Below are 54,795 nucleotides of genomic sequence, written 5' to 3' on the forward strand. Positions count from 1 at the left end.
CTGTAGGCATCGCTAACTGGATTGGAAATAGGGTCGTTAGGAAGGAAACTAAGAAGAAAGCATTCAAATTTATATAAAAGTTTTCTAAAGATATTTAATAAAGAAACAATAAATGATATAATCATAACCATGGTAATTACACTCCTTTGTGATTGTTGTGGTGACTTCATTATAGGATGTAGTTACCTTTTTTGTATAGAGAAAAAGGGTTAAGTTTATAGATTAATTTCAGGGGAAATTGATCAGGATATATAAAAAACCAAGGTAGAATGAGGTTTTACAGTGAAAAAGACATATAAAAAACTAACTGTTTTTTGACACTACCGTATAGATAATGGGGTGTTAATAATGGTAAAGATATTGATTGTAGAAGATGATAATGATATTAATAACATGATTGGAGATTTATTAAGATTAAATCAGATTGAAAGCATTAGTGCTTATTCAGGAACAGAAGCTTTATTATTGTTAGATGATAATATTGATTTAGTGCTTTTAGATTTAATGTTACCAGGTCTTAGTGGACAAGAGGTTATTAAGGAAATTAAGAGAAAAAAAGATTTACCTGTTATTATATTAACAGCAGTAAGTAAGATGGATACTAAATTAGATTTATTTGATTTAGGAGCAGATGATTATTTAATTAAACCATTTGATAATAATGAGTTATTAGCACGAATAAAAATTCAATTAAAACATAAGAAAATATCATTTTTTTCATCTTTAATGACTTTTAAAGATATTGTACTTGATGAAAATAAGTTTGAGGTAACTTGTAATAATGTTAAATTAGGACTGTCAAAAATAGAGTTTAAGCTATTAAGAATATTATTAGAAAATCCCACTCATGTTTTTACTAAAGATATTTTATTTGAAATGGTATGGAATCATGAAGATTCTGCAGATGATAATACTTTAAATGTTCATATAAGTAAAATTCGTAGTAAATTAAAAAAAGCTAATCCTAAACAGGAATATATAGAAACAGTTTGGGGAATTGGTTATAAAATGAAAGAATAAATAGATTTAAGACTTATTTAAGGATTGATTAAGAGTTATTTAACTCTTTTTTTATATGGTTGAAAGTGTAGGAGGGATAGATAATGAAACAAGAGATATTAAAAACTAAAGACCTTATTAAAAAGTATAAGGATAATATAGTTTTGAATAAGGTAAATATTACAATTAATAAAGGTGATATCTATGGGTTAGTAGGTAGCAATGGTGCTGGGAAGTCTACACTAATGAATGTAATATCTTCATTAACAATGAAAGATAGTGGTAAGGTTTATTTGTTTGGCAAAGAAATTGCTCAAAATAGAGATAGTAGGAATAGGATAGGGTGTATGATTGAAAATCCTGCTTTTTATCCAAATTTATCAGCATATGATAATTTAAAATATTACTGTATTTTAAAAGGAATTATTGATCATGAAAAAATTCATGAGGTGTTAAGAAAGGTTAAATTAGATAATACTAGAAAAAAGAAATTTAAACAGTTTTCTTTAGGGATGAAGCAACGTTTAGGAATTGCACTTGCAATTTTAAATAATCCTGATTTTATTATTTTAGATGAACCTATTAATGGTTTAGATCCATTAGGAATTAGTGAAATTAGGGAAACATTATTGCAGTTGCAACAAGAGAATATAACAATTCTTATTTCAAGTCATATTTTGTCTGAACTTTATTTAGTAGCAAATAAATTTGGGTTTTTAGAAGGGGGTAAAATAATTAAGGAATTATCAAAAGAGCAGTTAGATAATGAATGCAGTCGTTGTTTGAGTATTAAAGTAAATGATATAAAAAAAACTTGTGTATTACTAGAAGAAAAGTTAAATACTACAAATTATAAAGTTTTAAATGAACAAGAAATTAGATTATATGATTAGTTAGATGCACAACATATAGTTAGTAAAGTTATTATAAAAAATGAAATTGATTTATATGGAATAAGTGAGATAGGGGTATCATTAGAGGATTATTTTAAAAGTATTATTAAGGAGGGAAGGTAATATGTTGAATATTATTAAGGCAGATTTATTTCGAATTTTTAAAGGAAAAGGTATTTATATCTGCATTTTTTCGGTAATACTACTTTGTAGTGTTTCAATTTATTTAAGAGCTCCAGGTCATATTGGGTTAACCAATGAATCTGCATTAAATTTAGCTTTAGAAGAATATCAAGATATTGAAACTCCTGAAGATGTTAGAAAAATAGCTGGAGAAAGTGAAATGCTATTAGATGAAGGAATGATGAAAACAAATGGTAATTTATATTATCCACTAATTTTTATAGCCTTTGTAGTAGTTTGTGTTGATTTATCTAGTCATACAGTAAAAAATATTATATCTACAGATGTATCTAGGAAAACATATTATTTTGCTAAATTATTATTGACTTGGGGGTTAGGTATTTTTTTAATAATTCTTAGTACTTATTTTGGTTATTTTGGAAATATCATATTTAATAATCCTAGTAATGTTTCTAATATTCTCGATATTACTATAATAATGTTACGGCAGTTACCAATCTTTTGTGGTATAATGAGCGTATTAGTGATGCTTGCAACTGTTACAAAAAAAACATCACGATATAATGCAATAGCAATTATATTGATAATGTTATCACAGATGTTAATAATGTTAGTTATAACTATATTTAAAATTGATAGTAATATGATCATGCAATTCGAGTTTGAAACCATTATACGTAGTTTAGCTGTTGTTGGAAGCATAGAACTTAAAACATTGTTAATAGGGGTATTAATGGGTTTGGGATTAATTGTAGGATCAAGTATAATTGGAATATATTATTTTAATCGCTGTGATATTAAATAATTAGGGGGAGCAATATGTTAGTATTAATAATAACTTTATTTATACTACTATATATTGCTATTTTTTATATAATTCATTTAAAAAGAAGTATAAAAAAAGCTACTAATAGTATTAAAAAAATAAAATCTATAGATACAAATTCTTTAATAACAACTACTAATAGTAATCAAGAGTTGTGTGAATTATTACATGAAGTAAATCAAATGATGATTACTTTTAGAAAACTAGAGATTGAAATTGAAAAAAAGAATAGTAATTTACAAAAAACAATTATTAATATTTCTCATGATCTAAAAACACCTCTAACTTCAGCTTTAGGGTATGTTGAAATACTTCAAAAATATGATTTATCTAAAGATGAACAAAAAAATATGAGACAATTATTATTGATAAACTGAAACGTTTATCGCAATTGATTGAAGATTTCTTTGCTTTTACAAGAATAATTTCTAATGAAGAAAATATTGAAATGAGTATGATTGATGTAAATAGAGTTTTTGAAAAAGCATTAGTATGTTATTATCAAGATTTTAGTTCACAAAATCGCTCAATACATATTGTTGGGAGTAAAAAAGTGGAAATGCTTAGCAATGAACGAGTATTACGTCGAATCTTTGATAATTTGATTATTAATGCATTAAAGCATAGTGATGGAGATGTTTATGTAACGATTGATACTAGCAACGGAATATGCTATGAATTTGTAAATACACTTAATGAACCAATTCAGGTTGAATGTATATTTGATGAATTTTATACATCAGATATATCTCGAACCAAGCAAAATACTGGATTAGGTCTAGCAATAGTAAAAGAATTTACTGAGTTATTAGGTGGAAAAATATCTGCTTCAGTCAGGGAAAATGATCTCATTATAAGTTTAAAGTGGGAATTTTAGATATAAGAAAGACTTGCTATAGCTATTTATAACAAGTCTTTTTATTATTTAGTTGTAGAACCAAATCCCCCATTACGTTGTTGATCTGTAAAATCATTTTCTACTATACCAAAAGGCATAAATATTCCTTGAGCAAATCCTTGTCCTTTTTTTAACTCAACAATTTTATTTTCATTACTATCATTAGTTATTTTAATAAAAATATGACCTTCATTATCGCTATAATAATAATCACTGTCAATAATTCCAACAGTATTATTTAGTTGTAAACGATACTTAAAACCTAGTCCACTTCTTGGGAAGATTGCTAAAAACCAGCCTTCATTAATTGAAACTCTTATCCCAGTAGGAATTTTTATTGTTTTATTAGGTTCTAAAACAAAACTGATTGGGGTATAAAAATCATATCCAGCCGATCCAATAGTTGCTCTTTTAGGAATTATTATTGATTTGTAAATATCATTGATAGTTTCTTCATCATATTTATCAAAACAATCTTTAAAATCTTTTATAAATTGCTGTTTTGATACTTTATCAAATTTTGCTATTGTTTGCATATGTACTCCTTTCATTAAAACATAAATATTATACACTAATTATTTAATTAAAGGAATTGTTATAGTAACTGTAAAATTATCCTCATTATCAACGATCATAAAAGTTCCATCATGAATTTTTAACATCTGTTGAACACTTTTTAAGCCTATTTGATTACTTTCGATATAGTTAGTTGAATACTTTTTCTTATTTTTAAATACTAATTTTAAATTATTTTCATCAGATATCATAGATATATGTACAGTTTCATTATTTTCAGCATATTTTAAAAGATTTGAAAAAATATTATTAATTATTCTTTTAATTAGATTAATATTTCCACGAATAAAAGAATTTGTTGGTTTAAGATTTTTATTTATTATAAAACCATGACCTTCAAGTACACCAATATTTTCTATAATATATTCATATATAACCCCTAAAGACATTTTAGTTAATTCAGTGTCTTGTTCTTTACTAAAGACTAAAAAGTATTCAAACATTTTATTTGCTAGTTCATTGATTTGGTTAACTTTATCAATTGAATTATTTAGATATAGATTATATTGATCCTCATTTTTATATTTTTTTAATCTAATGATATCTAAATATCCCATTAATGAAGTAAGTGGAGTTCTTAAATCATGGGAAAGAGCAGTAACTAAATCATAATTTGCTTTTCGATTTGCTTCTTCAGTAGCAAAATTATCTTTTAATATTAAACGTAAATTATTGATTTGATGTGATAATTCACCAATCTCATCATTACTATTTATTGAAATGGGGTGATTAAGATCACCTTGAGATAAATATGTAACATCATTTTTAAGGTTTTCAATATGATGAACTTTTCTTTTTATAAATAAAAATGTAGGAATTAAAAAAATAAGTAAAGCGATAATAATAGAAAAAACAAGATATGGAACGACCATTTTAGCAATAGCATATGAATATACATACATTTCAATTGTACCATCTTCTAATTCAATATCAGTATGATATACATCACCATTATAAATAGCATCAGTATCATAAACTGTATATCCAACTAAAAGATTATCTAACATTGTTGCATAAGAACCAGTTATTGAAAGATTATCAGCTTTGTTATATAAGTTAACACTATATATTTCACTAATACCTAAAATACTATCTATAGTATCAACATCATTAATTGAAACATTATTATCAATTAACTGATTTTCAATATTGATTGCATATGCTTCAGTATTTTCAGAAATAATTCCCATTTCTTGAGAAAACTCAAAAAAATCTTCTCGATATGAATATAAAAAGCAAAATACTGTCATTCCAAGAGCACCGAATAGAATGATAATAGCACTTATTTGAATGCTTAACTTATTAAAAAAATGCTTAATCACAGCGATACCCCTTACCCCAAATTGTTTTAATCACTTTAGGATTTTGAGGATCAGTTTCGATTTTCTTTCGCAAATTTCGAATATGAACCATGATAGTATTATTAGCACTATAATAATATGGCTCATTCCAAATATTTTCATATAAAGACTGAGTTGAATAAATATGTTTACGATTACTTAGGAGTAAATATAAGATTTGATATTCAATATAGGTTAATTCAATTTGTTCATTATTCAGAAATACTATCTCATTGTTAGGATCAATTACGATATTATTATATATAATTTTATTTTCAGTAGACTCATCATTATTTACTTTTCCTTGATAGATATAGTATCTTCTTAACAATGCTTTAACCCTAGTCGTTAACTCATTATAAGAAAAAGGCTTAGAAAGATAATCATCACCCCCACTAGAAAACCCTAGTGTTTTATCACTTTCTTGACTTTTAGCTGTTAAAAATAAAATAGGAGCATTAGATTTTTTACGAATTTCTATACATGCCTGATAACCATTGATTACAGGCATCATAATATCAAGAATATATAAATCAATTTCACTACTTATCAATTCAATAGCTTCTTGACCATCTTTAGCTTCAATAACATCATAGCCTTCGCTTGATAAAAGAACATTTAGTACCTCCCTTATTTCAGGATTATCATCTGCAATTAAAATTTTGTTATTTACCATAAATTCACCAACTTTCGTCTTTATTATACAATATTAAGAGATTATAAAAACTAAAATTAAGAAATATTTAGATGTTCTTTAGGCTATTCTTAAGGAATCTGATAGATAATATTTACCAGGAGAATGATAGTAATGAAAAGAAAAAATATTTATCCAATTATATTTTTAACATGTTTAACCTTTGTGATAATTTATTTTATCACGCCTTCTTCAAGTATCTTTGGTTCTAATACAGATTGGCTTTCGCAACACGTCAATCTAGCTGATTACATTAGAAATACAATGTTAGAAAATAAAACAATTTTCCCTGATTTTGCTTTTAACATTGGAGCTGGGCAGAATATTTATAATATATCTTACTATGGCCTGCTTAGAGTAGATATATTAATAAGTTGCTTGTTACCATCAGTAGAGATGAAAGATATAATAATTACTTACATGATTTTTAATTTAGTTTTAAGTGTTGATCTTACCTATCTTTGGTTGAAACACAAAAAGTTTAATACTTGGCTATGTATAATTGGTGCTATCACATTACTATCTTCTTCTGTATTATTTCAAAGTCATCGTCAAATAATGTTTGTTGATTATATGTCAATGCTAATTATAGCATTGATTGCAGTTGATTTATATATTGAAAAGAAAAAGATAATCATGTTAGTTATTTCTATTGTAGGAATAATAACTAGTAGTTATTTTTTTAGTATTTCTGCTTTACTAGTGATTTTAAGTTATTATTGTTTTGAAATGTATAGATTAGAAATCAAACTAACTTTTAAAGAAATCTTATATTTTTTAAAACCGTTATTAATAGCAATAATGATTTGTGGAGTTTTATTAATTCCTACAGCCTATGTATTGCTTGAAAACCATCAAAGTGGTAATACTAAAATTAATTTACTGACTTTATTTATTCCTCGATTTAATTTTGAATCATTGTTATATGATTATTATGGTTGTGGTCTAGGATATTTAACATGGGTATGTTTGATTGTTGGATTAAAGATAAAAAAAATTAAAAGACTAAATATTTGGTTATTGTTAATTTTATTTATTCCTATCTTTTCATTTATTTTAAATGGTTTTTTATATCCTCGGTCAAAAATACTAATTCCATTTATTCCATTATTAATATACATAACTATTTATGTTTTAAATTGTTTAAAATATGATGATATAAAATTAAATATTAAAATAATTTTATTATTAGCTTTACCAGTTTTATCATTTTATCAACAGCCATTAGCTATTTTAGATATGATATTATGTGGGATAGGAATATTATTGTATTTAAAAAATATTAAATCAGCATTATTATTACTAATAATTATGCCTGTTGCTATTAGTTTTGCAAATAATCAAGAAGAAAATTATGTTTTATCTGACAAATATCAACAGGTTTCTAAAATAAAAGATATTAAATTAGAAAATGATAGTAGAAGCGATATATTTAAAGAACCTTTAAATACTGTTAACCAAGTTAAGAATGATGTATTTAGAACTTCTATTTATAGTTCCATTAGTAATACTAGATATAATCAATTTTACTATGATATTATTAATAATCCAATTAGTATTAGAAATCGAGTTGCATGCTTATCTAATTCTAATATATTCTTTCAAGGGATGATGGGAGTAAAGACAATTTATAGTGAAAACATTGTTCCAATTGGTTATCAGGAAATAGAAAAAAATGTTTATCAAAATAAAGATGTTTTACCTTTGATTTATGCATCTAATGATTTATTTAGTTATAAAGAATTTAAAAAATTATCATTTCCTCAAACTCTAGATACACTATACAATAATGTTATTGTAGAAACAGATCAGATAAATTATCAAAGTAAAGTAACAGAAACTAAATTAAAAGTAAGTGTGAAGAGTAAAAGTGATTATTTAGGAATAATTAAGTTAAGTAATGGTTATCGTATTAATACAAAGAAAAAAGCAAAATTAGAATTAGATATTAACCAGTATTTATTTAATAAAATAATGATTATAGAATTTGATTTAAAAAAAGTTAAATTGATTAAAAATACAGATACTAGTATTACTATTAATGGTGTTAGAAATAGATTATCTAGTTTAAATGCAGCATATCCAAATAAAAATACTCATTTTACATATATCTTAAGTCAAAATGAGGCAATAGATAAATTAGAAATTGAATTTTCAAAAGGTAGATATGATTTATCAGATATAAGAGTCTATACAATTGATTATGATATTATAAAAGAACGTAATCAGGAAGTAGATACATTTAAAGGTATTTACAATCAAAATGGAATACTTGCAGATGGAGAAATTGATGTAAAAGAAGATGGTTATCTTGTAACATCATTTGCTTATCAAAATGGTTATAAAATATTAGTTGATGATAAAGAAGTTAATAGTGAATGTGTGAATAAGGCATTTTTAGGGGCTAAAATATCAAAAGGGAAACATAAAGTTAAAATCATGTTTAAACCACCAATGAAAGATATTGCTTTTATAATCAGTGTCTTGGGTATATTATTATTAGCTTTTCAAGGGAGATGTAAAAAAGGTGAAAAAAGAATTGAGAGAACTGGTTAGTTACATATTTGTAGGTGGTTGTACGACAGCAGTGAATTTTATTATTTACTGGTTCTTTATAAAAGTAATTAATCAAGGCTGGTTAGTTGCAAATATTATTTCTTGGATAGGTGCTGTAATATTTGCGTTTTGGGCAAATAAGAGATATGTTTTTAAAAGTATAAATGAATCTACAAAAGAGGCATGGCAGTTTTTTATATTACGGTTAGCAACATTAGTAATTGAAAGTATTTTATTGTTTGTTTTTATCCAATTGTTATCAGTTAATGAAATGTTTTCAAAGATAGTAGTAAGTATAATTACAGTAATATCTAATTATGGTTTATGCAAGTTTAAGATTTTTGTAGTTAAAGGAGGTCATGAATATGGATAAAATTAGTGTTATTGTTCCTTGTTATAATGAAGAAGAAGTACTTCCATTATTTTATCAGGAAGTTACAAAAGAATTAATGAAAATTGAGAATATTGATTATGAAATATTATTTATTGATGATGGTAGTCATGACCATACAATTGATTTATTAAAAGTTATTTGCCTGAAGGATGATCATTGCAGCTACTATTCATTTTCACGAAATTTTGGAAAAGAAGCAGCGATGTTTGCAGGATTAGAAAAGTCTAGAGGGGATTATTGTGTTATTATGGATGCTGATTTACAACATCCACCACATTTATTGGCATCTATGTATCATGCTGTTAGTCAAGAAGGTTATGATTGTTGTGCAGGAAAACGCATGGATCGAGATGGTGAAGGAGTACTACGAAATTTCTTAAGTAAATCGTTTTATAAGATAATGCAACGTTTATCTAACTTAGATATGTCTGATGGTGCAGGTGATTTTAGAATGATGAATAGGTTAATGGTTAATTCGATTTTAGAAATTAGAGAGTATAACCGATATATGAAAGGATTATTTTCTTATGTTGGTTTTGAGACTAAGTGGATTCCATTTAATAATGTTGAAAGGGCTGCAGGAAGTACTAAATGGAATTTTAAGAGTTTGTTTTCTTATGCATTGGAAGGGATTTTTTCTTTCTCCACTGCACCATTAAAATTGTCAGGAATATTTGGTGTGTTTTTATTTGTTGGTTCAATTATTTTATCTTTTTATACAGCAATATCAACATTGATGTTTGGTAATAGTGTTAGTGGTTATACTACAATTGTTTGTTTAATTTTATTTCTAAGTGGTACACAAATGTTGTTGATTGCAATTTTAGGGGAATATATATCTAAGGATTATATGGAAAATAAGGCTCGACCAATTTATATTGTAAAAGATAGTAATCGAAAACATGGTTATAATTAGAACGTTTTATCAGAAGTAAGATAAAATACTGATTTATCCGTTTCTAGTTTTACTTTTACAATATTTTATATAATTTTTCTCATTCTTTATGAAGATTAGAAATTAATTTAGTTTAACTATAGTGTTTATCTTGATTTAACAACTTTGCTAGTTGACATTAAGGCATCTATAAATTACAATATAAATGAGAAAAGGAACAGCCAATAAGCGGTTATGCCTTGGATTTTGTATGATAGAAATAACTACCTTACTCGATCAAAGTTACAGGTAGTTATTTTTTTGCTTCAAATTCTTTTTTTATGATAATAAGAAGCAATTTGACAATTATTCCTACAACTGTCATAACAAATGCTAAACAAGTCAGCATCACCATAACTGTTTCATATGTAGTCATGTCAATCACCTCCGTTTTTCATATTTCCAATAAATGGATATCTATGTAAACGAAGGTTACGTACCTTCGGCCTGACGACCAAGGCTAACCACCTACCGCTATTGCTGTTCCTTCATTGATTATATCATTTCACATATTCATATTCTACATATTTCGCGAGTAATACGATGATAAATCAATCTTGGTTATTTTTATTCATGATGTCATAATTTTATATTTGGTTTAAATTTTAAATGTAGAGTATGGTTTTAAAGAAAATATATTGGGATAAATATCAAAAGTTTTCAATTTTTACTTAATTACTTTGCTAGTTGACATCAAAGTATCAGTAAATTATAATATAGATGAAAAAGGAACAGCCGATAAGCGGTTATGCCTTGGATTTATGATGTGAAATAACTATCTCACGCACTCCAAAACGTATGAGGTAGTTATTTTTTTGCTTCAAATTCTTTCTTTATGATGATAAGAAGCAATTTGACAATTATTCCTACAACTGTCATAACAAATGCTAAACAAGTCAGCATCACCATAACTGTTTCATATGTAGTCATGTCAATCACCTCCGTTTTTCATATTTCCAATAAATGGATATCTATGTAAACGAAAGTTACGTACCTTCGATCTAACGACCAAGGCTAACCACCTACCGCTATTGCTGTTCCCTCATTGATTATATCATTTCACGTATTCATATTCTACATATTTCGCTGGTGATATGATGGTGAAGTAACTTAAAAAAATTATTAATTATATAAAATTTAGACAAAATCCTTTTTTATAAAGTGATATTTTATATGTTAGAGATTTTAAAAGATGCATATTTTATGAAATTATATAAATACTGTATTAAAGTCTTCAATTTAATTTGATTTGAATTAAGATTCTCTTTTTGACGTAGTAATTAAAAGGATTTATAATAAAATTAATGGGAGGTTGTAAAGGATAAAATGAAGAAATTTTTGAATGTTTTTTTAACAATTATTATGGTTTGTGTAATCATAGTATTATGTATTAACCTATCAATTCGAAAAATGTCAGTAAAAACGGTTGCTGATGCAATTGTAATCCAGGAAGTGAGTGGAAAGGTTAAAGAAGTTTTAAATGAATCTTTTCCAGATGTAAGTAATGAAAATATTGATAAGGTAGAAGATATAATAGAGGGTAATGATGCTTTAGATAATATTACTGGTGAATTTTTAGATCAGGTTACATATACTATAAATAATGATAAAGAAATAGAAACAACAGGTATTTTAGAGGGGATAACAGATGTTATAGATAAAAGTATCCCTGAACTTGAAGAAGCGATTGGAAAAAAGATATCCCAAGAACAAATTGATAAAATTAAAACTAAATTAACTAATAAAGATAGTTTGTTACAAAATAAGATAAAGAACACAGTTGAAAAGATTCAAACTAGTGCTCCAAAAACAAAACAAATTATTAAGACATATGATATTTTAAGTAATAATTTAACTAAGATAATTTGTATTATAGGAATAATAATTATTGTTGTTTTATTAGGTGTAATTAACAAATCATATTTTAAATGGACTTTATTTAGTGGCATAGGTTTATTAGTATCAGGGATATTATTAGGATTGTTCTTGCCTTTAGCTGTTAATGCTATGGAATTTACGATAGGGATGAGGATATTAGGTATGAGTATAGATATTCCAGTTGATAGTTTATGGATGTCAGGATTGATTTGTGGTGGGATTGGAATTATATTGCTTGTTATTTATATGGTTTTAAACCGAAAGTATCCTACTTATGACCGTCATTATTATTAATTTTATATTACAAAGTTGGGCTGATAATGAATTCTATTCATTATTAGCTTTTTTCTTATATGATATTTTTATTATAAAATTAGACTAAGTTAGTTTAGAATGATAAAATTAAATATAATATAAAAAAGGAGATATAATGGGATGAAAGTTTTATTTACATGTGTGGGGAAATCAGATCCATTAACAATATTTATAAATGAAAAGGTATATGATGCAGCATTTTTACATATAGCTCGAAAATTTCAGCCAGAAAAAATATATTTTTATATGTCTCAAGAGATATGTGAATTAGATGATTTAGATAATAGATATGAAAAATCTATTAAGTTATTAAATCAACATCTAAACACTAATATTGAAATTCACAAAGAAAAAAGACCTAATTTGATAGAAGTACAAAGGTTTGATGAATTTTATGATGATTTTGAGACAATCATTAAACAAATACTTGATGAAAATGGAAAAAGTGTGGAAATTCTATGTAATGTATCTTCAGGAACACCAGCAATGAAAGCAACATTGCAAATTTTAGCTTCATTATCTAAATATAAAATAATACCAATCCAAGTAACAGATCCAACAAAAGGTAAAAGTAACATAGTTCGTTTAGAAGGATATGATCTTGATTTTTATTGGGAATTAAATGAAGATAATCATAATTATGAAGATAGAACGTATTTATCAAAAAATAATAAATTTAACTTTAAAATTCAAAAAGAATTAATGATAAATTTAATTAATTCTTATGATTATGAAGCTGCTTATAATTTGGCTAGCAATTACAAACATAGGATAGATAAAGGTTTATTAAATTTATTAAAGTTCGCATTAAATCGTTATAAATTAGATAGTGAAGTTATTTTAAATGATTATAATCGCTTCTTACTCCCTTATCAAGAGGATGATAAAGCAAAGTTATTTGAATATGGCTTACTTTTAAAATTAAAAAAAGAAAAAGGTGAAATTGTAGATTTTTTAAGAGGATTGACACCATTTTTATATACTGTTTGTCAATGGATATTAGTTAAAAAATTTGACCTTGATTTAACAAAATATTGTGATATTGATGATAAGGGGATTATGCATCTAACTCGTAAAAAGCTAGAAGTAAATAATGAAGGGAAAGCAATTTTAAAAATATTAGATAATTCATTTAAAGGATATAGAAATTCCTTTTTATCAGAAAAACAAATGTTAACAATTTTATATGAAAAATTAGATGATGATTCTGAACTCTGTTTAGGATTGAGAGTATTAGATAATTTAAGAAAAAAGAAACGTAATATTGCAAGTCACCAAATAACTTGTATCAGAGAAGATAATCTGATTAGTGATTTAAATAAAAGTATGGATGATTATATTGATGCTATTAAGACAGTACTTTTTTGTCTAGGTTTTGATACTCAAAATAACTGGGACTCTTATGAAAAAATGAATAAAAAAATAATTCAACAGTTAAATACATTAAGATAGGAGGGCAAATATGGATAAATATAAATTAATTGATGTGGCATATGGTGCTTTATTACACGATATTGGTAAGTTTTATCAACGAACTTATGAAAAATCAAATTTATCTAGTAGGGAATTAGAAACAACAAAGTATAATAAAATAGGTAATTACTATAGCCATTTACATAGTGGATATACTTCTAGGTTTTTAAATAAGTATTTAAAGATGGAAGACGAGTTTGAGTTGTTAGTGAGTGAACACCATAAAGATGAGATTAATGATTTTTTAGAGATAATTAAACAAGCTGATTGTATCGCTTCCTCAATAGATCGAAAAGATGAGCAATTAGATGATGAGAATCATAACCAAAGAGGGAACTTTATTATGGCTCGTTTACATTCGGTGCTAAGTGAAGTTGATTTTGGAAAAGAAAATAAAATGGATAATGTTTTCCCATTATCTGTGCTTACTAAGATGAATTACCCAATTAGCAATTATAAGAGAAAAGAGATACATGAAAGTGTAAATGAGTATAAAACGCTATTTCAACAATTTGCACAAGAAGTAGAAAATAATTTATACTTGCAGCGACGCCGAGATTTCATTTCTTATAATTTTATGTATAATTTGATGAACAAATATTTAGTGACTATTCCAGCTTCTACTTATGGAGGGGTTAAATCAACAGTTAGTTTATTTGATCATCATAAATTAACTTCAGCTATTTCAAGTTGTTTATATGATAAGGAATGTTTCGAAAAAAAAGAGTTTTGCATGTTAGAAATTGATATTTCTGGAATTCAAAGTTTTATTTATCAAGTTGTTGAAGGTAGTGGGACTAAACAAGGATTAGCAAAGGCCTTAAGGGGAAGATCGGCTTTAGTAGCTTTAATTACAAATGCTGTATCATATGCATTTTTGAATGAATTTGGTTTAACTGTAAGTAACATACTTTTTAATACTGGTGGAGGATCAATAATCTTATTGCCAAATAACTCAATGGTCAAAGATAAAGTGGAAAAAGTCGCACGATTAATTCGAGAAAACTTATTTAAATTATTTCAAGCAGATATAACCTTTGTTAATGCTTTGATTGTTTTAAATAAAGAGGAATTGGAAACGTTCCAATCAGATAAAGCGATAGATTTAAAGGGAAAATTAGGTAGAAATAAAATGCAGAAGTTCATTGATGCTATTAATGATGACTTCTTTTATGAATCAATAAATAATAATCAGAAATGTAATACATGCAATCGAATATCAAAACATGAAACATGTGATATTTGTAAAGCTGTTGAAGGCATTTCTGATGTATACACTAAAAATACTACATTTGGAATTGTATATGATTTTTCTGGTAATCTAGATGTTGATCATATACATAAAATTGATTTAGGGTTTGTAAAAGTATTGTTTGTTAAGAACACAAAATTTGTTAGAGCAGAACAAGATAGTTATTATGTTGATAGTATTAACGGATTTGGTTTTGGAAGTGAGAAAATGATTGCAAATGAGGTACCATTAAAGAATAATGCAATTTTATCATTTGAAGATATTCTAAAATTAACCCCTAAAAAATATGGAGATAAAAAACTTGCTATTTTAAAAATGGATGTTGATAATCTTGGTGGAATATTTGCCTTTGGGTTAAAATATACTGAAGAAAATAGAAATCAACGTTCAATTTCTAAGTATGTTACGATGAGTAGGCTAATAGAATTTTTCTTTGGACATGAGATTAAGAATATCTGTCATGATGTTTCGATACAGGTAAATGAAAATATAAGTAATGAAGTAACTAATGGAACAATGTTTTATATCAATTATGCAGGTGGAGATGATTTGGTAATTATTGGCTCTGCATATTCAATAGTAAAATTATCATTAGAAATATATCAGCGTTTTGCAAAATTTACTAGTAATGAAAATATAACTATTTCTGGGGGAATAAATTTTCAAAATGATAAGAAACCAATTCGTTTTGGGATTCAAGAGGCTGAAGAACAATTAACAATGTCTAAAGATGGAGATAAGAATGCTGTTACGTTATTAAATACTACTGTATCATTTAAAAATTATGAGCAGTTATTGAACGATGTTTTTATGATGTGTAAGTGGTTAGAGGAAAACAAAGTATCACGAACAATGCTCTATAATATTATGTCATTTATTGGTGATAGTACATATTTACAATTTGTATATTTAATTCCTAGAATTCAATATACAATCTTTAGATTGATCAAAGATTTAAAAGTAAGAGAAGAAATGCTAAAACAAATCAATGGGATTACTACTGATAGTGATGTAAAGCAGTTTGTATTAAAATTAAAATTATTTATGTTATTTACAAGGGATAACTAAGGAGGTAGAAAATATGTCAGATTTTAAACAAAGTGATAAGAGAAATAATAAAGATAAAAATAAATTTAAAAGGTGTACTCAGCAATTAAGTAAAGAATATAATAATCCAGAGAAATTATATTTACCTAATGGTAAAGCATGTTGTTTTGCAAAGCAGTTTAAGTATATTTCTAATCATCAGTTAAGAAAAATTTTAGATTCTGTTAAATTAGCAGTACGTCAATGTGATAATGATTTTGAGAGTGCTCGTAAACAAATGTTTATTATAGTAGCAATGTCAGCTTATAATGCTGGAAGGGATCCCAAAAAATTGACAATTTTATATAACTTTTTAGAAAGTGTAATAAATGAAAACACAATTAAAACAAAAGCAGATATTTGTGCATTTGATCAATTATTTACAAGTATTGTTGCTTATCATAAGGTAGCAGAAAGGAGATAAAAAATGTTAGAAAATATTTATGTATTAAAAATAAAATTAGAATTATTATCAGGACTATTTATTGGTGGTAATGATAATGGATTTGATATTGGTGGAGCAGATAGTGATGTTATTAGAAATCCTTTGACAAAAGAACCTTTTATTCCAGGGAGTTCTTTAAAAGGAAAACTAAAAACATTACTAAAATATAATATTAAAGAAACAGAGATTGTAGGAAAAGATATAGTATTTAAGGATGATACAATTACTAGTATTTTTGAAGGATTAAAGGATTCAGGAGACAATAGGATAAAAATTAGTCGCGCTATTTTTAGAGATTTTAAACTTACTGATGATAGCAGTAAAAAATTACAACATATTTTAGGGGAAGGCTGTTTTACAGAAATAAAAGCAGAGAATAGAGTTAATCCAATTTCAGGAACTTCTGATTCACCAAGATTCATTGAACGTGTTCCAGCGGGAGCAGTTTTTGAAGGTGAAATTGTTTTAAATGTTTTTAAAGGTGATGATAAAGATAAGATGATGAAAACTATTAAGGAATCGTTAAAGTTATTAGAATTGAATTATTTAGGTGGTAATGGGACAAGAGGATATGGAAGAGTTAAAGTAGAAATGGGTAATTTTGAAAAGGAAATGTGACATGAAGTTATATAAATTAACATTTAAGTGTATTTCTTCCATGACAAAAATTCCTGATGCACAAACAATTTTTGGTGCTGTTTGTAATATTATTAAATATACTAAAGGTGAAGATGAATTACAAAGATATTTTGAATCTTTTAAAAATGAGCCATTGTTTGTTCATTCTTCCATGTTTTTAGATGGATTAATGCCAATGGTTAAGGTTGGTTTGATCTCCATTGATGAAAAAAATAAACAGATAAATAGTTTACCTGTAAACAAGCAATTAACCTATTTAAGCCAATTAAAAAAACTTAAAAAAATTTCTTTCGTTTCGTTAGAAATATATAATAAATATATAGTAAATGGTGATTTCATAGGTTTAAAACTAGGAATCCTTAACAATGAAATTAGTATCGAAAATGGTGTTTTATCAAGTCATATTTCTAATTTTGATAAAGCTGAAGAATTGTTAGTACATAATAATCATGAAGAACAGAGTGATGAAAGAAGACTTTATTACGATAAAAATTTATATTATTCAAAAAATTGTCAATTTTGTATTTATGTAAAAACAAATGATATTGAATATGTAAAAAGTATTTTTAAATATGCTCCATATTTTGGTTTTGGTAGTCGAGTTTCAGTTGGTAAAAATTGTTTTAAAATGGAATCAATAGAAGAAATAGAAAATGTAGTTCAAAATCCAGAGAAGAAAGTATTGTTATCTAAATGTATTAGTAATGAATTTGATTTAGTAGAATCTTCTTATGTAATTGATTCTACTGTTTATTGGGGTTCTAAATCATATTCTTCAAATGTAGTTGGTAGATTTAATCGGTTTGTTGAAGGAAGTTATATGAAGGTGAATGAAAATAAAGAGTATTATGGTGATTTAATAAGATGTAATAACGGAAAGGTGATCTATCATTATGGAATTGGATTTACATTATGAGGATGATATAAAAACAAAAATAACAATTATATCACCAGTTCACATTGGAACTGGTGAGACAAAATTAAGTTTTGAGTATATTAAGAAAAATAATGTAATGTATAATTATAACTTACAACAATTATTTTCATGTATACCAGATAAAGTACTCTTAGACTATCGTTTTCTAAGTTCGTTGTATAATAGTAGTAATGGCTCAAAACGTGATGAGTTGAATAAAGTTTTACGTAATCATATTGATTATACAAAGTCAACACCACAGTACCAATTACGAGCAGATTTTGAAGATGACCAAATTAAAAATGTTGCAGTACAAGTAAAATCATTAAATAAACCATATATTCCTGGTAGTTCGTTAAAAGGAGCAGTTATGAATGCAATTTATTATGATTTTATTAGAAATCATTTTAATTCCTTTTGCAAGTATATAAAAAATGAAGTTAAAAAAAATAATAGACTAAAAGGTAAATGTAATATTGATGATTTTTTACTTGACTATTATCAATTCGAATGTTCAAGAAGTGACTTTGTTGAGTTTATTAATTTATTTGCAAGTTGTTTTATGTTTGCTGATGTGTTTTTTGATAATCTGGTTTTAGTACATGCTGAAAGAAATAAAGTTTATATAGATAAAAAGAGTGTGAACATACCTATTTTTGATTTTGAATGTATTGATGCAAATCAAGAGTTTACAGGTAATATTATTAAGATAGATAGTAGGAAAAGAAATTGTTTAAAAGAAAAATATCAAAATTTTAAGTTTTGTGATGATTTGATAGAATATATCAGTATTAATAAAATCATAAAAGTTTGTAGAAATTATTTTAAAGAGATTATAGGTGAAGAAAAAGAAATGGAGGATGTAAATAACTACTATAATATGTCATGTATAAAGCAAATGTATGAAGAAGTTATTCCTAATAGTTTTTATATGCGAATTGGAAGAAATACTAACTATTTTTTTAAAACGATTTCTTATCTAATAAAGAAAAATAATTATAAATTATATGAAGACTATTTTTATAAAGTATTTTCACTAAAGGATAAACCTAAAAATAATAAGAATTCTTTTTATACTAAACCAGATTTAATGCCAGCAACGAGAACGTTTTATACCGATGATTATTATGATTATTATCCAGGGGTAATAAAAATTGAGTTTATTAAGTAAAGTAGAGGTTACTATCACTTTTCCTTTAGGAGCGATTTTTCATCAAGATATTGTTGAAGGAACATATAAGCAATTTTTAAAGATGATAAAAAGAATATCGTGTATTAATATTGGAAGTAAATGTAATAACTGTTCTTTAGGTGGTAATTGTCAGTATTATATAATAACTGGGAAAAATTTTAGTGGTTATCCAGGAATAATCTTTAAGAAAGAATTGTATCAGGAAGATATTTTTGCTAAAAATGAGGATTATACTTATGATATTTATTTTATAGGTAATTGTGAGAGGTATAGGGGATATATAGAAATATTTTTTAAAGAATATTTACGATATAGATTGTTTGGCATAGATTTTTTGCTAAAGAAAATAGAATATAAACAAATAGAAAATAAGTATAAAAATGTTAATTGTTTGTTGATAAAAACAATTATTGAAACAACAGATTTTATTAGTGCATATAATAACATGATGCATTATTATAATGCTGAATATGGTTGTAATTATTGTTTTATTGATAATATAAATAGTATTAATAGTATCAAAATAATTGATGAAAGAAAGGTTGGTTTAAATACGAAGGTTATTAGGAAAAGAGGATATATTTATCAGGTTGGATTAGATGAGATGTTTTCATCTGACTTAGAGTTAATAGGAATTGGAAAATATAATTATCTTGGAGGTGGAAAATTTGCGTTTAGTAGTAAAGATGAAAAGTAATAAACTTATTTTACCGCTTAATTATAAATCAATAATTCAAGGTGTTATTTATAATATGATGAATCGTGAAAAAGAAGGTAATTTTTATCATAATTATGGGTATCACAAACAAGAAAAGATTTATAAAATGTTTGTATTTAGTGATTTATATGGGCAGTATAAAATAGAGAATAAGAAAATAATTTTTAGTGATGTAATTAAATTATATATTGGTGCACTAGATAAAGAATTATTTAAAATTATTTATGAATACTTAATCCAAAATGATTATCTATTTATAAATAATCAAAAAGTTAATATTGCAGGAATTGATATTTTAAATTTACCACATTTTAATGGTGTTAAGGATATTATAATTAAAACAATATCACCTGTAGTTACTTATACTTGTAAAGATAAATATTTTACATACTACAATCCACAAGCTAAAGAATTTGAGAATTTGGTTAGAGCTAATATTAATCATAAAATGCAAGCTTATAATTATCCAACAAAAGAATGTATATTTAAAATAAATGAAGTTATTTATAAAAAGAAAAAATTAGTACATTTTAAAAATACTTTTTATGAAGCATATAAATGTGAATTGGCTATTTCTACAAATTATGAAAGTCTAAAAATTATCTATGATACTGGATTATCAGCAAAAGGATCCTGTGGATTTGGAATGATTGAATATAAAAATGAAAAAAGTATTTTATCTATATAAAAGTGGTGAACTTTTAAGAAAAGATTATTCACTTGTTTTACAAGAAAAAAATGGGAATATTATATATATTCCAATTGAACAAATAAATTTAATTATTTGTTTCAATGATATTACTTTAAATAAACGTGTTTTAGGAATATTAAATACATATTCTATTAGCATTTTCTTTTTTAACTATTATGGAGATTATATTGGGAGATTTACTCCTAAAAAATATAGTGATGGGAAAATCATTGTAAATCAGGTAAATTCATATTGTAGTGAACAAAGAATATACATTGCAAGAAGAATAGTTCAAACTGAAATAAAAAATGTTTTAGCGTTACTTAAATATTATGATAAAAAATATCATTTATTACACCATATTATAGAAGACATTAATAAATATTTAATTAAATTAGAGGAAGTCGAAACTATTGAGAAGCTATTTTTATTAGAGGCTCAAGTGAAAAAAATATATTATTCTTCATTTGATTTAATTATAAAAAATCCTAATTTTATATTTAAACAAAGATCATTTTATCCACCTTTAAATGAAATAAATGCTTTACTAAGTTATGGATACGCAATATTATATGCAAATGTTCTTTCGGATATAGATAGAAGTCCACTATTACCTCAAATAAGTTATCTTCATAGTTTATCAAAACAGAGTGATTCTTTACAATTTGATTTGGCAGATATGATGAAACCTATTTTTATAGATCGATTAATTTTAAGAATGATAAATAGACAGCAATTCAATAAGAGTCATTTTGAATATAAAGAAAATGGTGTATGTTATCTGAATAAAGATGGTATTAAGATATTTTTGAATGAATATGAAATATTAATGGAAAAATCTATAAAAATAGGGGAACGTTATTATTCATATAGAAATATAATTACAAGAGAAGTATATAAGTTATCTAATTATATAGAAGGTAAAAGTAAATATTATAAACCTTATGTAATGGAGTGGTAAAAATGTATATTATTTGTACTTATGATGTAGCAGAAAAAAGATGTGTTAAAGTAATGAAAGTTTTGAGAAAATATATGTTTCATGTTCAAAATTCTGTTTTTGAAGGAGAGTTAACACCCTCTAAATTTAATGAATTAAAAGTTAAATTAGATAAAATAATAAATCCAGATGATGCAATATTGTTTTATTTTGTGTATGAAAACAAAAAAATAAAAAAAGATTATCTTGGAAAAGCACCAAAATCATCAAATATTATAATTTGATTTTCGACTATCCCATTGTTTTTACTGTATGAACAAGAATAAAATAGATGGTTTAAAGGAGGTAGTCGAGATTGTTTGATGAGTATACTATTGATTTTTTAATAGATACAAAGTATCATAGTATATATTTAGATTATTTCTAAATATATACTATTAGTTATTGTTCTTATAAAGGATTAACGCCAATTTCGTATTTAACTTTTTTCTTGATTTTTTTCATTAGTTATTGTTCTTATAAAGGATTAACGCATCGTACGATTATAGTAATTAAGCATTGTCTTTTCATTAGTTATTGTTCTTATAAAGGATTAACGCTGATATGACTCAGGCTGTTGACAAATAAAAAATTGTATTAGTTATTGTTCTTATAAAGGATTAACGCACATTCCAAAATGTATCAATTGCATATGTATTTTCTATTAGTTATTGTTCTTATAAAGGATTAACGCTTTTCCACTGATTAAATCGTTCAACACCTCAATATCATTATATTAGTTATTGTTCTTATAAAGGATTAACGCCAGGCCGAGGACCAATGGCTGGTGAGTTAGTTGTATTAGTTATTGTTCTTATAAAGGATTAACGCTTTATCACTATGTGCATCTAAACGTTTATCTTGTCTGGTGTATTAGTTATTGTTCTTATAAAGGATTAACGCCCAAATCTTCTCGAACTTCTTCAAATTTAAGCATCTTATTAGTTATTGTTCTTATAAAGGATTAACGCATACTATACCTTTGTTCTAAACGTAACCGTCTTGCTAATTCGTCAATTAGTTATTGTTCTTATAAAGGATTAACGCAATTGTTTGTGTAGTAATTTATGTTGCTTATACAATCCATTAGTTATTGTTCTTATAAAGGATTAACGCTGATAAATGAGTAGTCAATATCACGTGTTTCTTCAATTAGTTATTGTTCTTATAAAGGATTAACGCTCCAATAGTATTAATAATACGTTCTCTTTCTGCTTCCATTAGTTATTGTTCTTATAAAGGATTAACGCCTAAAATTTCATTGGGATTATACCCATTATCTTTACACCAGATTAGTTATTGTTCTTATAAAGGATTAACGCTTTAACTGATTATTCAGTGCTTTACCAGCATTTTTATTAGTTATTGTTCTTATAAAGGATTAACGCAGGGCATAATTTATCTAATAAAAGAATTAACTCTATTTATTAGTTATTGTTCTTATAAAGGATTAACGCTTTATCTTTCCATAATCTTTCCATCCAACATTTGCAAATTAGTTATTGTTCTTATAAAGGATTAACGCTTTAACTATCTCATTTGAAACTTGCTTAACTACCTTTTATTAGTTATTGTTCTTATAAAGGATTAAAGTTTATTTAATAATTTTTAAAATTATTATTTTTTAAAGATAGTTTTAAGATATTACTAAAAATAAAAAAGGATTAGTACCAATCTTGGTAACTAATCCAGTTTTCATATGGAAACATATGTTTCAGTTTATTACAGGTCTTTTCCTGGGAAATATAGTTTGATATTAGTTGATTTTTTTGTTTGAGTAAATCGTTGTTATAAAGATGTTTCATTGGTAAGATGGGGTTACTTTTACGATAGTAATGCCCAAAATATTTTAAGTTACTAGTTAAATTGATATCTTTTGTTATAGATGTAACAATTGCACTAGTCATTTTATGATGAGCATGACCATATTCACCCTTGGGATTATGGGTAACGATAGTTGCAAAGGTGTGATTAGATAGTATGTAATTTAAATCTTCTTCAATATCATGATAGACTTTTTTCCAATTATCACGCTTACCATTAGTTTTATCAGGATAGTCTAGAATAATTCCAGTATTATGAGTTTGTTCCATGACTTTATAAAATTCTTTAGCACGTGTTTGATTATTACCGTTAGTTAAACATATAACAAGATAATTATTTTGTAGTAAATGGATACCTCCCCAAATAGATTCATCATCAGGATGTGCTACTATCATAATGTTTTGGTAGTTTGAAAAGTTTGTTTTATCAAATAAGTTTTGATTTTTAGTTTTGTTAACTTTTGCACTGGTAGTACAACCGCAAAGTAAGATCATACAAATAATAATTATTTTTTTCATATTTAGATTGTATCACTTTATTGAATTAATAAAATAAAACCTTTCTTAAAAGAGCTTAAGATTATCTTAACATTGATTTATTTTATAATAATTGTTAAAATCTGTCTTGTTGGTTTTGATTATAAAATAATTATTTGTAGTTTGTTTGGTTGTTTTTAGGAAAAAAGTAATATAATATAAATAATTTTTTTTATAAAACAAAGTAGAATAAACAGATTATTTTTTTTATTTACTAATTTTCTAAAAATGAAGAAATAAATGAGAATATCGGTTATAATTGATAATTGTTTGAAGATAGAATGAGAATTAATGGAGCATTTTATTTTCCTAATTAAAAAAAATTTGATACGATAGGAATAAAGTTTTAGGAGGGAAAGTGTTGTATGAAAGTAGTAAAAAGAGATGGAAAAAAAGTTGAATTTGATGCTGTTAAAATTGAAAACGCAATATTAAAAGCTATGAAATGTGGTAGTGGAATTGTTGATGAAAAGTGTGCGCATGATATTGCAATAGAAATTGAAAAATGGCATGAGCATAGTGATGATAATATTTCAATTTATCGTATTGAAGGACAAGTATTTGAAAAACTGATTGAAAAAGGACAAATTTTAACTGCTAAAGCATATGAAGGATATCGTAAGGTTCGGGAGTTTCAACGTGAAACTAATACAATAGATAATGAGATTTATGGAATTGTAAATCAAACTAATAAAGAAGCAATGGAAGAAAATTCTAATAAAGATGCTACAGTTTTGGCAACTCAAAGAGATTTGATTGCTGGTGAGTTTTCAAGAGATTATTGTCGCAGATTACTTTTACCACCAAAGATCGTTCAAGCTCATGATGATGGAATTATTCATTTTCATGATATGGATTACTATATTCAAAAAATGCATAATTGCGATTTAGTAAATTTGAAGGATATGTTTGCAAAAGGAACTGTAATTAATGATAAATTAATCGAAACACCAAAATCATTGCAAACTGCTTGTACAGTAGCGACTCAGATCGTTCAACAAGTAGCTAATGGTCAATATGGTGGGCAAACGATTTCTTTAGCACATTTATCACCTTTTGTAAGATTAAGTTATGAAAAACATCAACATAATGTGCGTCATGAGGGACGATTAATAGGTATTGAATACACAGATGAACAAGTAGAGAAAATTGCAATATCAAGAATAAAAGATGAAATAAAAGCAGGAATTCAAACAATTCAATATCAAATTAATACTTTTTCTACAACAAATGGACAAGCTCCATTTTTATCAGTGTTTATGTATTTAAGAGAAGAGCCTGAATATATAAAAGAAACTGCAATGTTAATTGAAGAAACACTAAGACAACGTTATGTTGGAATGAAAAATCCAGTTGGAGCATATGTTACACCAGCTTTTCCAAAATTACTTTATGTATTAGATGATAATAATGTTCCTCAAGATAGTGAATATCGTTATTTGACAGATTTAGCAGTTAAATGTGTATCTAAGAGAATGATGCCAGATTTTATTTCTGCAAAGGTAATGCGAGAAAATTATGAAGGGCAAGTTTTCCCATGTATGGGATGTCGAAGCTTTTTATCACCATGGAAAGATGAAAATGGTGAGTATAAGTGGTATGGTCGCTTTAATCAGGGGGTTGTAACATTAAACCTTGCTGATGCGGGATTATCAGCAAATCATAAACTTGATGTTTTTTGGAAAATATTAGATGAAAGATTAGAATTATGTAAAGAAGCTTTAATGTTACGTCATGAAAGTTTAAAGGGAACATTATCAGATGTAAGTCCAATTCATTGGCGTTATGGGGCTTTGGCTCGTTTGAAGTCAGGTGAAACAATTGATAAATTATTAGAAAATGGTTATTCAACAATTTCACTTGGATATATTGGTTTATATGAATGTGTTGTATCCTTGATAGGAGATACACATACTTCAAAAGAAGGTAATGAATTAGCAACAAAAATTATGCAGCGTTTAAGAGAAGCTTGTGACAGCTGGAAAGAAGAAACAGGTCTTGGTTTTGGTTTATATGGAACTCCAGCAGAATCTACTACATATACTTTTGCTCGTGCATTGAAAAAACGTTTTGGAATTGTAAAGGGGATTACTGATAAGGACTATTTAACAAATTCATATCATGTAAACGTAAAAGAACACATTGATGCTTTTGATAAATTAAAAGTAGAAGCAAAATTTCAAAAGGTTTCATCAGGTGGGGCAATAAGTTATGTAGAAGTAACGAATATGTCAGAAAACTTAGATGCTCTTTCTGCTTTAATTGATTATATGTATGATACAATTCAATATGCTGAAATAAACACAAAATCAGATTATTGTCAGGAATGTGGATTTGATGGTGAAATTTTATTAGATGAAAATCGTGAATGGTATTGTCCAAATTGTGGTAATCGTAATCATAAATCTTTAAATGTATGTCGACGTACTTGTGGATATTTAGGTGATAATTTCTGGAATCAGGGTAGAACGCAAGAAATTGCTGAAAGGTTTGTACATTTAGATAATCATTTACTTGGTGAATAATAATGAGATATGCACAAATTAGAAAAACAGATATTGCTAATGGTGAAGGAATAAGAGTTTCTTTGTATGTTCAAGGTTGTCATCGTCACTGTATAAATTGTTTTAATCCTGAAACATGGGATTTTAGTGGTGGAAAAGAATTCGATAAAGATGTTGAAAATAATTTGATAGAATTGGTCAATCAGCCTCATATTGTTGGAGTGACGATTCTTGGGGGTGAACCACTTGAAATTGAAAACAGGGAGGATGTGTCTAAATTATTAAAAAGAATCAAAGAATGTTGTCAAAATAAAAATATTTGGCTTTATTCATCGTTTTTATATGAAGAAATAGAAAAGTTTGATGAAGAGTTACTACCATATATTGATGTTTTAATAGATGGGCCTTTTATTGATAGATTAAAAGATCGTAAATTGAGATTTAGAGGTTCTTCAAATCAAAGAGTAATAGATGTACAAAAAACATTAGAAAATAAAAAAATTATTTTATATAATGGTAGCAGATTTTATGAACATGATTAAGATATGTAAATCTATGATCACTAAGATAAATTATAAATAAATTTTAATTAAAAACTACCTAGATTTTTAGGTAGTTTTTAATTATATTGGTAATAATATATTGTTATTTAAGAGACAAAATTTAGATTAATGTACCTTATTAGCTAAATATGTGCTATACTGTTTTTGTTAAAAAATTTATTAGGGAGTAGAAAAATGATCGGTTATTATAGTTATACGGTTATTCTTACATATTTATCGTTAGTATTTGCAATGGCTGGAATTCATCTATCATTCAATGGGTTGTATCAGTGGGCGTTTATTTGTTTAATTATGTGCGGGATTTGTGATACTTTTGATGGAATGGTAGCACGTAGTAAGAAAAATCGTACTGATGAAGAAAAGCGTTTTGGAATTCAAATAGATTCATTATGCGATTTAGTAGCTTTTGGGGTTTTCCCATCTATTTTAGGTTATAATGTTGGTTTAAGTTCAATTGGGTGGTTAGCAATTGAAATTTTCTATGTTTTGGCTGCTGTAATCAGATTGGCGTATTTTAATGTTAAAGAAGAAACAAGACAAAAAGAAACAAGTGAAAAAAGAAGATATTATCAAGGGTTACCTGTTACAACATCATCATTTATTTTGCCTATGGCCTATGCGTTACGATATATTGTTTTTGAATTATCGTATATATATGGAGCTTTAATGCTGGTTACAGGAATATTATTTATTGTGGATTTTAAAGTTCCTAAGGTTCAATCAAAAGGATTGGTTGCATTAGGGATACTTGTTGTTGTGGAATTAATTCAGATTGTGGTGATGAAATGATAGTTGTTGATCGTTTGGGAAATGTCAAAACAAATGGTGAAAACCAAAATAATTTATTAAAAAAAATTTATGGCACATTTCTTGGCAGATGTGCTTTAAAAATTCTTGTTTGTAAGTTTGTAAGTAATCTTGGTGGCTGGTATATGAATTCCAGTTTATCAAAACATAGAATTGATTCTTTTATAAAAGAGAATCAAATAGATATGTCTCAATATGAACAAAAAGAATATACAAGCTATAATGATTTTTTTACACGAAAAATAAAACTAGGAAAAAGACCCTTTTTAATTGATGATAATGTCCTAATTAGTCCTGCTGATTCAAAATTAACATGTTATAAAATTAATAAAGATAGTCATTTTACTATTAAAAATACTCTTTATTCTATAAATGATTTATTGATGGATGAAAAATTAGCAAGTGATTATATAAATGGTTATTGTTTGATTTTTAGATTAACCGTTGATGATTATCATCGTTATAGTTTTATTGATGATGGTAAGATAATAAAATCAAAATATATTCCAGGAAAATTTCATACTGTGAATCCTATAGCAAATGATTTTTATCCAATTTATAAACAGAATAGTCGAAATTATACGATTATTGAATCAAAGAATTTTGGAACGATGATTCAGATGGAAGTTGGAGCAATGATGGTTGGTCGAATTGTTAATCATGAAAAAAAATACTGTCTTAAAGGTGAAGAAAAAGGATATTTTGAATTTGGTGGTTCTACAGTAATTATTTTATTAAAAGAAAATCAAGCAGTTATTGATGATGATATTTTAGAGAATACAAATAAAGATAAAGAAACAGTAGTTAGATTAGGAGAAACTATTGGTAAGAAGTACTAAAGGAGGCTAAATAATGACGAAAATAATTGCGATTACAAATCAAAAAGGTGGAGTTGGGAAAACTACCACTAGTATTAATTTAGCGGCAGCATTAGCAAAAGCTAAAAATCGGGTACTTCTAGTTGATATGGATCCTCAAGCTAATGCTACTCAAGGAATTGGAATTGATCGTGATAATATTGAATCATCTACTTATAATATAATTGTTGAAGAATGTGATATGAAAGATGTAATTATACCTTCATATATAGCTAAATTAGATGTAGCACCAGGAAGTATTGATTTAGCAGGTGCTGATTTAGAATTAGCTAATGTCAAACGGGGGCGTGAACAGCGTTTAAAAAAAGCTCTTGAGTCAGTAAAAAATAATTATAATTATATTATAATTGATTGTCCACCAGCCTTGGGGCTATTAAATACTAATGCTCTTACAGCATGTGATTCTGTATTGATCCCAGTGCAATGTGAGTATTATGCTTTGGAAGGATTAACACAATTATTAAATACTGTATTATTAACTCAAAGTGTGTTTAATCCAAGATTAACAATCGAGGGTGTTTTATTAACTATGCTGGATCAAAGAACAAATTTAGGAGTTGAAGTATCTCAAGAAGTTAGAAAGTATTTTAAGGAAAAGGTATATAAAACAGCTATTCCTAGAAATATTAAATTGTCAGAAGCTCCATCAGAGGGGTTAGCAATATTTGATTATGATAATAATTCTGAGGGTGCTAGAGCATACCGGGATTTTGCAAAGGAAGTGTGTAAACGAAATGCCAAATAATACAACAAAAAAAACAACTGCAAAAAAAAGCGGAACAATAAAAAATAAAAAATTAGGAAAAGGCTTAGATGCAATTTTTGGAGGAGATATATCAACATTAATAGATGATATTGAAAAAAATACACCTGAGTCTAAACAAGTAACTGTTGATTTGGATGAGATTCGTCCTAATCCATATCAACCTCGTAAATTATTTGATGAAGAAAAATTACAAGAACTAGCAGTTTCAATTAAGGAACATGGTATTTTTCAACCTGTTATTTTGAAACAATCAATTCAAGGTTATGAGATAGTTGCAGGGGAAAGAAGATGTCGTGCAGCAAAAATTGCTGGACTGTTTAAAGTACCAGCAATCATTGTTGAGTTTACTGATGCACAGATGATGGAAATTGCTTTATTGGAAAATATCCAAAGAGAAAATCTTAATTCGATTGAAGAAGCAAAAGCTTATCAATCAATGATGGAAAAATTAGAGCTTACTCAAAATCAATTAGCAAAAAGAATTGGTAAATCAAGAAGTTATATTGCTAATACTTTAAGATTATTACAATTATCAGATGTTATTCAAAATTATGTTTTAGAAGGTAAAATAACGATGGGGCATGCTCGTAGTTTAATCACATTACCAGAAAAGAAAGCAGAACTTTTAGCAAAACGTTGTATTGATGAAGGGTTGTCTGTTCGTGATGTTGAAAATGTAGTTAAAGGAATTGAGTTAGGGAATAGTCGTAAAGATCGTCCAAAAATTGAAAAACCTAAAGAGTATGTTTATGTTGAAGGTTTGTTACGAAAAAAGTTTAGAACTAAGATCAAAGTAGATGATAAAGCAGTAACTATTAAATATACTGATATTAAGGATTTAAATCGAATTTTAGAATTAATGGGAGTAATAGAGGAAAGTTAGATGGGAAACTGTTTAACTTTTTTTATTATAAATATTAATTGTTAGATAAAGATTTTTTATGATCGAAACTATAATTAAGCGATATGATAAATCTAAGGTTATTGATATGGAAGAAAAATAATTATGAATTTATTGGCATTATTATAATATTCTAGTAATTTTATTATTTACTATCAGATAAGTATGATAATGATATTTATATATGAAAATGTTGATAACAGCTATGTTGATGATTTTATTATGGAGTAATATTATATTAATGAGCAGTTAAATAATGGAATTAGTTTATTATTTTTTTAATGTAGAAATATGATTAATGATAGAATATTGGATAAATAACGTTTAAAAATTGTTGTTAATACTATAAAAAGGGCGCAACTGGGAGAGGGTTAGTTGCGCCTGTTAGTTATTATAACCGTTTTTTTTTATTTTATACCATATACTAATAGTCCTATGTAGTTTAGAAAGTCCTTAATTTATACATAATTATAATAATAAAGTAAACATATAGATATTTATTAATTGTTAAGTTTGTTTAAATTTGTTGAAGATGTGATAATTGAATATAATTTATTAATGTGTTATTATTTGATAAATTAACTCATAGATGGTTGTTAGAATTAAACTATTAAAGAGTTGGAAACATTTTATAAAAGTGCTATTTAACACTTTTAATGTAATGGAGGAAATCATGAGTGGAAGCAAAGTAAGAATAATGGCACAAGGAGCAATGATAGCATCATTATTTGGGGTTTTAGGTGTTATTAATATATATACAGGAAGTATTTTTGATATTATTTTTGCTTATATTATGGTTTTAGGATTGGCTTATTATACTTATCTATATGATTATAAAGCAGGATTAAGTGTATTGGCAGTAACTTTTTTTGTTTTATTTTTGGTGGGGGAAATATTTTTTACGCTTTATGCTAGTTCTTCGTTAATAATGGGAGTATTTTATGGGTATTGTTTAAGAAATCAAAAAAGTAAAAGATTTGCTAAATATGGTTTGATGGTTATTTCAGCAATAAAGAATTTTTTGATTTTCTTTTTATTAGGTGGTATTTTAGGAATTGATATTTATCGAGAAGGAATGGAAATATATGGTGATATTATTGGTATTATCCCAGGGTTAAAAAGAGTATTTACTCCTGAGATTACTTTTGGTTTATTATGGTTGTTTATGTTTATTTGTGAATCATATGTAGTAAGAGTATATTCAGATATATTGATAGGTAAAATGATGAAAAGAAAATAAAATTAATGTATAATGATATTATTAATGAGGTGGTGAGTAATATGACAGTAAAGATGACAAGACTTAGAAATGGGATTGTGATAGTATTATTAATTGAGTTTGTTTTAGCGTTACTGGGATATATCTTTATTTCAAGTAAGACTTCTTTAGTGTTGGCTACATATATTTTTATTAAAAATATTATTATGTTGGCTCTAATCTTCTATGCTTCTAGTTTAATAAATGAGAATAATATAAGTGTTAGCGAAGTATTAAATGATGAAGCCAAAAATGCTTTTATATTTGGGGGATTAGGCTTAATCAAATATGATAAAAATCGTAATATTTCATGGACAAGTGATTTATTTACAGAAATGAAAATAAATATTGTTGGCAAAAAGCTTTTAGAATGGCAGCCATTACTTGCTTCGTTATTTGAAGATGATGATATAAAAGTTGTGGATATCAATTCTCGTAAGTTTGAAGTTTATAATAGCAAAGAAAGTCGAATGTTATATCTTAAAGATGTTAGTGATTATATTGAGATTTCTAAAGAATTTGAAGACCAACAAATTTGTGTAGCTTATATAACCGTTGATAACTATGATGAATCAATTGAACAAGCTGATGAGCAAACTGCGGCTTCAATTCAATCAACTTCAAGACAAGTAATTCTTGATTGGGCTAAAGATAATGGCGTTGTTTTAAAACGTTATAAAAGTGATGGATATATTGCGGTTTTTAATGAGCGTACTTATCGTAAACAAGTAGAAGATAAGTTTAAAATATTAGATATATTTAAAGAACAAGCTGAACAATTAGGTCAAGTAATGACATTATCAATTGGAATTGGTAGAGGTAGTAATATATTGCGTGAGCTTGATGAATTAGCTTTTTCAGCTCTATCACTCGCATATTCACGAGGGGGAGATCAAGCTACTGTAAAATCTAATGATGAACCAATTCGATATTTTGGTGGTAATAGTGAAAGTTATGAAAAGTCTAATATGATTAGAGCCCGGGTTATTGCTCAAACATTAGCAGGAATAATTAAAAAGTCTGATAATGTATTGATTATGGGACATAAACAATCTGATTTTGATTCTTTTGGAGCATCAATTGCTATGTACGCTATGTGTAAGGCTTATGGAAAGAAAACATATATTATAATTGATTATGATTCTTTAGAAGAAAAGACAAAAACAGTTGCAACAAATTTGTGTGATGATGAAAGATATCGTGGTGTATTTATATCACCGTTAAGAGCACAAGAATTAAATATGAGTAATACATTATTGGTTATTGTAGATAATCATAAACCTTCATTAGCAATAGATAGTAATATTTTAGATATTGTTAGTAATAAAGTTGTAATTGATCATCACCGCCGTGGTGAGGAATTTGTTGAATTACCACTACTAACTTATTTAGAGCCAGCAGCTTCATCTACTGTAGAGTTAATTGTAGAATTATTTGAGTATCAAAAAGAAGAAATATGTGTAACTGAGCGTGAAGCAACAATTATGTATACAGGTATGTTGATAGATACAAATTATTTTAGAACAAGGGTTGGTACAAGAACTTTTCAAGCTGCAGCTAAGTTAAAAGAGTTACAAGCTAATGTTGGTGAAGCTTATAAATATTTGGAAGATGATTATGATACAACTTTAACAAAATTATCAATAACACAAACAGCATATCGATATGGAGAAGGTATTTTGATTGCGTTTGGAAAATTAGATAAAATATATAGTAGAACATTGTTGGCTAAAGCTGGTAATGAGCTATTAGGAATTAGTGGTGTAAAAGCAGTCTTTATAGTTGGAAAAACTGGTAAAGAAGAGATATCTATTAGTGCTAGAAGTACTCGTGATATTAATGTTCAATTAATTATGGAAAAACTAGGGGGCGGAGGGCATTTTTCAATGGCTGCCTGCCAGTTGGAAATGGAAGATGTTACCAGAGCTATAAATCTATTAGAAGAAGCTGTAAATATGTATTTAGATGAAAGGAAGAGTGAATAATGAAAGTTATTTTATTACAAGATGTAAAGAAATTAGGAAAAAAGGGTGATACTGTAAAAGTTGCAGATGGTTATGGTCAAAATTTTTTAATAAAAAATAAATTGGCTGTTTTGGAAACTGATACAAGTCGTAAAATTGTTGAGGTTGAAAAGGAAACCCAACACCAGCAAGATTTAGAAAATCAAGCAAGGGCAAGAGAATTAGCTAAACAAATTGAAGGGATTACATTAGAATTTACTTTAAAATCTGGAAAAGATGGAAAAACTTTTGGAAGTGTATCAACGAAACAAATCGTAGAACAATTAAGAGATAAATATGATATAAAAATTGATAAAAGAAAGTTCATTGATGCACATCCAATTGGTGCACTTGGATATGCAAAATTGAAGGTTGATTTATATAAGGGTATTATTGCAACTGTAAACGTACATTTAAAAGAGCAATAGGAGAGTATTATGGCAAATCGAGAATTTCCTCATGATATAGAAGCTGAACGTTCATTACTTGGAGCGATGTTGATCTCAAAAGAAAAATGTATTGATATTTTAAATAAAAGTGTTGAAGATGATTTTTATGATGATAGTCATCAAACAATTTTTAAAGCCATGAGTGCTATTAATGAAGAAAGTAGACCTATAGATGTTACTACAGTAACATCTTATCTTATGGACCATAATCAATTAGATAAAATAGGTGGTGTCGATTATTTATTACGTTTAAGTGAATCAGTTCCTACTGTAGCACATAGTGATTATTATTTACAAATATTACATAATAAAGCTATTCTTAGAAGAATCATTCGAGAAACAACAAGAATTGCAGAAAGTGCATATGATGATATTGAGAATATCGATGCTTTTATTGATGAAACAGAAAAATCAATTCTTAAAGTTACTCAGGATCGTAGTGCTGGTGAATTTAGAGAGATTAGGAATGTTATTAAAAGTGTGACAGATCGTTTGAATTTATTACAAAAAATTGATGGTAATATTTCTGGGGTTAGATCAGGTTTTAGAGATCTTGATAAAATTACATCTGGTTTTCAAAAAGGTGATTTAATTATTTTAGCAGCTCGTCCAGCTATGGGAAAAACAGCGTTTGCTTTAAATATAGCACATAATGCAGCATACAAGGCAGATGATCCAGTGGCAATATTTTCATTAGAAATGCCTGCGGAACAATTAGTACAGCGTATTATTTGTTCAATGGGAAGTATTGAAGGTTCTTCGATGAGAACAGGAGAAATTTTAAAAACTAATGCTAATAAATATTATGCTGCTGCAGAAAGAGTTTCAAAATGTAATCTTTATATAGATGATAGTCCAGGAATAAAAATAAATGATATTGTTGCTAAAAGTAGAAAATTAAAAACTGAACATGGTCTAAGAATGATTGTTATTGATTATTTACAGTTGATTACATCATCATCTAAAAATCGTGAAAGTAGACAACAGGAAGTATCAGAAATTTCAAGAACTTTAAAAGCATTAGCTAGAGAATTAGAGGTGCCTGTTATTTCATTATCACAGTTGTCACGTTCAGTGGAACAACGTCCTAATAAAAGACCAATGATGTCAGATTTAAGAGAATCTGGAGCTATTGAACAAGATGCTGATATCGTTTCTTTTATTTATCGTGAAGATTATTATAAAAGTCCAGGTGAAGGTGAAGATAGTGGACTTACAGAAATTATTATTGCGAAACATCGAAATGGGGCAACTGGAGAAGTTAATTTAGCGTTTGAAAAAAATTATAGTCGTTTTTCTGATTTGGCTCAAATGGGACCAGGTGAAGGAATGCGAGATCTTAGAAATTAAAAGGAGGATATAGATGTATCACCAATATCGTGCAGGATGGTTAGAAGTAATTAGTGGTTGTATGTTTGCAGGTAAAACTGAAGAATTAATTCGTAGAATAAATGTTTTAAGTTATGCAAAAATGAATATTATTGTTTTCAAGCCAAAGATAGATAATCGTTATTCAGATACTGAAATCGTTTCACATTCTGGTGCTAAAGTTCCATGTTTAGTAGTTGATAGAGCTCAAGAGATTTTAAAAAAAGTAAATATAGATACTGAAGTTGTAGCAATTGATGAAGTACAATTTTTTGATAAAGATATTGTTGATGTTTGTGAATATCTAGCTGATAAAGGAATTAGAGTTATTGTTGCTGGATTAGATAAAGATTTTAGAGGAGAACCATTTGGAATCATGCCAGAGTTACTTACTAGAGCAGAATTTATTACTAAGTTAACTGCTGTGTGTACTAAATGTGGGGCTCCTGCAACTAGAACCCAAAGATTGGTTAATGGTAAACCAGCATCTTTTAATGATTCAATTGTATTAGTAGGTGCAGTTGAACATTATGAACCAAGATGTAGGCACTGTCATGAAGTTGTTGATAAACCAAATAAGTTTTAGATAATTAAATAATAAATGTGAAGAAAGACTATATTTTAAATATAGTTTTTTTGTTGTAAAGGGATAAAAAGCGAAAATTTTTGTAAAAAAATTCATAGAAATTTTAAATTATTAAGAAAGATAAAAAATATTTACGTAAATAATAGATAATCTTAAAAGAAAGATGATTGAGAAGACTGCTTTCAATAATAATTCTATCATGATTAGATAAGTATTTTTGATTAGCTATAAAGAGCACCTCAATAGGAAGGGAATATCTCAATAAAATAATAAAGAATTGTAAAGTTAATTTCATTATTTATATAATAGGGGTGGAATTTACTTTTTTTAATTTACAAGATAAAGATAGTTTTAGATGATTTGGCTATATTAAGGATGAATTGATATTTATTAAAGTAAAAATACAATAAGAGGAAGATATTTTAGTTTTAGGAAAAATTCATGAAGTCGATTATAAATTTATTAATATCTTAGATGAATTAGAAAGCTAATTTGGTGAAAGTGATTTATGATATTAATGGAAAAGTTATTGATAAGGTTATAGTTTATGCTTAATAATATTGATAAAGTGGAAAATACTGGGTTATTAGATAAGGTTAATCGAATATTGAGATTTTTAGAATATAAGCAAAATAATTGATTTATAAGATGTTTATTTAAATTTTTAAAAAGTATAAATAAATCTTTAAAAGTTATAAATACAAAAAATGACAATAATATTAAAATTTTTATATAGAAAGGGGTTACATTTCATAAGAAAGGAAGTGTTATAATTAAACAAAACTCAGATATTAGGATAAATATATATAAGGAGAAAATTATGAGGTCTCAAATAGGGCTATATTACAATATTAATATTGGTAATTGATTTATTACCACTTTCGATAATTAATGTAAAAGCTTAAGGGGTAAAATTGACTAGGCTGGAGAGGATTTACATTAATTTTAAAGGTATCTGGAAGGAAAGCACAAGATATCCTAATCATTTTTATAGTGAGGATATTGGTATAATTTTAACATTTGTTATACTGTGGGTGATGAATTATCAAACTATGAAATTAAATTTAAATATATTGAATATGATGAAGATCCTGATATTATCTTCACTACTGGATATTTCATGCCTGTCAATGACAATATCAACATAATTTTCTTTTAACTGTAACTAGAATAAATAATGGCTCATCTGATTCTGTTTCTTTAATAATATAACCTTGTACTGATATGATTATTTTGGGAATCCTCTTTATCACTTGATCCACTTTTCTTTTGACACCCATGCATTAGCTAATCAAGAAGCAAGTCAAGCAAAGGATGACAATACAAGAGATGTTTTAACAAAAGTAGTAGTCGGTTACAGGTAGTAAATAAATCTGTAAAATTAGGAGGTACTACAGTAAGTATTAAAATTGGTGATTATGGTATATAGGGTATTTACTAGCTTATTAGTTTTAGTAATTGCAGGATTAAGTTTATTTAGAAAATTAAATATTAGTAGAATAAGATGAAATGATAACGCCTTAACTTTTCTAAAAAATTATGGCGTTATTTTGCATATTTATGGGTAAATTGGATACATGGGATAAGGATAAGATTATTAGTTTTAGGCAAAGAATAAGATATAAATAGAGATATTGTATATTTGAAAGAAAGATTGACAGAGGCAGCAAAATGGAAAATAAGGATGTAATATTAGAGAATACTAAAGAATTGGTCTGTAATAATGGTTTTGATAAAGTGACAGTGAAGATGATTTGTGAAAAAACAAATATATCGAGAAAAACTTTTTATAGTTTTTACCAAGATAAATATGATATTTTAGAACATATTTTAATTAAAGACATAATAAATGAACTTAATGATCTAATAGATAAATTTGGAAAAATGGAACTTAATCGACCAATTATTTTAGAACAGATGTACCAAAATATATATGCTAATAAAAAGTTTTATAGTAAGATAATTAATACTAAGGGAGAAAATTCGTTAGAATCTTATTTATTATATTATTTTATTAAATGCTATTATAAAATATTGGCTGATGTAAAAGTTGATAATGTAGTTGAGATGGATTATTTGACATATTTCTATTCATCATCAAGTGTAATGTTAATTAAAAAATGGATTCTTGATGGCTATGTTTTAACACCAAAACAAATCGCTGAGTATTATCAAAATTGGGCTGTATCAGCTCTAGCGAATAATTATTTTTATTGTAAGTAATATGGATACTGATTTAAAGGTAACATTTAGATTGAAATGTTACTTTTTTTAATGCATTCAAAAACAACTGGTAATGTTAATAGAATTTGTCAAATGTTATTATATAAACAAGGTAGTAGTTTTAATGTTGGGTAATATAAATACATATAAAATTAAAATATCTAGCCCCTTTCTATTAAAAATGTTAGATTAAATGCTATTTTAATTTTTATGATGTATTTTGAGTAGCAAATTACGTGAAATACTACCTTTATTTTTATATTTGATAATGGAGAATAATTTCATTTGATTATATATAAATTATTTTGTTTTTTGTGGAAATAAAAAATAATGAGAATTTTAATTGATATAATAAATCATGTAATATATATAGCATTTCTTATTAAACAGATAAGCAAAGAAATTATATGTTTATCTAATAGGAAATACTGTGAAAAGTAAAGGAGAGTTAGGATGAAATATTTTAATTGTAGTAGAAAAGGATTAAAGTTATTGTTAGTGCTTTCTATGGTTTATGGTAGTTTGACATCGATTAGGGCAGTAGAGAATATAGAAATGTTGACACCAGTTATGTCGGTAACATTTGATGATGAAAATGCTAATGATGTTTCAGGAAATAATAATCATGGTGATGTCGTTGGTGATGTAGAATATGTTGATGGAGTAAAGGGAAAAGCTATTCATATTCAAAATGGTGATGTGGCATATTCATCAAAGACAGCAAAACAATATGTAAACTTTAACAAACCTGCTGATTTACAATTTGGTACAGATGATTTTTCTATTGTTTTTTGGTATAAAGGAAATAGTACTAGATTTACAGATGGAGGGGTAGTTAGTAATAAAAGCTGGTCTACTGGTTCAAATGTTGGGTTTATTGTAGTTGAATATAATAGTAAACTTACTTTAAATTTTACAGCAAATGGTTCAAGTCGTGATGATACTGATGATGCTCCTATCACTAATGATCATACTTGGCACCATATAGCAGCTGTTTTTGATCGTAGTGATAAAATGTCTTTTTATATAGATGGTGAAGAATTTTCAGCTTCAGATATAAGTTCACAAGTAGGAAGAAGTATCGATGCTTATGATTTTATTTTAGGCGCTGATGGTTTAAAACAATATGGTATAGAGGATGCTGTAATTGATGAATTACAAGTATATAGGGGAGTATTATCTAAAACTCAAATTTCTGATATGTGTGAGCCTTATATCTTAGAAACAAAAATATCAGACTTAAGAAATAAAATTACAGAATATGAACAAGCAATAAATGATATGAATATTGTTCAAGAAAAAAAAGATACATTCATTACAGTTATTAATGAGGTTAAAGCTGAGTTAGAAATTGTTACAAGTTTACAGGAAATAAAAGAATTAGATGAAAAATTACAAAAAGCATATAGTGATTTTGGAAAACCAGCAGATGGTAAGTTGGAATTTGTTGTAGTAACCGATACACATGTACAGTCTAGTGCAAGCAGTACTAGTACTCAAATTTATGATGCAGGTTTAAATAAGATTGTTACAACAATGCCAAACGCTAAAGCAGTTGTTAACTGCGGTGACTTTACAAGTGATGGTGCGGATAGTGAGTTTGCAAGATATTATAATATTATTGATAAATATGATGAAAATTTACAGTTTGTCAATGCATTAGGAAATCATGATGTACGCTGGACATCTCAAGGATGGGATGGAGTTTATAATCGTTATATGTCATATAATCAAAAGTATATGGGTGATACAGATAAAGTATATTATGATACATGGATAGGTGAAGGCGATGACAAATACCATTTTGTTGTTATAAATACAGAATGGGATATTAAGGATTGTTCTTATATTTCGAGTGAACAGTTAGAATGGTTAGACAGAACAATGGCTCAAGGGGCTGAAGATGGTAAACCAATTTTTGTGGCACTTCATGAACCATTAAGAAATACAATTGCATATACAGACAGCTATAATGGTAATTCGGATTATCCATTTGATGAAGGACCACAGGATTTTGCTTTAAAGGAAGTATTAAGAAAATATCCACAAACTATTTTATTTACAGGGCATGTACATAATGGACTTGGAACTAGTGAAATTGTAGAAACTGACTATGGTACATTAGTAGATGTTCCATCTTATGCACTTCCTGAAACAGGAATTCTTCAAAAACAATTAGGTTATTATGTAAGTGTGTATGATGGAAAAGTTCAGTTAAGTATGCATGATTTTGAACATGGTACATGGTTGCCAGCTTATAATTATATAATTGACTTTACAGATGAAGTACCAGCAGGAAAAGTTTTAGATGTTAATTTTGATGATAAAACTGTAAATGATATTTCTGGGAAAAATAATATGGAAAGATTGTTGGAGATGTAGAATTTGTAGATGGAGTAAAAGGTAAAGCAATTCATATTGTAAATGATGAAACAGCTGTAGAAGCAAAACAATATGTAGATTTTGGAAAAGTAGAAGATTTACGTTTTGGAGAAGATGATTTCACAGTTATGTTCTGGTATAAGGGATCAAAAGAAACGGATACAGAAGGAGCAGTCATTTCAAATAAAAACTGGGATTCAGGATCAAATCCAGGATTTGCAATAGGAACATTTACAGATCCAAGACCAGGAATTGGATTAAACTTTGCAGTAGAAGGAAGCAGCAGGAAAGATACAGATCGATATAGTAATGCAATTGATGGAAAGTGGCATCATATAGCAGCGACATTTGATCGTGATGGAATGATGACATTGTATATTGATGGTAAGAAAATAGACAGCACTAATATAAGTGCAGATTTAGGAAAAACAATTGATGTAAATGATTTAAATTTAATTTTAGGAGCAGATGGAAACAAACGTTATCCAGTAAATGACAGTTATATAGATGAATTAAAGATTTATAAAAAAGTCATTGAAGCATATGAAATAGAATCAGTGGTATCGCCATATAAAGTAGAAGCAGGAGAAAATACAGCGACAATAACATGGGAAGCATTAGACAATAAATTCATTCCAGCATATATTTTATTTAACGGAGAAAAACTAATGATTCCTACTGATGCAACAAGTTATGAGATTACAGGATTAGAAGTAAATAAAGAGTACAGTATAGAAATTATTACTAGAGATAAAGTATATACTCGTAATTTAGTGTTTGGACATGAAATAGGATTTAAAACAACAAGAAGAGTTGATTTTGAAACTTTAAATGATGTGATTGCAAAAGTTGAAGCTATTGATAAGGATCAATATACAGTATCTAGTGTAGCTGTTCTAGAAAAGGTATTGACTGAAGCAAAAGCACTTATTAATAATGAAAATACAACTCAAGAAGAAGTAGATGCAGTTATAACAAAACTACAAACAGCAATTGACAGTTTAGTATCAGCAGAAAATATCGAGACTAATAAAACGGCATTAGGTATTGCTATCGAAATGGCTAAAAATGCTGATTTAGAAAATGTCGTACCAGCCGTAGTCAAAGAATTCAATGAAGCTTTAGCGAATGCAAAAGATGTATTTGACAATATTAATGTTACTCAGGATGAAGTAGATAATGCGTTTACTAGATTAGCAAATGCAATGCATATGTTAGAATTCTACAAAGGAAATAAAGAATTATTACAAAAACAAGTAGATCAAATCAATGGATTAGAATCAGATAAATATATCGAATCGTCATGGAATGCAATGTTACCAGTACTAGATAAAGCAAATGGTGTATTGGCAGATGAAAATGCAATGCAGGAAGAAGTAGATGAAGTATATACAGAATTGGTAAAAGTATTTGTAAACTTAAGATTAAAACCAAATAAAGACTTATTAAATGATTTAATTAATAAAGCAAATGGATTAAGTGAAGTAAATTATACAGCAGGATCATGGAAAGTGATGAATGAAGCATTAAGTAATGCAAAAGCAGTATTAGATAATCCAGAAGCAACCAAACAAGAAGTAGCAAATGCAAAAGAAGCTTTAACAAAAGCAATGTCCAGATTAGAAGAAAAAACAACTGATAACAATGTAAATATGGTAAAATCAGGAGATACGACAAGTGTCAAAACTGGAGATGGTGCAAATGTTATTTATTTACTTACAGGATTTATGATTACTGCTTTAGTAATTTTTGAAAATAAAAAATGGAAGATGATTTAGGATTGAAATTACTAGGTAACATTTTATTAAAAATGTTACCTTTTTCTAAACATCATAAAAAGATCAATAGTATAAAATAAATATTGAAAATGTTATAATAGTTTATATGGAATGCAAAAAAAGTTTAAGGCTTTAATTGTATGAATTGTAAAGCGAATAGAGTTTTAGTGTATTCTAAATATTTTATAATAGGTTATGAAAGTTGGGAGATGATGTAAATAAAATATTTTGGCTTATAGATTTAGGGAAAATGAACAATTGAATTCTATGATGTTTTTCTACAATATGTAGTAATGGAGGTAAAAAAATGAAGAGAGGAAAAAAATTTGTAGGAGCATTATTAGCTGCAGTACTTTTGATGAATATGCCTGTTGTTCATGCAAACAGCAATACAGTTAGTGATAATTTTAGAGTTGCATCATTTAATATTGCAGCAGGAAAAAAACCAAATATTGAAGCGATGAATAGTGCTTTAAAACAAGAAAATATTGATGTTGCAGGTGTACAAGAAGTTGATATTAATACGGGACGTAATAATTATGATATGCTTGCAAAGTTCAAAGAATATGAATATTTTACAGACACCCATTTCCAAAAAGCGATAAACTACAGCGGGGGAGAATATGGAATAGGGTTATTAACTCGATATGAATTTAAAGAAAAAACAGGAGCTTCTCTTTCAAATGAAGGAAACTATGAAGCAAGAGCATATGTACGAGGAGTATTTGAAAAAGATGGTAAGGAAGTAGCGATTTATAATACACATTTAACACATGAAAGTCAAAGTTTAAGAGCAAGACAGATGCAGGAAGTGTTAGATGTAATGGATGCAGATCCAACGCCATATAAAATCTTAACAGGGGATTTTAATACAGATCAGTATATTAGTGAAAATTATCCAATGATGAAAAAATATAATTTAGCAAATGGTAAAGATGGAATTTGGCATAATACATATAATCAGGTTGATTCATCTATGAATGTATATTGTATAGATAATGTAGTAACATCAAGAAATATTAAAGTAAATGAAGTGAAGATGGTAGAAACAGGATTATCAGATCATAATATGCTTTATATTGACTGTCAGTTACTTGATCATGAAGAACCATCAAGACAATTATTAGATTGTTTATTAGCTGATGCTAAAGAAATTAAAGAATCTGGATATGAAGCAGTTAGTTATCAAGCATTACAGGAAGCGATTGATGATGTTGAACAATTAGCAGCTAATAGTAGTCAAAATGAAATTGATGCTGCTGTCGTTGTATTAGAAGCAAAGATTTCTGAACTAGAACCATTGAAAACTTTGGAAAATACTTTAATTCCAAAACCAGTTGAAGTATATGAAGTTGATGGTAACTTTACATTAAATGAAGAAACAGTAATTAATGTAAAAGGGAGAACTAGTGAAGAAACAGAAGAACTAGCAGTAACAGCAGAATATGTTGCTTCAAAATTTAGAGCTTCAACAGGTTATTCATTATCAGTAATAAAAGATAATGAAACAGTTGATAACAGCATTGTTTTAATGACTGCAGATAATGAAGAACAAGGGGAAGAGGGCTACACTATTGATACTGCTAACAGTGGTGTTAAAATTGCAGCTAATCAGCCAGCAGGTGTATTTAGAGGAGTACAGACTTTAAGACAGATGTTACCTGCTGATATTGAAAAATCAGAAGTAGTAGAAGATGTAGAATGGAATATTCCAGGATCACATATTGAAGATAAACCAGAGTATGAGTATCGTGGAACAATGCTGGATGTTTCAAGACATTTCTTTTCAGTGGAGGATGTAAAGAAACATATTGATAATATTGCACAATATAAAATGAATAAACTACATCTTCATTTAAGTGATGACCAGGGATGGCGTCTGGAAATCAAAGGTGAAGAATATACAAACCTAACAGATTTAGGAGCTTCAACATCTTGTACCCATAATGGAGAAAGACCAGGATTCTATACACAAGAAGAATTCAAAGAAATCATAAGATATGCACAAGAGAGATATGTAGAAATTATTCCAGAATTTGATATGCCAGGACATGCATGGGCGGCATTGGTTTCATTACCGATGTTAAACAGCACTGAAGATGGAAAACCACATGCAGGAAACTATGACAATACAAAACCATATCAAGGATGGGATGTAGGATGGGCATCATTAGAATGTCGAAATGAAAATACATATAAATTCATAGAAGAAGTAATTAAACAGGTATCAGAGATATCACCGTCAAAATATATGCATATAGGTGGAGATGAAGCACATTCAACATCAAGTGCCGATTACAAATATTTTGTCAACAGAGTAGCAGAAATAGCGCAAAAATATGGAAAAACACCAATTGGGTGGCAAAATTTTGATAATGCAGTAGAGGATAAAGAAGGAACAGTAACACAGTTCTGGTCAACAGGAAGTGCAAAGATGCGCAGTGATATAAAATATATAGCATCACCAGCAGACTATGCATATATAGATATGAAATATGATGATAACTGTGATTTAGGACTACAGTGGGCAGCACAAATATCAATTAAGAGAGGATATGAATGGGATCCAACAAACTATGGAACAAAGGATCAGGTAATAGGAATAGAATGTCCGATGTGGACAGAGACATTATCAAGCTTGGATTCAGTAAATTATCTAGCTTATCCAAGAATATTAGGACATGCAGAAATCGGATGGACAGCAAAAGAGAATAGAAGCTGGGAAGAATATAAACCAAGGTTAATAGCGCATGGAGAAAGATTAGAAAACCAGGGAATTAATTATTATAAAGATGAAACAATTTGGGAAACACTATATGTTCCAGTAAATGCTAATTGGAAACTAGATGAAGGAGAAGGAACAGTAATCAATGATGAAAATGCCTTATATCCAGGAACTATTAATGGTGGAGTAACATGGACAGAAGGAGTCAATGGAAAAGGACTTCAATTTAATGGAAATGGGTATGTTGATTTAGGAATAAGTGATTTACAAGGTAACTGGAGTGCTGGAATGTGGATAAACCGTAGTGCTAACAGTGCAACAAATACAGCCTTGTTATCTGGTAGTCAAGGTGAAATTAAATTAGAACAATGGAAGAATACTCAAAAAGTAGGAATTACAGAATTTGGAGTAGAAGATTACACTTTCAATTATAGTGCACCGATAGGTGAATGGGTTCATCTAGCATTTGTATGTGACGATAGTGAAACAAGCTTGTATGTAAACGGAGAATATCAGGATCGAGTAAACGCAGTAATAAATGGACCAGTGACAAGAATTGGAGCTAACGCAAAATCTGGATTAGCAGATTCTGGTGGTTTATATGGAGCATTGGATGAAGTAAATATCTTTAATAGAGCTTTAACTGCTGATGAAATTAAAGAACTAGCTAAATTGCCAGAAACAGTTTCAAAAACAGAATTACAAGCATTATTTGATGAATTTTTAACGTTTAAAGAAGCCGACTATACAGCAGAGAGCTGGGCACAATTTAAAAACGCTATGGATGAAGTTAAGGTGGTTTTAGATAATGAAGAAGCAACACAAGAAGAAATAGATAATGCAGTTGATAAATTACAGAGTGCAAAAGATTCATTAGTTAAAAATGTAGTTGAAACAAATAAAACAGCATTAGCTATTGCAATAGAAATGGCAGAAAATGCAAGTTTAGAAAATGTAGTACCAGCAGTAGTAGAAGAATTCCGTGCAACATTAGAAAATGCTCAAACTGTTTATGCTAATAGTAATGCAACACAAGAAGAAGTAGATAATGCATTTACTAGATTAGCAAATGCAATGCATATGTTAGAATTCTACAAAGGAAATAAAGAATTATTACAAAAACAAGTAGATCAAATCAATGGATTAGAATCAGATAAATATATCGAATCGTCATGGAATGCAATGTTACCAGTACTAGATAAAGCAAATGGTGTATTGGCAGATGAAAATGCAATGCAGGAAGAAGTAGATGAAGTATATACAGAGTTAGTAAAAGCATTTGTCAATCTACGATTAAAACCAAATAAAGATTTATTACAAGATTTAATCAACAAGGCAAATGGAATAAATAGAGAAAACTACACATCAACATCATTAAAAGCAGTAGATGATGTAATGGTAAAAGCAAATGAAGTATTAAATAATCCAGAAGCAACAAAAGAAGAAGTAGAAACTGCAGTTGCAGCTCTAACAAAAGCATTATCAGGATTAGTAGCTAATCCAATTAATCCATCTGTAGAAACAGTAAAACCAGGAGATACAACAGTAGGTGTAAAAACAGGTGATGATGCATCGTTAGGAATGTTAATGAGTTTAGCAGGATTAAGTGTATTAGGTTTAGTTTATAGTAAAAGAAAAAGTATTTAATAAAATATCAAGAATGAATGTTATGGTTAATCCATAACATTCATTCAGCTTGTTTTTTCTGTTTACTATTAAAGGTTTTTTATATTATTTAATTAGAGGTTTAATAATAAATTTTTAGACAAAACAAAGACAAGTTACTTTTAAGTAACTTGTCTTTGTTATTTTATGATTAAAGGGAGGGGTAGTTTTCTTACTACACTCATATAATAAAACGATTAGGTGAACTCAATGTGAACTATAATATATATTTTTAAATATTTTATTTATAAAAAACTAAGATTGAATCAAATAAAATATATTTTGCTTATTTTCGATCTTTATTATATAATATGATAGGTTTGGAGGTATAAATCATGAATGAAAGCATGTTAGATCGTTTGAAAACAATGGAAAACAGATATGAAGAGTTAGGACATATGCTGATGGATCCTGATATTGGAAGTGATATTAAAAAAATGACAGAAGTTACAAAAGAACAGGCGTCATTGCAAACAGCATATGATTTATATCAGGAGTATAAAGAAATTGAAGCTGGAATTGAAGATGCTAAGGAGTTAGCTAAAGAATCTGATCCAGAAATAAAAGAAATGGCAAAACTTGAATTAGCAGAACTAGAAGAAAAATTTCCAGAAATTATTAAAAAGTTAGAAATTGAGTTAGTCCCAAAAGATCCAAATGATAATAAAGATGTAATTATGGAGATTCGTGGTGCAGCTGGTGGTGATGAAGGTAATATTTTTGCAGGGGACTTATATCGCATGTATGTTAAATATTCTGAATCACAGGGTTGGAAAGTTGAAGTGATGGAAGCAATAGATGCTGAAGCGGGTGGTTATTCATTAATTTCTTTTATGGTTAAAGGTGAAGGTGTATATGGTAAATTAAAATTTGAATCTGGCTCTCATCGTGTTCAACGTGTTCCTAAAACAGAAACTCAGGGACGTGTTCATACTTCTACAGCAACTGTTTTAGTTATGCCAGAGGTTGAAGAAGTGGATGTTGAAATCAATAAAAATGATTTGAGAATTGATACTTATCGTGCTAGTGGAGCAGGTGGTCAACATATTAATAAAACAGATTCAGCTGTAAGAATTACACATATTCCAACTGGTATTGTTGCAGCTAGTCAAGATGGACGTTCACAACATGATAATAAAGATAAAGCAATGAAAGCATTAATTGCTAGAATCTATGACTACTATCAACAGCAGCAAGATGAGCAGGTTGGAAATGAAAGAAAAAGTAAAGTTGGTTCAGGTGATCGAGCAGAAAAAATTAGAACTTATAATTATCCACAAAATCGTGTGACAGATCATCGAATTGGTTTAACGATTCAACAACTAGATCGAATTATTGAAGGTAAACTTGATGATATTATCACTGCTTTAATAAATGAGGATCAACGCTTAAAAATGGAAGGACAACATTAATGTCAACAGTAAAGGAATTAATTAAATTAGCTGAAAGTAAATTAGATGATTTTAATCAGGATGTTAATGTTGCAAAAGTATTATTTTATCATTTAGCTAATAAACAACCTCATGAATTATATTTAATGTATGATGAAGAAGTAGATCAAGAATTAGAAACTAAATTTTTAGCTGGTATGGAAGAATATTATCAAGGGAGACCAATTCAATATATTAAAGGGGTTGAAACATTTTTTGGTCGTGATTTTAAGGTTAATGAGAATGTTTTGATTCCTCGATATGAAACAGAAGAATTGGTTGAAAATATTTTATATCGTATTGATGATTACTTTGTAGACTATGAGAACATTACTCTTTGTGATGTGGGAACAGGTAGTGGAGCAATTGCTACAAGTTTAGCATTAGAAGAGTCACGTTTAAAAGTTTATGCAACTGATATTTCTAGTGAAGCAGTTGAGATAGCTAAAGATAATGCAATGAATCTAGGGGCTAATGTGGAGTTTATGATTGGTGATATGTTGCAACCACTATTAGAAAGAGAAATTAAAGTTGATATTTTTGTTTCTAATCCGCCATATATTCCTCAAGAACAAAAAATTGAGGCAATGGTAAAAGATAATGAGCCTCATATTGCTTTATTTGGTGGAGATGATGGGTTATATTTTTATCGTAAGATTTTTCAAGGAGTAAGAAGTTTGTTGAATGATCGTGCATTATTAGCATTTGAGATGGGTTTTGATCAAAGGAAATTAATGGAGGAAGCTTTACAAAAGTATTTTCCTGATGATTCTTATGAAATTATTAAAGATATTAATGGTAAGGATAGAATGTTATTTATTTACCATAATTTGAAATAGTCATTAAAAAGCTACTTAGATTAAGTAGTTTTTTTAATTAATAATATTTTTTGTAGGTTTAACAGGATGTATTTTATAAAATTAAGAGATATTATTAAAATATAAAAATTTTGAGTATATAATTTTGCTAATCATTGTAGGAAATTACTAATATTTTTATTATATAATTATTATAGATACAAAAAGAAGACTTATTTAATTGAGTGTTTTGTAATGATTTTAAGAGATATTATATTTGTAAATAAAAAAATAAAATAGATGCTATTTGCAAAATTTAAAATCTAATAATTGTGTCTATATATTGGTAATCGTTTTACAACCTTTTTATATCTTTGTAGTTTATTAAATAAACATTTTTATAATTTTTGTTAAATTATATTGGAAAACAAATATTATTTATTTAAATATATTTGATATTAAGAATGGGTAGTAAAAATGTGTGTGAGGAGTGATTGATATAAAGATAAAATTTTAAATAGTTCAAGAATTAAAGAATTATATGAGGAAAGGTGAGTTGAGAATGAAGAAATTTTTATATAAAAGTTTAACAACATTCTTGTCATTAGTTATTGCTTTATCTTTGGTTTCGACACGTGGAATTATGATTGATGCTGCTGAAGATGAATTAGTGAATGTTGCATTAGGTGGCTCAATAAGTGCAACACATCAAAATAATTCTTATCCTGCAAGTAAAGCAATTGATGGCATAATAAATACAAGCAGTTATTGGGATAGTGGTGCTGTTGATATTGATAATGGAGAAAAAGCGTATTTAACATTAGATTTACAAAAGGAATATGACTTAGAAAAAATCGTATTATTTACATATCCTGGGAATTTATGGGCACAAACAACACCACGTCAATATCGTTATACAGTAGAGATTAGCGTTGATAATCAAACTTGGCAAACTGTAGGTGTTAAGACTGAAGGGAATTCTACAGAAATGGGTGATACTTATAATCTTAGCCCTGTTAAGCTAGCTCGTTATGTTAGAGTACAGTTTGATGGAAGTAATTGTATACAAAATAATACTGACAATGAACAGATTATGCATTTATTAGAGTTACAGACTTGGGCTAAGGTAGAGAAAGAACCAGAAGGGGCATTAGAAAATATTGCTAAAGCAGAAGACTTTACTTTAGTTGGGACATCATCAGGATATAGTGAAAGTAGTATTTGTGATGGAAATTTAAATACACTATGGGCAACTGGTTCATGGGATACTGTTCCAACATTTACTTACACAGTACCAAGAGATAATACTAAACCAATTCGTAAAATTTCTTTAGATTTTGAAGGTGGACAACATGCTCCAGATCGAATTGTTGATATTACTTTAGAAGTATTGTATAAAGGAGAAATGGAAAAAGAAATTATTGAAACAAAACAGGCTTTTAGTTTTTTGGATCAATATAATTATGAATTTGAAGGAACAACTGAAATTGATCAAATTTATGTAACATTAAGTAATCCAAAGTTACATTCTGGAAATCAAGTGTTATTTACACCTGCATTTGCTGAAGTAGGAATCTATGTAGATAAAGAAGGTACTGCACCAAATATGAGTAAATTTGTCAATGTAGCACCAAATGCGACTGTAATGCCATTTGAAGGAGCAAATCCAGAAACAGATAGTGCAAGATTAGTTGATAAAGATTATGGTACATTGTTTACTTTTCATAGAGGGGCCTTTTCTGCATTAGAAAACAAAGAAGTTTCTGTTACTTTGGATTTAGGAAAAGAAGATTATGATGTAAATGCATTTGAGATTGCTTTTGAAAAATCTAAATCATTAACAGATACATTTACTTATACATATAGTATTTATACTCAAAAAGTGGGCGATGAAGACTGGACAAAACAAGTTGATCATGCTAAAGCAACTAGACTTGCTGGTGATAATATTAAAACACACTTCGTAGCTGAAAATGATGAAACAATTAAAGTTAATAAAGTAAAAATCGTATTAGATGATATGACAGCTACTGGTTGGCCATCAATGGCTGAATTTAAGATTTTTGCAGTAGAAAAATTAAATATTGATGGAAACATCGCATTTAATAAACCTACTCATACAAATACAAATCAAGCAAATAGTGCAAATATTACAGATGGTAAACCATCATCTAATTGGACAGGTATTTATTATCCTGGATATGTAGATATTGATTTAGAAAAAAATTATAATTTAGATGGATTAAAAGTTTATCTTCCAACAACAGGATATTCACAGTATGATATTTATACAAGTATGAATGGAGAAAATTTTACTAAGATTTATTCTAAAATAGATACTAATTCTACACCAGTTGATGGTGATGTAATTGATTTAAGTAGTATTGAAAATCGTGAAGCTAGAATTGTTAGAGTTTATGTAAATTATCAATCTGGAACATCTACCAATGTTTCTATTAATGAAGTAAAGATTTATGGTGAAGAAAGTGGAACTGAAATTCAAAAATCAGCACCAGTTGAAGTGGTAGATTTTGATGATACTGAGTATGCTGCCACTATTACTAATGATATGGTAATTGAGGAAGTAAAGGGTATTATTACACGTCAAATTGGTGCGGAATATGTAAATTGGTTTAGTTTTGATTTAAATGATAATCCAAATGGAACAGGATATGATTATTTTGATCTTTCTGAAAAAGATGGAAAGATTCATATTGTTGGAAATAATGGTGTTTCTTTAGCAACAGGATTAAATCATTATTTGAAATATTATTTAAATGTAAATATTTCTCAAGTTGGAAATCAAGTTTCAATGCCAAATGAAATTGTTTCATTAAAGGGAAAAACAGTGTATAAAGAAACAAAAATGCCAGTTCGTTATGCATATAACTATTGTACACATTCATATTCAATGCCATTTTGTGGAGAAAAAGAATGGCGTGATGAATTAGACTGGTTAGCATTAAATGGTGTTAATCTTGTATTGGATATGACAGGACAAGAAGAAGTTTGGCGCAGATTCTTAGAAGAAATCGGTTATTCACAAGATGAAGCAAAAGATTTTATTGCAGGACCTGCTTATTATGCATGGGCATATATGGCTAACCTTTCTAATTATGGAGGACCAGTTCATAATACATGGTTTGGTGAAAGAGTTGATTTAGCACGTAAAAATCAGTTTGCAATGCGTAAATTGGGGATGAAACCAATCATGCAAGGATATAGTGGTATGGTACCAACTGATATTGAAGCAAAGGATTCTGATACAAAAGGTTCTGTAATTGCTCAAGGAATATGGAATGGTTTCCAAAGACCATCAATGTTGAAAACTACTGATCCAATCTATAATGAATATGCAAAATTATATTATAAAATTCAAAAAGATGTATTTGGTGATGTAACAAATTATTATGCAACGGATCCATTCCATGAAGGTGGAATTACTGGTGGAATGAATCCTAAAGATATTTCTGAAATTGTATTAGATGAAATGATTGATTTTGATAGTGATGCAGTATGGGTAATCCAGTCATGGCAAGCAAATCCAACTCCAGCATTATTACAAGGAATTGGAGATAGAAAAGAACATGCTTTAATTCTAGATTTATGGGCAGAAAAGGATCCACGTTGGGATGGGAATTCTGTATATGGATATAATTTCCCTGAAGAATTTGGAAATACACCATGGGTATGGTGTTTATTAAACAATTTTGGTGGACGTCCAGGATTAAAAGGATATATGGATGTACTTATCAATGATTTCCCTGCTGCATATAATTCTACAGAACATATGGCAGGTATTGGAATTACCCCAGAAGCTTCTTATAATAATCCAGTAATTTATGATTTATTCTTTGAATTAATTTGGGTGGATGATGCAACAAAACCATTAGAAAAGATTGATAAAGATATTTGGATCAATGATTATATTACAAGACGTTATGGAGCTGCAAGTGACTCTGCAAAACAAGCATGGGATATTTTGATGGAAACAGTGTATAATTCACAAATAAATAATAATGGTGAAGGTCCAGTATGTTCAGTAGTTAATGCAAGACCAGGATTAGATATAAATAATGTATCATGTTGTGATAGCACATTGATTAAGTATGATAAAGTGAAACTTGAAGAAGCAGTAGCTTTATTATTGGAAGATTATGATTTATTTTCAGGAAGTGAAGGATATCGATATGATTTAGCTAGCGTATTACTTCAAGTATTAGCAAATACAGCACAAGAATATCAGAAGAAAATGTCAAGTGCGTATCGAGCTGATGATTTAGAGTCTTTTGAAAAGTATGCAACTATTTTTATGGAAATTATTGATGAAACTGATTTAATTGCCTCTACTCAAGAGACTACAATGGTTGGGACTTGGATTGAACAAGCTAAAGCTTTAGCTAAAAATGCTGACGAATTTTCAAAAGAACTATATGAGTTTAATGCTCGTTCATTAATCACTACTTGGGGAAGTAAATATCAAGCTAATTCATTGCATGATTATTCTAATAGACAATGGTCAGGATTGACAACAGATTTATATAAGAAACGCTGGCAGTTATGGATTGATGAAAGAGTAAAAGAATTAAAAGGTGAAGAAGCTACAACTATTGATTGGTTTGAAGTAGAATGGCAATGGGCTAATAGTAACAATGAGTATTCAACAGTACCAGCTGTATTGGATATGAAAGCAGAAACACAAAATATTTTAACTAAATATTCAATGATTAATATACCTAAATCTCCAGCTGAGGATAATTCAAGAGATTTAAAAATTGATAATTGGGAAGTAACTGCTGGTAGTGAACAATCTCAGACAGGATCTGAGGGTCCAGCAACTAATTTGATCGATAATAATGCTTCTACAATCTGGCATTCTGTATGGAGTGGAACAGATATGAGCAATATCTGGGTAAATATTCATATGCCTAAAGCAGCATTAGTAGATGGTCTACGTTATCAACCACGTTCAAATGGTGGTAATGGAACAATTACAGGATATATAATTGAAGTAAGTTTGAATAATGGTGAAACATATCATGAGGTAACATCAGGTACTTGGGCTGGCAATAGTGAATGGAAAATTGCAACATTTATTCAAGAAGAAATCACAGATATTCGTTTAAAGGTTACGAGTGCTAAATCAGATTCTTCAAGTAAAAATTTTGGTTCAGGGGCAGAAATACGTTTAACTGGTCCAGTAGATAAAAACCAGTTAGAAAATTTAATTAATAAAGCAAATAATATAGATTTAAGTCTGTATACAAAGGAAACAGCAGATATTTTAACAGAAGCTTTAATACAAGCACAAAATATAGTAAATAATGAAGATGCTTTACAAGCAGAAGTAGATAAAGTAATTCAAGCATTAACAAATGCAATTGATGGATTAGAAATCAAAACAGATTCTACTGTAAGCAAAGCAGCATTACAAATTGCAGTTGAAATGGCAGGTAATGTAACAGAAGAACAATTAGATAAAGTAGTACCAGCAGTAGTAACTGAATTCAATGC

General features: G+C 27.8%; 43 protein-coding genes and 1 CRISPR repeat array. Of the genes, 37 read left to right on the forward strand and 6 right to left on the reverse strand.

Annotation, left to right across the window (positions count from 1 at the left end; translation table 11 throughout):
- Window positions 1–348 precede the first annotated feature (348 nt).
- From BMW96_RS07245 to BMW96_RS07265, 5 genes are all read left to right on the forward strand, one after another.
- A complete protein-coding gene (locus BMW96_RS07245) occupies window positions 349–1,020 on the forward strand; it encodes a response regulator transcription factor (RefSeq protein ID WP_092353980.1) in 672 nt (223 codons plus the stop codon).
- 83 nt (window positions 1,021–1,103) lie between these two features.
- The gene (locus BMW96_RS07250; protein WP_244881282.1) at window positions 1,104–1,892 is read left to right on the forward strand and encodes an ATP-binding cassette domain-containing protein; all 789 of its coding nucleotides are present in this window, start codon (window positions 1,104–1,106) and stop codon (window positions 1,890–1,892) included.
- Between the two features lie 124 nt (window positions 1,893–2,016).
- Window positions 2,017–2,841, forward strand: coding sequence for a hypothetical protein (locus tag BMW96_RS07255; protein WP_092353982.1), 825 nt, complete (start codon window positions 2,017–2,019; stop codon window positions 2,839–2,841).
- A 14-nt stretch (window positions 2,842–2,855) separates the two neighbouring features.
- Window positions 2,856–3,239 carry a histidine kinase dimerization/phospho-acceptor domain-containing protein gene (locus BMW96_RS07260; RefSeq protein WP_092353984.1) on the forward strand — a complete coding sequence of 128 codons (384 nt, stop codon included), beginning with the start codon at window positions 2,856–2,858 and terminating at the stop codon, window positions 3,237–3,239.
- Window positions 3,240–3,253: 14 nt separating this feature from the next.
- The gene (locus tag BMW96_RS07265) at window positions 3,254–3,739 is read left to right on the forward strand and encodes a sensor histidine kinase (protein WP_092353986.1); all 486 of its coding nucleotides are present in this window, start codon (window positions 3,254–3,256) and stop codon (window positions 3,737–3,739) included.
- Window positions 3,740–3,783: 44 nt separating this feature from the next.
- On the opposite strand, the gene BMW96_RS07270 is transcribed toward BMW96_RS07265, so the two are convergent.
- The 3 genes from BMW96_RS07270 to BMW96_RS07280 are packed head-to-tail and all read right to left on the reverse strand — an operon-like array spanning window position 3,784 to window position 6,352.
- Window positions 3,784–4,296 (reverse strand): dUTP diphosphatase, encoded by a 513-nt coding sequence (locus BMW96_RS07270; protein ID WP_092353988.1) that lies wholly within the window; start codon window positions 4,294–4,296, stop codon window positions 3,784–3,786.
- A gap of 39 nt (window positions 4,297–4,335) precedes the next feature.
- The gene (locus tag BMW96_RS07275) at window positions 4,336–5,658 is read right to left on the reverse strand and encodes a HAMP domain-containing sensor histidine kinase (protein WP_092353990.1); all 1,323 of its coding nucleotides are present in this window, start codon (window positions 5,656–5,658) and stop codon (window positions 4,336–4,338) included.
- Entirely contained in the window at window positions 5,651–6,352 is a 702-nt protein-coding gene (locus tag BMW96_RS07280) for a response regulator transcription factor (RefSeq protein ID WP_092353992.1), read from the reverse strand. The genes BMW96_RS07275 and BMW96_RS07280 overlap by 8 nt, the downstream gene beginning before the upstream one ends.
- Window positions 6,353–6,484: 132 nt before the next feature.
- On the opposite strand from BMW96_RS07280, the gene BMW96_RS07285 reads away from it, so the two are divergent.
- From BMW96_RS07285 to BMW96_RS07295, 3 genes are read left to right on the forward strand one after another with little or no spacing between them, the layout of a single operon-like run.
- Complete coding sequence (locus BMW96_RS07285; protein WP_092353994.1) at window positions 6,485–8,926, forward strand: YfhO family protein; 2,442 nt, start codon at window positions 6,485–6,487, stop codon at window positions 8,924–8,926.
- A complete protein-coding gene (locus tag BMW96_RS07290) occupies window positions 8,898–9,299 on the forward strand; it encodes a GtrA family protein (RefSeq protein ID WP_092353996.1) in 402 nt (133 codons plus the stop codon). Before BMW96_RS07285 ends, BMW96_RS07290 begins: the two co-directional genes overlap by 29 nt.
- Window positions 9,292–10,236, forward strand: coding sequence for a glycosyltransferase family 2 protein (locus BMW96_RS07295; protein ID WP_092353998.1), 945 nt, complete (start codon window positions 9,292–9,294; stop codon window positions 10,234–10,236). Before BMW96_RS07290 ends, BMW96_RS07295 begins: the two co-directional genes overlap by 8 nt.
- A gap of 271 nt (window positions 10,237–10,507) precedes the next feature.
- Here the strand turns inward: BMW96_RS07295 and BMW96_RS14675 are convergent, their stop codons facing one another.
- Together BMW96_RS14675 and BMW96_RS14680 are read right to left on the reverse strand one after the other, a co-directional pair.
- Window positions 10,508–10,630, reverse strand: a complete 123-nt coding sequence (locus BMW96_RS14675; RefSeq protein ID WP_257606877.1) for a hypothetical protein — start codon at window positions 10,628–10,630, stop codon at window positions 10,508–10,510.
- A gap of 431 nt (window positions 10,631–11,061) precedes the next feature.
- On the reverse strand, window positions 11,062–11,184 hold the full coding sequence (locus BMW96_RS14680) for a hypothetical protein (protein ID WP_257606877.1): 123 nt from the start codon (window positions 11,182–11,184) through the stop codon (window positions 11,062–11,064).
- Between the two features lie 396 nt (window positions 11,185–11,580).
- Here BMW96_RS14680 and BMW96_RS07300 point away from each other — a divergent pair, with 396 nt between their 5' ends.
- The 11 genes from BMW96_RS07300 (at window position 11,581) to cas2 (ending at window position 22,083) form a co-directional block, all read left to right on the forward strand.
- Window positions 11,581–12,426: a hypothetical protein gene (locus tag BMW96_RS07300; protein ID WP_092354000.1), complete on the forward strand. Its 846-nt coding sequence runs from the start codon at window positions 11,581–11,583 to the stop codon at window positions 12,424–12,426.
- 141 nt (window positions 12,427–12,567) lie between these two features.
- A complete protein-coding gene (csm6, locus tag BMW96_RS07305) occupies window positions 12,568–13,899 on the forward strand; it encodes a type III-A CRISPR-associated CARF protein Csm6 (protein ID WP_092354002.1) in 1,332 nt (443 codons plus the stop codon).
- A 10-nt stretch (window positions 13,900–13,909) separates the two neighbouring features.
- Entirely contained in the window at window positions 13,910–16,240 is a 2,331-nt protein-coding gene (gene cas10, locus BMW96_RS07310) for a type III-A CRISPR-associated protein Cas10/Csm1 (protein WP_092354004.1), read from the forward strand.
- Between the two features lie 13 nt (window positions 16,241–16,253).
- The gene (gene csm2, locus BMW96_RS07315) at window positions 16,254–16,682 is read left to right on the forward strand and encodes a type III-A CRISPR-associated protein Csm2 (protein ID WP_092354006.1); all 429 of its coding nucleotides are present in this window, start codon (window positions 16,254–16,256) and stop codon (window positions 16,680–16,682) included.
- 3 nt (window positions 16,683–16,685) lie between these two features.
- Window positions 16,686–17,321: a type III-A CRISPR-associated RAMP protein Csm3 gene (gene csm3 / locus BMW96_RS07320; RefSeq protein ID WP_092354008.1), complete on the forward strand. Its 636-nt coding sequence runs from the start codon at window positions 16,686–16,688 to the stop codon at window positions 17,319–17,321.
- 1 nt (window position 17,322) lies between these two features.
- Window positions 17,323–18,258, forward strand: a complete 936-nt coding sequence (csm4, locus tag BMW96_RS07325; protein ID WP_092354010.1) for a type III-A CRISPR-associated RAMP protein Csm4 — start codon at window positions 17,323–17,325, stop codon at window positions 18,256–18,258.
- The gene (gene csm5 / locus BMW96_RS07330; protein ID WP_092354012.1) at window positions 18,236–19,429 is read left to right on the forward strand and encodes a type III-A CRISPR-associated RAMP protein Csm5; all 1,194 of its coding nucleotides are present in this window, start codon (window positions 18,236–18,238) and stop codon (window positions 19,427–19,429) included. Before csm4 ends, csm5 begins: the two co-directional genes overlap by 23 nt.
- Window positions 19,413–20,147: a hypothetical protein gene (locus tag BMW96_RS07335; RefSeq protein ID WP_092354014.1), complete on the forward strand. Its 735-nt coding sequence runs from the start codon at window positions 19,413–19,415 to the stop codon at window positions 20,145–20,147. Before csm5 ends, BMW96_RS07335 begins: the two co-directional genes overlap by 17 nt.
- Window positions 20,119–20,856: a CRISPR-associated endoribonuclease Cas6 gene (gene cas6 / locus BMW96_RS07340; RefSeq protein ID WP_092354016.1), complete on the forward strand. Its 738-nt coding sequence runs from the start codon at window positions 20,119–20,121 to the stop codon at window positions 20,854–20,856. Before BMW96_RS07335 ends, cas6 begins: the two co-directional genes overlap by 29 nt.
- Window positions 20,831–21,820, forward strand: a complete 990-nt coding sequence (gene cas1 / locus BMW96_RS07345) for a CRISPR-associated endonuclease Cas1 (protein ID WP_092354058.1) — start codon at window positions 20,831–20,833, stop codon at window positions 21,818–21,820. Before cas6 ends, cas1 begins: the two co-directional genes overlap by 26 nt.
- Before the next feature lie 2 nt (window positions 21,821–21,822).
- Window positions 21,823–22,083 carry a CRISPR-associated endonuclease Cas2 gene (cas2, locus tag BMW96_RS07350; protein WP_092354018.1) on the forward strand — a complete coding sequence of 87 codons (261 nt, stop codon included), beginning with the start codon at window positions 21,823–21,825 and terminating at the stop codon, window positions 22,081–22,083.
- A 152-nt stretch (window positions 22,084–22,235) separates the two neighbouring features.
- Window positions 22,236–23,432: a CRISPR direct-repeat array (repeat unit 31 nt; unit sequence ATTAGTTATTGTTCTTATAAAGGATTAACGC).
- A 70-nt stretch (window positions 23,433–23,502) separates the two neighbouring features.
- On the opposite strand, the gene BMW96_RS07355 is transcribed toward cas2, so the two are convergent.
- Window positions 23,503–24,180, reverse strand: a complete 678-nt coding sequence (locus BMW96_RS07355; protein WP_092354020.1) for a PIG-L family deacetylase — start codon at window positions 24,178–24,180, stop codon at window positions 23,503–23,505.
- A 383-nt stretch (window positions 24,181–24,563) separates the two neighbouring features.
- Here BMW96_RS07355 and nrdD point away from each other — a divergent pair, with 383 nt between their 5' ends.
- From nrdD to BMW96_RS07445, 18 genes are all read left to right on the forward strand, one after another.
- Entirely contained in the window at window positions 24,564–26,723 is a 2,160-nt protein-coding gene (nrdD, locus tag BMW96_RS07360; RefSeq protein WP_092354022.1) for an anaerobic ribonucleoside-triphosphate reductase, read from the forward strand.
- Between the two features lie 2 nt (window positions 26,724–26,725).
- A complete protein-coding gene (gene nrdG / locus BMW96_RS07365) occupies window positions 26,726–27,244 on the forward strand; it encodes an anaerobic ribonucleoside-triphosphate reductase activating protein (protein WP_092354024.1) in 519 nt (172 codons plus the stop codon).
- A gap of 195 nt (window positions 27,245–27,439) precedes the next feature.
- On the forward strand, window positions 27,440–28,054 hold the full coding sequence (locus BMW96_RS07370; protein WP_092354026.1) for a CDP-alcohol phosphatidyltransferase family protein: 615 nt from the start codon (window positions 27,440–27,442) through the stop codon (window positions 28,052–28,054).
- Window positions 28,051–28,911, forward strand: coding sequence for a phosphatidylserine decarboxylase (locus BMW96_RS07375; RefSeq protein WP_092354028.1), 861 nt, complete (start codon window positions 28,051–28,053; stop codon window positions 28,909–28,911). The genes BMW96_RS07370 and BMW96_RS07375 overlap by 4 nt, the downstream gene beginning before the upstream one ends.
- 13 nt (window positions 28,912–28,924) lie before the next feature.
- On the forward strand, window positions 28,925–29,695 hold the full coding sequence (locus BMW96_RS07380) for a ParA family protein (protein WP_092354030.1): 771 nt from the start codon (window positions 28,925–28,927) through the stop codon (window positions 29,693–29,695).
- Window positions 29,685–30,599, forward strand: coding sequence for a ParB/RepB/Spo0J family partition protein (locus tag BMW96_RS07385; protein ID WP_092354032.1), 915 nt, complete (start codon window positions 29,685–29,687; stop codon window positions 30,597–30,599). The genes BMW96_RS07380 and BMW96_RS07385 overlap by 11 nt, the downstream gene beginning before the upstream one ends.
- A gap of 691 nt (window positions 30,600–31,290) precedes the next feature.
- On the forward strand, window positions 31,291–31,857 hold the full coding sequence (locus BMW96_RS07390) for a DUF2232 domain-containing protein (RefSeq protein ID WP_092354034.1): 567 nt from the start codon (window positions 31,291–31,293) through the stop codon (window positions 31,855–31,857).
- A 41-nt stretch (window positions 31,858–31,898) separates the two neighbouring features.
- Window positions 31,899–33,860 carry a GGDEF domain-containing protein gene (locus BMW96_RS07395; RefSeq protein ID WP_092354036.1) on the forward strand — a complete coding sequence of 654 codons (1,962 nt, stop codon included), beginning with the start codon at window positions 31,899–31,901 and terminating at the stop codon, window positions 33,858–33,860.
- Window positions 33,860–34,306: a 50S ribosomal protein L9 gene (rplI, locus tag BMW96_RS07400; RefSeq protein WP_092354038.1), complete on the forward strand. Its 447-nt coding sequence runs from the start codon at window positions 33,860–33,862 to the stop codon at window positions 34,304–34,306. The genes BMW96_RS07395 and rplI overlap by 1 nt, the downstream gene beginning before the upstream one ends.
- A 9-nt stretch (window positions 34,307–34,315) precedes the next feature.
- Window positions 34,316–35,677, forward strand: coding sequence for a replicative DNA helicase (gene dnaB / locus BMW96_RS07405; RefSeq protein WP_092354040.1), 1,362 nt, complete (start codon window positions 34,316–34,318; stop codon window positions 35,675–35,677).
- Between the two features lie 13 nt (window positions 35,678–35,690).
- Window positions 35,691–36,281, forward strand: coding sequence for a thymidine kinase (locus tag BMW96_RS07410; RefSeq protein WP_092354042.1), 591 nt, complete (start codon window positions 35,691–35,693; stop codon window positions 36,279–36,281).
- Between the two features lie 1,671 nt (window positions 36,282–37,952).
- Window positions 37,953–38,504, forward strand: a complete 552-nt coding sequence (locus BMW96_RS07415; protein ID WP_092354044.1) for a TetR/AcrR family transcriptional regulator C-terminal domain-containing protein — start codon at window positions 37,953–37,955, stop codon at window positions 38,502–38,504.
- Between the two features lie 453 nt (window positions 38,505–38,957).
- Window positions 38,958–40,886: a LamG-like jellyroll fold domain-containing protein gene (locus BMW96_RS07420; RefSeq protein WP_092354046.1), complete on the forward strand. Its 1,929-nt coding sequence runs from the start codon at window positions 38,958–38,960 to the stop codon at window positions 40,884–40,886.
- A 35-nt stretch (window positions 40,887–40,921) separates the two neighbouring features.
- Entirely contained in the window at window positions 40,922–42,664 is a 1,743-nt protein-coding gene (locus BMW96_RS07425; RefSeq protein WP_244881283.1) for a LamG-like jellyroll fold domain-containing protein, read from the forward strand.
- Window positions 42,665–42,971: 307 nt separating this feature from the next.
- Window positions 42,972–47,036, forward strand: a complete 4,065-nt coding sequence (locus BMW96_RS07430; protein WP_092354050.1) for a family 20 glycosylhydrolase — start codon at window positions 42,972–42,974, stop codon at window positions 47,034–47,036.
- 353 nt (window positions 47,037–47,389) lie between these two features.
- Window positions 47,390–48,466 carry a peptide chain release factor 1 gene (prfA, locus tag BMW96_RS07435; RefSeq protein WP_092354052.1) on the forward strand — a complete coding sequence of 359 codons (1,077 nt, stop codon included), beginning with the start codon at window positions 47,390–47,392 and terminating at the stop codon, window positions 48,464–48,466.
- Window positions 48,466–49,323, forward strand: a complete 858-nt coding sequence (prmC, locus tag BMW96_RS07440; protein ID WP_092354054.1) for a peptide chain release factor N(5)-glutamine methyltransferase — start codon at window positions 48,466–48,468, stop codon at window positions 49,321–49,323. The genes prfA and prmC overlap by 1 nt, the downstream gene beginning before the upstream one ends.
- Window positions 49,324–49,843: 520 nt before the next feature.
- Window positions 49,844–54,795 (forward strand): alpha-N-acetylglucosaminidase TIM-barrel domain-containing protein (locus BMW96_RS07445; RefSeq protein ID WP_092354056.1); only part of this gene is annotated, 4,952 nt, incomplete at its 3' end.

Source organism: Thomasclavelia cocleata (genome assembly GCF_900102365.1).
GTDB classification, from domain to species: Bacteria; Bacillota_I; Bacilli_A; order Erysipelotrichales; family Coprobacillaceae; genus Thomasclavelia; species Thomasclavelia cocleata.

What these genes read in the sequence shown, in the direction of transcription:
- BMW96_RS07390 (WP_092354034.1), top strand. Translation starts at nt 31,291, where the DNA reads ATGAGTGGAAGCAAAGTAAGAATAATGGCACAAGGAGCAATGATAGCA.
- BMW96_RS07245 (WP_092353980.1), top strand. Translation starts at nt 349, where the DNA reads ATGGTAAAGATATTGATTGTAGAAGATGATAATGATATTAATAACATG.
- BMW96_RS07250 (WP_244881282.1), top strand. Translation starts at nt 1,104, where the DNA reads ATGAAACAAGAGATATTAAAAACTAAAGACCTTATTAAAAAGTATAAG.
- BMW96_RS07375 (WP_092354028.1), top strand. Translation starts at nt 28,051, where the DNA reads ATGATAGTTGTTGATCGTTTGGGAAATGTCAAAACAAATGGTGAAAAC.
- BMW96_RS07420 (WP_092354046.1), top strand. Translation starts at nt 38,958, where the DNA reads ATGAAATATTTTAATTGTAGTAGAAAAGGATTAAAGTTATTGTTAGTG.
- BMW96_RS07270 (WP_092353988.1), bottom strand. Translation starts at nt 4,296, where the DNA reads ATGCAAACAATAGCAAAATTTGATAAAGTATCAAAACAGCAATTTATA.
- nrdD (WP_092354022.1), top strand. Translation starts at nt 24,564, where the DNA reads ATGAAAGTAGTAAAAAGAGATGGAAAAAAAGTTGAATTTGATGCTGTT.
- BMW96_RS07285 (WP_092353994.1), top strand. Translation starts at nt 6,485, where the DNA reads ATGAAAAGAAAAAATATTTATCCAATTATATTTTTAACATGTTTAACC.
- prfA (WP_092354052.1), top strand. Translation starts at nt 47,390, where the DNA reads ATGAATGAAAGCATGTTAGATCGTTTGAAAACAATGGAAAACAGATAT.
- cas2 (WP_092354018.1), top strand. Translation starts at nt 21,823, where the DNA reads ATGTATATTATTTGTACTTATGATGTAGCAGAAAAAAGATGTGTTAAA.
- BMW96_RS07395 (WP_092354036.1), top strand. Translation starts at nt 31,899, where the DNA reads ATGACAGTAAAGATGACAAGACTTAGAAATGGGATTGTGATAGTATTA.
- cas1 (WP_092354058.1), top strand. Translation starts at nt 20,831, where the DNA reads ATGAAAAAAGTATTTTATCTATATAAAAGTGGTGAACTTTTAAGAAAA.
- nrdG (WP_092354024.1), top strand. Translation starts at nt 26,726, where the DNA reads ATGAGATATGCACAAATTAGAAAAACAGATATTGCTAATGGTGAAGGA.
- BMW96_RS14675 (WP_257606877.1), bottom strand. Translation starts at nt 10,630, where the DNA reads ATGACTACATATGAAACAGTTATGGTGATGCTGACTTGTTTAGCATTT.
- prmC (WP_092354054.1), top strand. Translation starts at nt 48,466, where the DNA reads ATGTCAACAGTAAAGGAATTAATTAAATTAGCTGAAAGTAAATTAGAT.
- BMW96_RS07355 (WP_092354020.1), bottom strand. Translation starts at nt 24,180, where the DNA reads ATGAAAAAAATAATTATTATTTGTATGATCTTACTTTGCGGTTGTACT.
- cas10 (WP_092354004.1), top strand. Translation starts at nt 13,910, where the DNA reads ATGGATAAATATAAATTAATTGATGTGGCATATGGTGCTTTATTACAC.
- csm2 (WP_092354006.1), top strand. Translation starts at nt 16,254, where the DNA reads ATGTCAGATTTTAAACAAAGTGATAAGAGAAATAATAAAGATAAAAAT.
- BMW96_RS07415 (WP_092354044.1), top strand. Translation starts at nt 37,953, where the DNA reads ATGGAAAATAAGGATGTAATATTAGAGAATACTAAAGAATTGGTCTGT.
- BMW96_RS07260 (WP_092353984.1), top strand. Translation starts at nt 2,856, where the DNA reads ATGTTAGTATTAATAATAACTTTATTTATACTACTATATATTGCTATT.
- csm5 (WP_092354012.1), top strand. Translation starts at nt 18,236, where the DNA reads ATGGAATTGGATTTACATTATGAGGATGATATAAAAACAAAAATAACA.
- dnaB (WP_092354040.1), top strand. Translation starts at nt 34,316, where the DNA reads ATGGCAAATCGAGAATTTCCTCATGATATAGAAGCTGAACGTTCATTA.
- BMW96_RS07385 (WP_092354032.1), top strand. Translation starts at nt 29,685, where the DNA reads ATGCCAAATAATACAACAAAAAAAACAACTGCAAAAAAAAGCGGAACA.
- BMW96_RS07300 (WP_092354000.1), top strand. Translation starts at nt 11,581, where the DNA reads ATGAAGAAATTTTTGAATGTTTTTTTAACAATTATTATGGTTTGTGTA.
- BMW96_RS07280 (WP_092353992.1), bottom strand. Translation starts at nt 6,352, where the DNA reads ATGGTAAATAACAAAATTTTAATTGCAGATGATAATCCTGAAATAAGG.
- BMW96_RS07380 (WP_092354030.1), top strand. Translation starts at nt 28,925, where the DNA reads ATGACGAAAATAATTGCGATTACAAATCAAAAAGGTGGAGTTGGGAAA.
- BMW96_RS07430 (WP_092354050.1), top strand. Translation starts at nt 42,972, where the DNA reads ATGAAGAGAGGAAAAAAATTTGTAGGAGCATTATTAGCTGCAGTACTT.
- rplI (WP_092354038.1), top strand. Translation starts at nt 33,860, where the DNA reads ATGAAAGTTATTTTATTACAAGATGTAAAGAAATTAGGAAAAAAGGGT.
- BMW96_RS07295 (WP_092353998.1), top strand. Translation starts at nt 9,292, where the DNA reads ATGGATAAAATTAGTGTTATTGTTCCTTGTTATAATGAAGAAGAAGTA.
- BMW96_RS07370 (WP_092354026.1), top strand. Translation starts at nt 27,440, where the DNA reads ATGATCGGTTATTATAGTTATACGGTTATTCTTACATATTTATCGTTA.
- BMW96_RS14680 (WP_257606877.1), bottom strand. Translation starts at nt 11,184, where the DNA reads ATGACTACATATGAAACAGTTATGGTGATGCTGACTTGTTTAGCATTT.
- csm3 (WP_092354008.1), top strand. Translation starts at nt 16,686, where the DNA reads ATGTTAGAAAATATTTATGTATTAAAAATAAAATTAGAATTATTATCA.
- csm6 (WP_092354002.1), top strand. Translation starts at nt 12,568, where the DNA reads ATGAAAGTTTTATTTACATGTGTGGGGAAATCAGATCCATTAACAATA.
- BMW96_RS07410 (WP_092354042.1), top strand. Translation starts at nt 35,691, where the DNA reads ATGTATCACCAATATCGTGCAGGATGGTTAGAAGTAATTAGTGGTTGT.
- csm4 (WP_092354010.1), top strand. Translation starts at nt 17,323, where the DNA reads ATGAAGTTATATAAATTAACATTTAAGTGTATTTCTTCCATGACAAAA.
- BMW96_RS07255 (WP_092353982.1), top strand. Translation starts at nt 2,017, where the DNA reads ATGTTGAATATTATTAAGGCAGATTTATTTCGAATTTTTAAAGGAAAA.